55 protein-coding genes and 1 tRNA gene (2 of these 56 running past the window's edge) are annotated in these 57,671 nt (G+C 45.1%); 19 read left to right on the top strand and 37 right to left on the bottom strand.

Translation table 11 applies throughout. The features are described from left to right. The 13 genes from AC1DFM_RS15480 to AC1DFM_RS15420 all read right to left on the bottom strand — a co-directional run. Positions 1-142, bottom strand: the start of a protein-coding gene (locus AC1DFM_RS15480; protein WP_477077632.1) for a UDP-3-O-(3-hydroxymyristoyl)glucosamine N-acyltransferase. Its footprint begins 806 nt before the window's first position; the window shows 142 of its 948 coding nt (coding positions 1-142); the start codon lies at positions 140-142; its stop codon lies beyond the left edge, outside the window. A gap of 574 nt (positions 143-716) precedes the next feature. Beyond that, positions 717-2,075: an oxygen-independent coproporphyrinogen III oxidase gene (gene hemN / locus AC1DFM_RS15475; RefSeq protein ID WP_477077631.1), complete on the bottom strand. Its 1,359-nt coding sequence runs from the start codon at positions 2,073-2,075 to the stop codon at positions 717-719. Positions 2,076-2,081: 6 nt separating this feature from the next. After that, positions 2,082-2,789 (bottom strand): sulfite exporter TauE/SafE family protein, encoded by a 708-nt coding sequence (locus tag AC1DFM_RS15470; protein WP_477077630.1) that lies wholly within the window; start codon positions 2,787-2,789, stop codon positions 2,082-2,084. Positions 2,790-2,804: 15 nt separating this feature from the next. Then, positions 2,805-3,242: a FixH family protein gene (locus tag AC1DFM_RS15465; protein ID WP_477077629.1), complete on the bottom strand. Its 438-nt coding sequence runs from the start codon at positions 3,240-3,242 to the stop codon at positions 2,805-2,807. 38 nt (positions 3,243-3,280) lie between these two features. Beyond that, positions 3,281-4,666: a cytochrome c oxidase accessory protein CcoG gene (gene ccoG, locus AC1DFM_RS15460; RefSeq protein WP_477077628.1), complete on the bottom strand. Its 1,386-nt coding sequence runs from the start codon at positions 4,664-4,666 to the stop codon at positions 3,281-3,283. Positions 4,667-4,694: 28 nt separating this feature from the next. Next, complete coding sequence (locus AC1DFM_RS15455) at positions 4,695-5,765, bottom strand: cbb3-type cytochrome c oxidase N-terminal domain-containing protein (RefSeq protein WP_477077627.1); 1,071 nt, start codon at positions 5,763-5,765, stop codon at positions 4,695-4,697. Between the two features lie 10 nt (positions 5,766-5,775). Beyond that, on the bottom strand, positions 5,776-5,955 hold the full coding sequence (locus tag AC1DFM_RS15450; RefSeq protein ID WP_477077626.1) for a CcoQ/FixQ family Cbb3-type cytochrome c oxidase assembly chaperone: 180 nt from the start codon (positions 5,953-5,955) through the stop codon (positions 5,776-5,778). 10 nt (positions 5,956-5,965) lie between these two features. After that, positions 5,966-8,110 (bottom strand): cytochrome-c oxidase, cbb3-type subunit I, encoded by a 2,145-nt coding sequence (gene ccoN, locus AC1DFM_RS15445; protein WP_477077625.1) that lies wholly within the window; start codon positions 8,108-8,110, stop codon positions 5,966-5,968. 30 nt (positions 8,111-8,140) lie between these two features. After that, positions 8,141-8,299 carry a cbb3-type cytochrome oxidase assembly protein CcoS gene (ccoS, locus tag AC1DFM_RS15440; protein ID WP_291915710.1) on the bottom strand — a complete coding sequence of 53 codons (159 nt, stop codon included), beginning with the start codon at positions 8,297-8,299 and terminating at the stop codon, positions 8,141-8,143. Positions 8,300-8,306: 7 nt separating this feature from the next. Next, positions 8,307-8,597 carry a cupin domain-containing protein gene (locus AC1DFM_RS15435; RefSeq protein WP_477077624.1) on the bottom strand — a complete coding sequence of 97 codons (291 nt, stop codon included), beginning with the start codon at positions 8,595-8,597 and terminating at the stop codon, positions 8,307-8,309. Between the two features lie 197 nt (positions 8,598-8,794). Beyond that, positions 8,795-11,233: a heavy metal translocating P-type ATPase gene (locus tag AC1DFM_RS15430; RefSeq protein WP_477077623.1), complete on the bottom strand. Its 2,439-nt coding sequence runs from the start codon at positions 11,231-11,233 to the stop codon at positions 8,795-8,797. Beyond that, positions 11,233-11,784 (bottom strand): hypothetical protein, encoded by a 552-nt coding sequence (locus AC1DFM_RS15425; RefSeq protein WP_477077622.1) that lies wholly within the window; start codon positions 11,782-11,784, stop codon positions 11,233-11,235. Before AC1DFM_RS15425 ends, AC1DFM_RS15430 begins: the two co-directional genes overlap by 1 nt. Before the next feature lie 131 nt (positions 11,785-11,915). Next, positions 11,916-12,518 (bottom strand): Crp/Fnr family transcriptional regulator, encoded by a 603-nt coding sequence (locus AC1DFM_RS15420; RefSeq protein WP_477077621.1) that lies wholly within the window; start codon positions 12,516-12,518, stop codon positions 11,916-11,918. A 162-nt stretch (positions 12,519-12,680) separates the two neighbouring features. On the opposite strand from AC1DFM_RS15420, the gene AC1DFM_RS15415 reads away from it, so the two are divergent. The 7 genes from AC1DFM_RS15415 (at position 12,681) to AC1DFM_RS15385 (ending at position 18,504) form a co-directional block, all read left to right on the top strand. After that, on the top strand, positions 12,681-13,268 hold the full coding sequence (locus AC1DFM_RS15415) for a pseudouridine synthase (protein ID WP_477077825.1): 588 nt from the start codon (positions 12,681-12,683) through the stop codon (positions 13,266-13,268). 140 nt (positions 13,269-13,408) lie between these two features. Beyond that, positions 13,409-14,284, top strand: a complete 876-nt coding sequence (locus AC1DFM_RS15410) for a YicC/YloC family endoribonuclease (protein ID WP_477077620.1) — start codon at positions 13,409-13,411, stop codon at positions 14,282-14,284. 15 nt (positions 14,285-14,299) lie between these two features. Further along, positions 14,300-14,788 carry a gliding motility lipoprotein GldH gene (locus AC1DFM_RS15405; protein ID WP_477077619.1) on the top strand — a complete coding sequence of 163 codons (489 nt, stop codon included), beginning with the start codon at positions 14,300-14,302 and terminating at the stop codon, positions 14,786-14,788. Beyond that, positions 14,785-15,804: a sensor histidine kinase gene (locus AC1DFM_RS15400; protein ID WP_477077618.1), complete on the top strand. Its 1,020-nt coding sequence runs from the start codon at positions 14,785-14,787 to the stop codon at positions 15,802-15,804. Before AC1DFM_RS15405 ends, AC1DFM_RS15400 begins: the two co-directional genes overlap by 4 nt. A gap of 63 nt (positions 15,805-15,867) precedes the next feature. Continuing rightward, the gene (locus tag AC1DFM_RS15395; protein ID WP_291915691.1) at positions 15,868-16,578 is read left to right on the top strand and encodes a response regulator transcription factor; all 711 of its coding nucleotides are present in this window, start codon (positions 15,868-15,870) and stop codon (positions 16,576-16,578) included. A 247-nt stretch (positions 16,579-16,825) separates the two neighbouring features. Beyond that, positions 16,826-17,635: a sensor histidine kinase gene (locus AC1DFM_RS15390; RefSeq protein WP_477077617.1), complete on the top strand. Its 810-nt coding sequence runs from the start codon at positions 16,826-16,828 to the stop codon at positions 17,633-17,635. 122 nt (positions 17,636-17,757) lie between these two features. Beyond that, positions 17,758-18,504, top strand: coding sequence for a LytR/AlgR family response regulator transcription factor (locus AC1DFM_RS15385; RefSeq protein ID WP_477077616.1), 747 nt, complete (start codon positions 17,758-17,760; stop codon positions 18,502-18,504). Here AC1DFM_RS15385 and AC1DFM_RS15380 read toward each other — a convergent pair. The 3 genes from AC1DFM_RS15380 to AC1DFM_RS15370 form a co-directional block, all read right to left on the bottom strand. Continuing rightward, complete coding sequence (locus AC1DFM_RS15380; protein WP_477077615.1) at positions 18,499-19,281, bottom strand: tetratricopeptide repeat protein; 783 nt, start codon at positions 19,279-19,281, stop codon at positions 18,499-18,501. The genes AC1DFM_RS15385 and AC1DFM_RS15380 overlap by 6 nt on opposite strands. Before the next feature lie 20 nt (positions 19,282-19,301). Further along, positions 19,302-21,245 (bottom strand): BatD family protein, encoded by a 1,944-nt coding sequence (locus tag AC1DFM_RS15375; RefSeq protein ID WP_477077614.1) that lies wholly within the window; start codon positions 21,243-21,245, stop codon positions 19,302-19,304. Between the two features lie 154 nt (positions 21,246-21,399). Then, positions 21,400-22,101 (bottom strand): SDR family oxidoreductase, encoded by a 702-nt coding sequence (locus AC1DFM_RS15370; protein ID WP_477077613.1) that lies wholly within the window; start codon positions 22,099-22,101, stop codon positions 21,400-21,402. Positions 22,102-22,197: 96 nt separating this feature from the next. On the opposite strand from AC1DFM_RS15370, the gene AC1DFM_RS15365 reads away from it, so the two are divergent. After that, positions 22,198-22,893, top strand: coding sequence for a YjjG family noncanonical pyrimidine nucleotidase (locus AC1DFM_RS15365; protein ID WP_477077612.1), 696 nt, complete (start codon positions 22,198-22,200; stop codon positions 22,891-22,893). A 95-nt stretch (positions 22,894-22,988) separates the two neighbouring features. On the opposite strand, the gene AC1DFM_RS15360 is transcribed toward AC1DFM_RS15365, so the two are convergent. From AC1DFM_RS15360 to AC1DFM_RS15340, 5 genes are all read right to left on the bottom strand, one after another. Beyond that, entirely contained in the window at positions 22,989-23,207 is a 219-nt protein-coding gene (locus AC1DFM_RS15360; RefSeq protein WP_477077611.1) for a hypothetical protein, read from the bottom strand. Positions 23,208-23,235: 28 nt separating this feature from the next. Continuing rightward, the gene (locus AC1DFM_RS15355; protein WP_477077610.1) at positions 23,236-23,889 is read right to left on the bottom strand and encodes a phosphatidylserine decarboxylase family protein; all 654 of its coding nucleotides are present in this window, start codon (positions 23,887-23,889) and stop codon (positions 23,236-23,238) included. An 86-nt stretch (positions 23,890-23,975) separates the two neighbouring features. Continuing rightward, positions 23,976-24,860, bottom strand: a complete 885-nt coding sequence (locus tag AC1DFM_RS15350; protein WP_477077609.1) for a phosphatidate cytidylyltransferase — start codon at positions 24,858-24,860, stop codon at positions 23,976-23,978. Positions 24,861-24,966: 106 nt separating this feature from the next. Next, positions 24,967-25,212 carry a putative signal transducing protein gene (locus AC1DFM_RS15345; protein ID WP_477077608.1) on the bottom strand — a complete coding sequence of 82 codons (246 nt, stop codon included), beginning with the start codon at positions 25,210-25,212 and terminating at the stop codon, positions 24,967-24,969. A 27-nt stretch (positions 25,213-25,239) separates the two neighbouring features. Then, entirely contained in the window at positions 25,240-26,190 is a 951-nt protein-coding gene (locus tag AC1DFM_RS15340; RefSeq protein ID WP_477077607.1) for a CPBP family glutamic-type intramembrane protease, read from the bottom strand. A 185-nt stretch (positions 26,191-26,375) separates the two neighbouring features. Between AC1DFM_RS15340 and dusB the strand changes: the two genes are divergently transcribed. After that, positions 26,376-27,443, top strand: coding sequence for a tRNA dihydrouridine synthase DusB (dusB, locus tag AC1DFM_RS15335; protein ID WP_477077606.1), 1,068 nt, complete (start codon positions 26,376-26,378; stop codon positions 27,441-27,443). A 43-nt stretch (positions 27,444-27,486) separates the two neighbouring features. After that, complete coding sequence (locus tag AC1DFM_RS15330; RefSeq protein WP_477077605.1) at positions 27,487-28,056, top strand: NUMOD4 domain-containing protein; 570 nt, start codon at positions 27,487-27,489, stop codon at positions 28,054-28,056. A 74-nt stretch (positions 28,057-28,130) separates the two neighbouring features. Here AC1DFM_RS15330 and AC1DFM_RS15325 read toward each other — a convergent pair whose 3' ends face one another. Beyond that, positions 28,131-31,421, bottom strand: a complete 3,291-nt coding sequence (locus AC1DFM_RS15325; protein ID WP_477077604.1) for an AAA domain-containing protein — start codon at positions 31,419-31,421, stop codon at positions 28,131-28,133. A gap of 92 nt (positions 31,422-31,513) precedes the next feature. Between AC1DFM_RS15325 and proC the strand changes: the two genes are divergently transcribed. Next, positions 31,514-32,311, top strand: coding sequence for a pyrroline-5-carboxylate reductase (gene proC, locus AC1DFM_RS15320; RefSeq protein ID WP_477077603.1), 798 nt, complete (start codon positions 31,514-31,516; stop codon positions 32,309-32,311). Here proC and AC1DFM_RS15315 read toward each other — a convergent pair. The 6 genes from AC1DFM_RS15315 to AC1DFM_RS15290 form a co-directional block, all read right to left on the bottom strand. Further along, on the bottom strand, positions 32,308-32,802 hold the full coding sequence (locus tag AC1DFM_RS15315) for a SixA phosphatase family protein (protein WP_291919614.1): 495 nt from the start codon (positions 32,800-32,802) through the stop codon (positions 32,308-32,310). The two genes, proC and AC1DFM_RS15315, sit on opposite strands and share 4 nt — an antisense overlap. Before the next feature lie 243 nt (positions 32,803-33,045). Continuing rightward, on the bottom strand, positions 33,046-34,773 hold the full coding sequence (locus AC1DFM_RS15310) for an amidophosphoribosyltransferase (protein ID WP_477077602.1): 1,728 nt from the start codon (positions 34,771-34,773) through the stop codon (positions 33,046-33,048). A 331-nt stretch (positions 34,774-35,104) separates the two neighbouring features. Continuing rightward, on the bottom strand, positions 35,105-36,487 hold the full coding sequence (locus tag AC1DFM_RS15305; RefSeq protein ID WP_477077601.1) for a peptidylprolyl isomerase: 1,383 nt from the start codon (positions 36,485-36,487) through the stop codon (positions 35,105-35,107). 228 nt (positions 36,488-36,715) lie between these two features. Beyond that, a complete protein-coding gene (gene infB / locus AC1DFM_RS15300; protein ID WP_477077600.1) occupies positions 36,716-40,522 on the bottom strand; it encodes a translation initiation factor IF-2 in 3,807 nt (1,268 codons plus the stop codon). Next, positions 40,509-41,756 (bottom strand): transcription termination factor NusA, encoded by a 1,248-nt coding sequence (nusA, locus tag AC1DFM_RS15295; RefSeq protein ID WP_079471571.1) that lies wholly within the window; start codon positions 41,754-41,756, stop codon positions 40,509-40,511. Before nusA ends, infB begins: the two co-directional genes overlap by 14 nt. A gap of 16 nt (positions 41,757-41,772) precedes the next feature. Further along, positions 41,773-42,237: a ribosome maturation factor gene (locus AC1DFM_RS15290; RefSeq protein ID WP_477077599.1), complete on the bottom strand. Its 465-nt coding sequence runs from the start codon at positions 42,235-42,237 to the stop codon at positions 41,773-41,775. A 166-nt stretch (positions 42,238-42,403) separates the two neighbouring features. Here AC1DFM_RS15290 and AC1DFM_RS15285 point away from each other — a divergent pair, with 166 nt between their 5' ends. The 3 genes from AC1DFM_RS15285 to AC1DFM_RS15275 all read left to right on the top strand — a co-directional run bounded on the left by AC1DFM_RS15285 (position 42,404) and on the right by AC1DFM_RS15275 (position 43,397). Then, entirely contained in the window at positions 42,404-42,700 is a 297-nt protein-coding gene (locus tag AC1DFM_RS15285; protein ID WP_477077598.1) for a DUF2752 domain-containing protein, read from the top strand. Between the two features lie 10 nt (positions 42,701-42,710). Beyond that, a complete protein-coding gene (locus AC1DFM_RS15280) occupies positions 42,711-43,061 on the top strand; it encodes a TM2 domain-containing protein (RefSeq protein ID WP_477077597.1) in 351 nt (116 codons plus the stop codon). An 81-nt stretch (positions 43,062-43,142) separates the two neighbouring features. Next, positions 43,143-43,397, top strand: a complete 255-nt coding sequence (locus AC1DFM_RS15275) for a hypothetical protein (protein ID WP_477077596.1) — start codon at positions 43,143-43,145, stop codon at positions 43,395-43,397. 33 nt (positions 43,398-43,430) lie between these two features. Here AC1DFM_RS15275 and AC1DFM_RS15270 read toward each other — a convergent pair whose 3' ends face one another. After that, positions 43,431-44,060 carry an HAD family hydrolase gene (locus AC1DFM_RS15270; protein ID WP_477077595.1) on the bottom strand — a complete coding sequence of 210 codons (630 nt, stop codon included), beginning with the start codon at positions 44,058-44,060 and terminating at the stop codon, positions 43,431-43,433. A 133-nt stretch (positions 44,061-44,193) separates the two neighbouring features. Between AC1DFM_RS15270 and AC1DFM_RS15265 the strand changes: the two genes are divergently transcribed. Together AC1DFM_RS15265 and AC1DFM_RS15260 are read left to right on the top strand one after the other, a co-directional pair. After that, positions 44,194-44,267: transfer RNA gene (locus AC1DFM_RS15265), tRNA-Ile, on the top strand. A 199-nt stretch (positions 44,268-44,466) separates the two neighbouring features. Further along, a complete protein-coding gene (locus AC1DFM_RS15260; RefSeq protein WP_477077594.1) occupies positions 44,467-44,865 on the top strand; it encodes a hypothetical protein in 399 nt (132 codons plus the stop codon). 297 nt (positions 44,866-45,162) lie between these two features. On the opposite strand, the gene AC1DFM_RS15255 is transcribed toward AC1DFM_RS15260, so the two are convergent. After that, positions 45,163-46,374, bottom strand: a complete 1,212-nt coding sequence (locus AC1DFM_RS15255) for an acyltransferase family protein (RefSeq protein WP_477077593.1) — start codon at positions 46,372-46,374, stop codon at positions 45,163-45,165. A gap of 318 nt (positions 46,375-46,692) precedes the next feature. On the opposite strand from AC1DFM_RS15255, the gene AC1DFM_RS15250 reads away from it, so the two are divergent. Continuing rightward, the gene (locus tag AC1DFM_RS15250; protein WP_477077592.1) at positions 46,693-47,514 is read left to right on the top strand and encodes a hypothetical protein; all 822 of its coding nucleotides are present in this window, start codon (positions 46,693-46,695) and stop codon (positions 47,512-47,514) included. 9 nt (positions 47,515-47,523) lie between these two features. Here AC1DFM_RS15250 and AC1DFM_RS15245 read toward each other — a convergent pair whose 3' ends face one another. The 3 genes from AC1DFM_RS15245 to AC1DFM_RS15235 all read right to left on the bottom strand — a co-directional run bounded on the left by AC1DFM_RS15245 (position 47,524) and on the right by AC1DFM_RS15235 (position 48,659). Then, complete coding sequence (locus tag AC1DFM_RS15245; RefSeq protein WP_477077591.1) at positions 47,524-47,919, bottom strand: hypothetical protein; 396 nt, start codon at positions 47,917-47,919, stop codon at positions 47,524-47,526. Positions 47,920-47,974: 55 nt separating this feature from the next. Next, positions 47,975-48,175: a hypothetical protein gene (locus AC1DFM_RS15240; RefSeq protein WP_477077590.1), complete on the bottom strand. Its 201-nt coding sequence runs from the start codon at positions 48,173-48,175 to the stop codon at positions 47,975-47,977. A gap of 145 nt (positions 48,176-48,320) precedes the next feature. After that, entirely contained in the window at positions 48,321-48,659 is a 339-nt protein-coding gene (locus AC1DFM_RS15235; RefSeq protein ID WP_477077589.1) for a hypothetical protein, read from the bottom strand. Between the two features lie 297 nt (positions 48,660-48,956). Between AC1DFM_RS15235 and AC1DFM_RS15230 the strand changes: the two genes are divergently transcribed. Together AC1DFM_RS15230 and AC1DFM_RS15225 are read left to right on the top strand one after the other, a co-directional pair. Next, positions 48,957-50,771 (top strand): 7TM diverse intracellular signaling domain-containing protein, encoded by a 1,815-nt coding sequence (locus AC1DFM_RS15230; protein ID WP_477077588.1) that lies wholly within the window; start codon positions 48,957-48,959, stop codon positions 50,769-50,771. 136 nt (positions 50,772-50,907) lie between these two features. Next, on the top strand, positions 50,908-51,825 hold the full coding sequence (locus tag AC1DFM_RS15225) for a PorP/SprF family type IX secretion system membrane protein (protein WP_477077587.1): 918 nt from the start codon (positions 50,908-50,910) through the stop codon (positions 51,823-51,825). Here AC1DFM_RS15225 and AC1DFM_RS15220 read toward each other — a convergent pair. The 4 genes from AC1DFM_RS15220 to AC1DFM_RS15205 form a co-directional block, all read right to left on the bottom strand. Beyond that, complete coding sequence (locus AC1DFM_RS15220) at positions 51,806-52,495, bottom strand: hypothetical protein (RefSeq protein ID WP_477077586.1); 690 nt, start codon at positions 52,493-52,495, stop codon at positions 51,806-51,808. The genes AC1DFM_RS15225 and AC1DFM_RS15220 overlap by 20 nt on opposite strands. Before the next feature lie 53 nt (positions 52,496-52,548). Further along, positions 52,549-55,008, bottom strand: a complete 2,460-nt coding sequence (locus AC1DFM_RS15215) for a glycoside hydrolase family 31 protein (protein WP_477077585.1) — start codon at positions 55,006-55,008, stop codon at positions 52,549-52,551. Between the two features lie 135 nt (positions 55,009-55,143). After that, positions 55,144-56,706, bottom strand: coding sequence for a RagB/SusD family nutrient uptake outer membrane protein (locus tag AC1DFM_RS15210; RefSeq protein WP_477077584.1), 1,563 nt, complete (start codon positions 56,704-56,706; stop codon positions 55,144-55,146). Between the two features lie 23 nt (positions 56,707-56,729). Next, positions 56,730-57,671, bottom strand: partial view of a SusC/RagA family TonB-linked outer membrane protein gene (locus AC1DFM_RS15205; RefSeq protein ID WP_477077583.1) — the final stretch only. The gene runs 2,013 nt beyond the window's last position; the window shows 942 of its 2,955 coding nt (coding positions 2,014-2,955); its start codon lies off the right edge, out of view; it ends in the stop codon at positions 56,730-56,732.

Below are 57,671 nucleotides of genomic sequence, written 5' to 3'. Positions count from 1 at the left end.
CAAAGTCAACAAAGGAGATATCTCCTGGTGTTACCTTATGTATTTCATTGATGCCAGTGGCCATCAATTGACTGTTGCCAATCAGCTCTGCGCCTATATATGCTGCGATTTCAGTTACTGCAACAGGTGCTTCGAACTTCATATACTCTGAATTATTAAATAATGTTAAAGAGTAACAAAGGTACTGAATCAACAATTCCAATAATCAAAATTTGGGGAGATGATAACGTCATTAGGCAAGTTTTAACTTGCCGTTATCCACAATTATTTTAGTGGTGTGAATAAATTTTTTTGTAAAATTTTTCTTTTGTGATGAAATTCTTTTTAATATTGTGTAGGGAATTTTGTTTCCCTGTACTTACTAACCCATTCACATAACAAGAAAGTCTGATTGTTTAAACGGTCAGACTTTTTTTATTGCCTCTGAAACCCGCGCGAATAAAGCATTACAGCGAATCACATTTTTATCTTACTAAAAACTATCATCATCATGTCTTCATCTTTTTACCATTTTTGTGGCAGGAAGGTAGCAAGACTCCTCCCCTCATTTTTTATACTTTTTGGGAATTTTACCGGCTAATCCCGTTTTTTTATCCCTCTTCGCCCAAATTTTTTTCTGTTTTTTTTATCGCTCAACGGAGTAGTCGGAACAGCAACAATTCTTTATCGCTCTTTCCAACTACTCCGATGATGTATAAAAACAATAAACGTACTGTTTAGATAGACTTGCTAAACAATTGTGAATGTGGTACTTGTCGCCACAGACGTGCATCAAAAGCCATACAGATGTTACGTATAAAAGGCTTGCCCTTGGTGGTTACCATCACCTTTTGAGGAAGCACGGTTACCAGTTCATCCTTCTCCAGCTCCTGTAATCTTTCTATCCCTTCTATCACTGCTTCACATTGTGTATCTGCTTTGTGCCAGGTAGTTTCAAAATGACACATCAGCTCCTGAATATGCTTCCTTAGCAAGAGGTCTTCTTCACTGAGTATATGACCACGTACTACAGGAAACTCACCTTTGTTCACCAGCTCTTGCCAGGCATCGATCTTTTTTTCATTTTGCACATACGCGTACCAGTTATCACCAATGGAAGATGCTCCCAAACCCACCAGCAGTGAGGTGTGCGTAACAGTGTATCCCATGAAGTTGCGGTGTAATCTTCCCTGTTTAAAAGCAGTGTGCAGGGCTTCTCCCGGCAGTGCAAAATGGTCCATACCTATTTCGGTATAACCGTTGCTGTCGAACAGCAACTTACCCAGTTCATACAGCTGTCTTTTCTCTTCGTCTCCTGGTAAATCAGCTTCTGTATACCGGCGTTGTCCTGTTCCCTTTATCMAGGGAACATGTGCATAGCTGTAGAAGGAGATACGGTCAGGACGTAATCTCACCACCTTGTCGATGGTGTTTTGTATGCTGTTGAGCGTTTGTAACGGCAGGCCATAGATCAGGTCGAAGTTGATGGAAGTAAAGCCGATCTTCCTGGCGTTCTCTACTACAGAGGCAACCATCTCAAAGGGCTGGATGCGGTTAATGATTTCCTGTACCCGTCTGTCGAAATCCTGTATGCCCAGGCTGATTCTGCGGAAGCCCAGGTTATATAGTGTTTGCAGATGCTCCGGCGTGGTATTCCCGGGGTGTCCTTCAAAGCTTAATGAGGCATCCGGTAGTAGTTCTGCACGGCTGTAAATACCTTTGAGCAAAGCCGATAAATTTTCGGCGCTGAAGAAGGTGGGTGTCCCTCCTCCCAGATGCAATTCACGGATGCGGGGTTTGCTGCCGAAGGTATTTACATACAGCTCCCATTCTTTCAGCAATGCGGCTATATAAGGCGCCTCTACGCCATGGTTAACGGTGATGTACTTATTGCAGCCACAGTAGGTACACATGCTTTCACAAAACGGAAGATGAATATAAATGCTGATACCATCCCTGCCATTAGACTCCTGGAATGACTTTTTCAACAACGCTTTCCAACTGTCGGCATTAAAGGTGTTTTCATCCCAGTAGGGCACAGTAGGGTAACTGGTATATCGGGGTGCGGCTACGTTATATTTACTGATGAGGCTCATGATGGCTTATGATTTATGACAACAATTTTTAACAACATGTTCGCTGTGTGGTACCATAGTAGGGCTGATGTACGGAATGCCCAGGTTCAGGCCCCGGAGAATTAACAGCACCCCCATAAGGCTCACTACTACGGGTATCATACGGCGCATTTTATTCCTGGCGGAGAGGGTGATCAGATGGCTGAACGAAGCAACACCTATCATTGCAGGCATGGTACCAGCGCCAAAGGCAGCCATAAACAATGTTCCTTTGCCCACATCGCCGGTGGCAATGGCGCCGGCAATGGCCAGGTAAACAAGTCCACATGGCAGGAGTCCGTTCAAAAATCCGATGGCGTATAGTGTACGGAATCGTTGTTGCTGTAACAGCCGACCCAGCTGCGATTTAATCTTTTGTGTAAAAGCATTGGGTCGTTGTGGTCCCTTCGTCCAACGGATACCACTGTATTTTAAGATGGCTACCAGCAATAAGAGACTGCCAGTAATGATAGATAACCACTGCTGGAGGCCTCCGAGGTACAATTGTTTACCCAACCATCCAAAGATGAACCCCAGGATGGCATAGGCGCTGATACGGCCGGTATTATACAACAGGATGCCAGCCATTTTTTTGCTACCGGTAAGGTGTTGTACCGGCAGCGTGAGGGCAATAGGCCCACACATGCCAATGCAGTGAAAGCTACCCACAAAACCAAGCATAAAGGAGGCGATCATATTATTCGTTTTGGATTAGTTAATATGGATGGCCTGTTCCTGATAAAACGGACGGTCGTTCATGGTCCATTGTACCTTTAAACGATACTGACCTCTGGTAAATAACTGCCTGTTTATCAATTGATGACCAGCATCATCGGCCTGTAATGGAAGGTGTATATCTTTTCCGGAATCAGATGGCCGGTAGAAAGTGAGTTTACCGGTAATTTTTTTTCCTTGCAACTCATGTGGAAAGGTGACTAGCACACCGTTTTCCGGTTGGCTAACGGTAATGAGTGAAGAAAGACCAGCAGCATTTTGTTTCCCGTCTATCACCTGCTGGTATTTTAATTCTTCACCGTAGTAGTCCGGTGTCACCATGTCTATTTTCGTTTGCATGCTTTTGGTGACCAGCGTCAGGATACCGGCAGCAAATACTACAAATACAATGATAATCTTGTGTCCCCAGTTCATGATAATCTTTTTTAAGAGATGTTTATATCAATACGGGTTTACTGCACCGGCCCTAAAAAAGTGGTGCGTAAACGGGTAATTTTCTCGTTATGTTCATAAAGTCCTACGTAGAAGGTTGATTTGCGTTGATGCACCATTGTTTTGGGCAACACAATGAAAAAGGTCCCTTCTCCCTGTCCTTCTGCTTTCACATGAATGACGGAGCTGCCTATCGTGGACACTACGCCATTTTCATCCTCCAGCTTCAATTCGAGCGGAATATCTTTCGTGGTTTTATTCACCAGTTTAATGCGGTAGAGGTTGGAGATACTGTCGGTTCCACGCTCCTGGTATAGCATGCCCGCCGTGCGCATAATGGTGCCGCTTACCGGTTTGCGGCTACCCAGCATAAAGCTGATCACCACCAGCAACAACGCCAGTATGGTGCTATATACTTTTAGCCTGGTGGTAAAACGTAATGGTTGTTTTTGGGCAATACCATTTTCGGAAGCATAACGTATCAGCCCTTTTGCCCGACCGGTTTGTTCCATCATAAAATCGCAGGCATCTATACAGGCGGTGCAGTTCACACATTCCAGCTGGGTTCCATTCCGTATATCTATGCCTGTTGGACATACTTTCACGCACTGCATGCAGTCGATGCAGTCGCCATGCGCGCTCGTATCGTTTTTGCGGAACTTAGCGCGGGGTTCTCCCCTTTCATAGTCGTATGCTACCAGTATAGAGTTTTTATCCAGCAATACACCCTGTAAACGGCCGTAAGGACATACAATGGTGCAGATCTGTTCCCGCATAAAGGCGAACACTCCGTAGAACACCCCGGAAAATACCAGCAGCGCAATAAAGCCGCCGGTATGTGCGGACAATGGCTCGGTGATGATGCGGCCTAACGCCTTTGCGCCGATGATATATGCCAGGAACATATTGGCAATTAAAAACGACAAGGCATAAAATGCCAGGTGCTTACCTGTTTTACGGATAATTTTATTGGTGTTCCAGGGCGACTGTTGCAGCATCCGTTGTGCCGCGGCATCGCCTTCTATCCAATATTCCAGGCGGCGGAACAGCATTTCCATGAAGATGGTTTGTGGACACATCCAGCCACAGAAAAGCCTTCCGAAGGCCATGGTAAATACCACAATGAAAAGAATGAATGCCAGCATGGCCAACCCAAAGATGAAGAAGTCCTGTGGCCAGAAGATAGCGCCGAAGAGGATGAATTTTCCCTCGATCACATTCAGCAGGAATAAGGGCCTGCCATTTATAGAAATAAACGGCAGGCTAAAGAAAACACTAAAATAGAAGAGACTCACCCAACTACGGATATTATACCAGCGGCCTTTAGGCTGCTTCGCAAAAATCCAGTTGCGCTTGCCTTGCTTATCAACGGTGGCTATCGTATCTCTGAATGTGCTGTTACTCATGTGTGTACTTTTTATCCCTGCTTGTCATCTATTCTTTCTGTCCTTGTGCTTCTTTGGGATTAGGCGGATTGCTGCCATGGATCGACTTAACAAAGCTGGCCAGCTGCGCCAGCTGCTTAGGTGAAAAGTCTTCCTGCCAGGCTTTCATTCCTTTATCCGCTACTCCATATTTAATAGTTTTGAACACGTCGTTGATTTTACCGCCATGGAGCCAGTAGTCGTCCGTTAAGTTAGGACCTACAACGCCTTGCCCCTGTGGTCCGTGACAGGGCGCACAACTGGCCACGAATATCTTTTGACCGGCGGCGATATCGTTGGCATCTGTGAGTAGTACCACGTTGTTTTCGTCGATGTTATTGGCGGCTTTTTTCAGGTATTCTTCTTTGGCAATAGCTGCTTTTTCTTCTGCGGCTGCCAGCTCCTCCAGTTGGTTCGGTGCCGAATGGGTGATCTCTGTACGCCAGAAGTATACGATACCAAAGCATACAGTGAAAATAAATCCCCACTTCCACCAAGGTGGTGTTGGATTGTTCAGTTCATGGATGCCGTCAAAGTCATGGCCCATGTCCTCATCTACTTCTGCGGCGGCATCCAGGGTTTTCGTATTGTTTAATTTTTCGAACCAGGATACCCGTGGTTTACCTGGTGCCGGTACTTTAGCTGGCTTACGTTTACGTTTGATACCTGCCAGGAAGCGCAATACAAACAGCAGACTGATGATCACACCCAGTTCCACAATGATCACAGATACCATCAGGTAAAAAGAGGTAGGTGATAAATGTGTGAAATAGGGATTGGCTTCGGTACTGATCACTGACGATGCAAATGCTGATTGGCTAAAGAGTGTCAGTGAAATAATGCCAATGGTGATCAGGGCTTTGCCGGCATCTTTTTTCATCTTCTCCCGAAAAATATCCATTGCTCCTAATACGGCATTACCAAGAATAATAATGGCCAGCAATAACCCGCCTATGACAGCCAGCAGCAACAAGGCTACCGGATCATATAATTCTGACGGGGCATTAGCGCCGCTATCTGCAACAGCCAGCAAAGGAGCTAAGAAACAGCCGGCGAGTAGCTGTATAAATCGTTTATTCATACCTTTTCTTTTACAGGGGATTAGTCTCATCATTGTCTAAAGGAATTCGGCTGATCCGATCTACCATTTTCTTATCTGCTTTAAAAGCCCATAGGGAAGCACCTATAAAAAAGGTAAACAACAGTAGCAGTGATGTMATCGGATATACGCTGATGCCAGCTATTGATTCCAGGTAGTTAATGAACTTCATGATACGTTAATTAAAAGGTGGTGTTATCGTTGGCTGGTGCAGGTTTGGGCGCCAGCTTAATATCTTTACCCATGCGTTGCAGATAGGCAATCAATGCAATGATTTCACGATCTGCTTTGATAGGAAGTTTATCTTTTTGCAGGGAGGCTGCTATGTCTTGTGCCTGTTTGTCGAGATCGGCGATGGCCTGCCGTTCATAACCCGCTGCATAAGGCACGCCCAGCTTGCGCATTACATTGATCATAGCCGGTGTCTTGCTTTTATCTACCCGGTCTTCAAACAGCCATGGATAGGCAGGCATGATAGAACCCGGTGACATGGAGGTAGGGTCCAGCATGTGATTGAAGTGCCAGGAATCCGGATATTTACCGCCAATGCGCGCCAGATCCGGGCCAGTACGTTTAGATCCCCACTGGAAAGGATGGTCATATACAAACTCACCAGCTTTGGAGTATTCGCCATAACGGGCTACTTCATCACGGAAAGGACGTATCATTTGAGAGTGGCAGGTATAACAACCTTCTCTCAGGTAGATATCACGGCCATGTAGCTCCAGTGGTGTATATGGTTTCACGCTGCTGATAGTAGGTACATTGCTGTTGATGAGGAAGGTGGGCATCATTTCCAGTATACCACCAATGGCTACCACTACGAGGCTGAATACTACCAGCTGCAGCGGACGACGTTCGATCCAGTTATGCCAGTGTGCTTTACCATGTGTAGTAATTACTTTCGGCAAAGGCGCAGCTTCTGCCGCTTCGTTGGCTATAAAAGAGCCACGGCGGATCGTTTTGGTAAGGTTCACGATCATCAATACTACGCCACTGATGTACAACAATCCTCCTACTGCACGCAGCGCATACATGGGGACGATGGTAGTTACGGTTTCCAGGAACTGATATTTCAGTTGTCCTTCTTCGGTAAACTGTTTCCACATCATACTTTGTGTGAAAGCAGCCCAGTAAAGCGGAATTACATAGAAGATAATACCAAGGGTACCGATCCAGAAGTGCGTATTAGCCCATTTGCGGGAATATAATTGTGTATCAAATATGCGCGGAATCAGCCAGTAGAGAATACCGAAGGTCAGGAAGCCGTTCCAGCCCAGGGCGCCAACGTGTACGTGAGCAATGGTCCAGTCGGTATAGTGACTAATGGCATTTACATTTTTCAATGATAACATCGGTCCTTCGAAAGTGGCCATACCATAGCAGGTAAGCGCTACCACAAAGAATTTAAGAATAGCATCTTCTCTTACCCGGTCCCAGGCGCCGCGAAGCGTGAGTAAACCATTGAGCATACCACCCCAGGATGGAGCAATGAGCATGATGCTAAAGGCTGTTCCCAGTGACTGTGCCCATTCAGGCAAAGCGGTATACAGCAGGTGATGCGGGCCCGCCCAGATATAAATAAAGATCAGTGACCAGAAGTGAATAATAGACCAGCGATAAGAATATACGGGTCTGTTAGCCGCTTTGGGAACGAAGTAATACATCAGGCCCAGATAAGGCGTAGTGAGGAAGAAGGCCACCGCATTGTGTCCATACCACCATTGTACCAGCGCATCCTGTACACCCGCATACCAGCTGTAACTTTTGAACAGGGATAATGGGAATTCGAAAGAGTTAATAATATGTAACATGGCAATGGCTACCCAGGTACCGATATAGAACCAGATGGCCACGTATAAATGCGATTCGCGTCTGCGTAAAATAGTACCGAGCATATTAGCGCCAAACACCAACCAGATCAGGGTAATGGCAATATCAAACGGCCATTCCAGTTCGGCGTATTCTTTACCGGTGGTGTAACCGAGGAATAAAGTCAGCGCGCCGCTGGCAATGATGGCCTGCCATCCCCAGAAATGTATTTTGCTCAGAAGGTCGCTGAACATGCGGGCTTTGCACAGCCGTTGCAGCGAGTAGTATACGCCCATGAATATACCATTACCCACAAAGGCAAAGATCACGGCATTGGTGTGTACGGGTCTCAGTCTGCCAAAAGTGATAGGGGCAAATCCCATGTTAAGACCAGGGAGTACCAGCTCCAGAGCGGCCCACAGACCGGCCAGCATGCCTATTAAACCCCAGAACACACAGGCGTAGGCAAACCATTTTACCGTGCGGTTGTCGTAATAAAATTTTTCGAGTGACATAGTGGTATTTAAAGGTGTTGATGAATGCGTTTATTCGTTTACGTTATCTTTCTTTTCATCGAACAGGATGCGGTGTGCCGGCGAGAAGTCATCTTCAAACTGCCCGTTTTTTACAGACCAGATAAAAGCGGCCAGAAACCCCATTGCTACCAGTAAGCTGACGCCTAATAAAATGATGATAACGCCCATGGTTATATTATTTAATGAGAATAAAACGAGTTGTTTCCAAAGCCTGCAAAGCGTGTATTTCGTTGGCCTGGAAGGAGAAGACATCTCCGGTTTCTAAAATTGTTATTTCTTCATTCAGCATAAAGGCAACTTTTCCTTCGAGTATTAATACCATCGCGTTTTGTGGCGACGTATGCGGTGGAATCTGGTGTCCCTGCTGCATAATGAGCAGCGTGGCATCAAAGCGTTTGGTTTTCAGAATAGCACAGCTCTTCACTCTTTCATTTCCTGCTACCTGCATTACGTTCATACCTTTCATTTACAATTTGTTGTGAGGTAATACAATGCTGCATTTCCGGCATGCCTCACCCGCTGCGTGTAAACAGTCGTCTTTTTTTAGGGACTGTTTACACGCTCATTTCATGCGAGCTTAATTGAGGTTGCTTAGATTATACTATGTATGTTTCGTGTGATAGCAAAGGTAATTCCCACTATTGGCCACTACTATGACTTTACTCAATCAGGAATATGATTTTTATCATCCATTTTCCGTAATACGCTACTGTTCATCTTTTTACCCTGCCATTCGCTGCAAGCAAAGGTGATCAGTATAATACTGATAGAGCTGGCCGGCATTAATATCGCCGCCACTAACGGCGATAAAATTCCCTGTACCGCAAAGTATAATCCGGTAATATTATATAGGAGAGATAATGCAAAACTCACCAGGATGATTCGCTTGTTCGCTTTACATAACTGTATGAAATTGAGCAGCAAAGGCAATTGTTCTGCCGCCATAATGCCATCGCTGGCGGGCGTGAAGTTGTTGCTGTCTTCCGTTAAAGAAATACCGATATCTGCTTGTTTCAGTGCGCCGGCGTCATTGAGCCCATCACCAATCATCATCACCTTTTTTCCTTGTTGTTGCAGGGAAATTACATAGGCGAGTTTATCGGCGGGTTGTTGCTCAAAGCGTAACGTAGTATCGCCGCCCATGAGTTTGCGTAGTTGCATGGCCGTACTATTATTATCTCCCGAAAGAACAGATAATGGATACTGTGTTTGCAGTTGTTGCATCAGTTGCCGTAATCCGCTACGGTAGGTGTTTCGGATGGTGAATGAGCCGGTTAATTTTTCGTTGATAGATACATATACCACGCTGCCTTCGGGTTCATTTTTTTTATGAGCGCCGGTGAAGTCGGCATTACCGAGGCGAATAAAACATCCATTCACCCAACCACATACACCTTTGCCTGTAAAGTGTTGAAAGTCATGTATAGCGTTGTTGGCTGGGATACCACAATATTGTACAATCGCCTTACTTAATGGGTGCGTAGAATGCGTGGCCAGTACGGCAATTTGTCTTTCCTGTTCGGGTGTTAGCTGCGTACCATAGTACCTCACGGAGCTACCAGCTTTGCCGGTGAGTGTCCCTGTTTTATCAAAGATGATATGTGTGGTGCCGGCCATGTTTTCGATGGCTTGTGCATTGCGCAGGTAGAGCTTTTGCCGGCTCAGAATGCGAAGTATATGTCCGTTGGTAAAAGAAGACGCTAACAGCAACGCACAAGGACAGGCAATGATCAGGATGGCGGTAACGGCAGGCCATATACGCGCTGGCTCATGAATAGCCCAATAACCGGCTGTGATAGCGGCAATGGACAATACTACCCAGGTAAAATACCGGCTCAGTAAATGAACAAAGGACACCGGTTCTACTGCTTTTTGTTTCAGCTCATCCCGGTTCCACAAGCTGGTCAAATAACTCTGGGCGACTTCTTTGATAGTCAGGATTTCGAGATTGCCTTCCAGTTGCCTCCCGCCGGCATAAATAATTTCGCCGATAGCTTTGCTGACAGGGGCTGATTCGCCGGTAACAAAGCTATAGTCAATCAGCGCTTTGCCCCGTACAATGATGCCGTCCGCCGGAATCAGCTCATTATTGTGAATCCTGATGGTATCGCCGGTTTTGATGGCGGGTAAGGTGGTGGGGATTTCCTGATCATCTTTAATAACGCTCACGGCTATAGGAAAATAGGCGGTATAATCTCTGTCAAAGGAAAGCCCCTGGTAGGTCTTGTCTTGCAAAACCCTTCCTATCAGCATAAAGAAAACAATGCCCGTCATAGAATCAAAGTAGCCGGCATTGCCCTGCAACACCTCTACCAGACTGCGAACAAAGGTAACAAGGATGGCCAGCACAATGGGTACGTCGATATTTAGAAAACCGTGCTTTAAGCCGCTCCAGGCGGATTTGTAAAAGGCTTGTGCGCTATAGAAAAGTACAGGAAGTGCCAGTACTAAGTTCATGTAGCGGAAGAGGCTGTTGAAGGTAGCATCCAGTCCACCGGCGCTGGCAAAGTAATCCGGGAAGCTCAACAGCATGATATTGCCGAAGCAAAATCCGGCTACACCCAGTTGATATACCAGCGTACGATTAGGCCCGGGCTTTTTATGTTGCAGGTCCTGCAAACTGATATAGGGTTCATATCCAATAGCAGTCAGTATTTCCGCTACCTTCCGTAATGATGTAACAGGATGAGAGAAGATGATGAGTACTTCTTTCTTACTAAAGTTAACGGTTACACGTTGTACGCCTGATTCCAGTTTGTGTAAATTTTCCAGCAGCCACAAGCAAGAGCTACAGTGAATTTGCGGGATGTAGAAATTTACGTGCGTTTGTGTATCGTCTTTATATAAATATAATTGCTGAGCAATTTTTTCATCATCCAAAAAGGCAAATTTATCGCTTCGCGCAGTGATACGCTGATTCACACCGGGTTTGTTATTGAGATCATAGTACTCGCAGAGGTTGTATTGGTGCAGTATTTCATACACGGTTTTACAGCCCTGGCAGCAGAATACTTTTTCCTGCAGTGTAATATCTTGATCGGTGCAGTCTTCCCCGCAATGGTAGCAGGAAACAGACGTTTGCGTATGCGAAGAGGTAGCCATTAGTCTATAATTGCGTTTTTAATATCTTGTTGGGAGATGATCATCGTATGTCCTGGAATAGCCGCGGGATACAGGATATTTTGTTCTACGTATATCCATTGCTGTATGAGCTGTTCGCTGATGAAAATATCGCCCACGCAAAGTTTGTATGCGGTGCTCCATTGGTCCTGCAGCTGGTAGTTGGCGGATATCTGGCGCAGTTTGGAAAGAAGCAGTAATATTTTCTGGAACGACTGCTGAATACTATCGTAGGCTGCGGGTCGTATATTTTTTTTATGATTGTGTTGAGCGGACAAATTCCGGATAACGGGAAACAGCACCATTGTTTCTTTGCGGACGAGTTGCGCTATTTCTGTCTGCATTTTGCTGAACAGCAATTGCTGCAAATCGGCAGCAGAAGGGGCGCTGAGGTCTTCCTGTCTTTCCAGGTTAAAATAAGTCATTACCTGATCTGCCAGGTGGTGAATAGGAAAATGGAATTTATTGGCAATTACATTGCACAGGTTTCCTGGCGTTAGTTCATGAAAATTGATAATAGAATAGGCGAACATGAAGCGGACGTTTTACTGATACAAATGTACTGGTAGCCGCGAGGGGGTGCAATGACATGCGTCAAGGGAGAATATGATATTTATCACATTAGCCGGCCCTTTTTGTGGGTAGTAATCAGAAAGGGAGATGATTAGTCCTGTAAGTTGGCTGTCCTGATAATTTCAGCGAGGTTGAGCAGGCGGATTTTTTTGCCTTCGAGTTCTATCATTCCGTCTTTCTTGAATTCAGAAAGCAGGCGGATGGCGGATTCGGTGGCAGTGCCTACGAGGTTGGCGATTTCTTCGCGGGAGAGGCGTACGCCGAGAGTTTGGCCATCGGCTTCGACGCCATAGGTTTCTCTGATGAAGAGGATAGTTTCTGCGAGTCGTTCTCTTACCGGTTTCTGGGCGAGGTGTGTGATTCTCAGTTCTGCTTTGCGTAATTCGCTGGATAAGATGCGCATCATTTCAAAGGAAAGGGAGGCATCTTTCTGTAGAACACTGAGGAACAGGTCTTTAGGAACGAAACAGATAGAAGAATCTTCCAGAGCGGTAGCGGTGGCAGTATATCGTTCGTTACTCAGCAGTGCTTTATAACCCATGATATCGCCGTCTTTGACGAGGCGGATAATTTGTTCGCGGCCATCGTCGCCACTATGGGAGAGTTTGATTTTGCCATCGTTGATACAATAAACGCCGAAGGGATAAGCTCCTTCGTGGAAGATGACCTGTCCTTTTTTGTAGACAGAGCACACCTTTGCCTCTGAAATTTGCTCCAGATTGCAGAGTTCCGCTTTGCAGAATATTGATGAAAAACGATCCTTACAGTGTTGGCACGAAGGATTGTGGAACGATGTAGCCATAATCAATTTGCAAAAGTACTAATTTACGGCTCCTTAACCAAAGCAAAAGTATTCGTGCCGCTTAATTATTATATTATATATAAACCATATGAGGTGTTGACTCGCTTTACCCCGGAAGGGAATAAGGCTTGTTTGGCAGATTATTTCAAAGTGCCGTCAGACGTGTATCCCGTAGGACGATTGGATTACGATAGTGAAGGCCTGCTCATCCTTACAAACGATAAGGCGCTCAACCAACGGCTGTTATTACCCAGCCAGGCGCACGAAAGGGAGTATTGGGTACAGGTAGACGGCGCCGTTACGCCCGAAGCCGTGCAGCAATTGCAGGCGGGAGTACAGATTAATGTAGACGGAAAGCTGTACCGTACCAAACGCTGCAAGGCAGCCATCTTTACCGAAGAACCGGTATTGCCGCCCCGCAACCCTCCTATCCGTTTCCGCAAAAGCATTCCGGCTCCCTGGGTCAGGATGGTGCTGACAGAAGGTAAGAATCGCCAGGTACGGCGTATGACCGCCGCCGTTGGATTCCCTACGTTGAGGCTTGTCCGTTATCGCATGGAAGACATCACCATTGCCGGGATGAACTCCGGAGATATTGTCCAGTTAAGCAGGGAGGAGATATATAGAAGGCTGAAAGTATAAAGCCCAAAGCAAAAAGCTATTGAAGCGGATGATCAATGCGTATATGTTATCCGCGACGGTTATTCGCTTCAATAGCTTTTTGCTTTGGGCTTTCCGCTTTCAGCTTTTTTAACTAGGTTTGTCACCTACAAATTTCTATTATGCTGAAATCAATGACCGGCTTCGGAAGGGCAGAAAGCACAAGAGGCGAAACTAGTATCGTAGTGGAGATCAAATCGCTGAATGGTAAGCAGTTTGAAGTGAATCTGAAGTTTTCTCCTTTGTTGAAACCCTATGAATTCGACATCCGTACCCTGATGCAACAAACCTTGCAACGCGGTACCCTGGATGCAACGATTAATATCCGTCAGAACGGCGCTACCCGACCGGTTGTGATTAATACTGATCTCGCAAAATATTATTACCAGTCTATCACCACGCTGGCCGACCAGCTCAATTTACCTCAGAGTGATATGCTCAATGTGCTGATGAAGTTACCAGAAGTGGTAAGTCCGGCTACAGAGCAAATGGCTGAAGAAGAGTGGAAAGATGTGGAAAGCACACTGCGTCAGGCATTAGCAGATCTGGATACCCATCGTATGGATGAAGGACAGATGCTGGAAGCCGATCTGAAACAACGCATAGAAAACATTGACGCGTCCATGCAAAAGGTGCGTGAACTTGATCCGTTGCGTAAAGATCGTATCCGTCAACGTCTGGAAGGCTTGCTGGCAGAACATGTGGGCAAGGAAAATGTGGACAGCAACCGTCTCGAACAGGAACTCATCTTCTATCTGGAAAAACTGGATATCTCAGAAGAACTGTCCCGCCTGGAAAACCACCTGCGTTATTTCATGGAAATACTGAAGGACACAGATGCGGCCAAAGGCAAGAAACTGGGATTTGTGTTACAGGAAATAGGTCGTGAAATAAATACCACCGGCTCCAAAGCCAATGATGCCGGTATACAACAATGGGTGGTGCTGATGAAGGATGAATTGGAAAAAGCCAAAGAACAAGTTTTAAACGTTTTATAGTAAGGCGAATACCATATGAATAGACTATTTCTGGCAACAGCAGGGTTGTTATTATTGGCTGCAGCCTGCAAGCCGCCTAAATTAGACACTTATGAGAAGAACCTGGAAATTCCGGGGCATGAGTGGGCCTATGATTATAAACCGTCTTTTGAAGTAAAAATAACGCCGGAAGACACCGCAAATCTGTACAATATTTACGTCAATATCCGGCATACAGACGCCTACCCTTACAGCAATATCTGGCTGGTAGTAGGAACGCAAACGCCGGGCGATAGTACCGTAAAGGAGCAACGCGTAGAGTTACCCCTTGCTGATGTAACAGGTAAATGGGCGGGTTCCGGTCTGGATGATATTTATGAACACCGGGTTTTCATACAACAGCGCGCCATTCTCAATAAACCAGGTATCTACAAGTTTACCTTTGAACAGAATATGCGGCAAAATCCGCTACCCCATGTGATGAATGTTGGCTTGCGGGTTGAGAAAGCCGGTACCAGGCAATGATGAAGAAGATTTTCAATAAAATGCAGGAGGGCAAATCTGTTTCCCTCGTTTATTTTTTAGTACTGGCATATACCATCGCAGCCCTGGTATGGTGGGGTATTCTGCTGTTCCGGCAAAGTGAACAGATCAGCGGTTTTGAAAGAAAAAATCTTTATCTACGGGTAGATAGTCTTACCCGGCCGATCGAACATCAACTGGAATTACAACGGATTAACAAGGAAGAGCATATGCGTTCTTTCAAGTACCTGGGCGAAGGCGTTATTTTTCTGGGAATCATTTTACTCGGCGCACTCTTTGTATATAGGGCCGTGTGGAAATATATGAAGCTCAGCCGGCAGCAACAAAACTTCATGATGGCGGTAACACATGAACTGAAATCGCCGATTGCCGCCGCTAAACTCAACCTCGAAACTATCCGGAAACACCGGCTGGACGAGGAAAAGCAGCTAAAGCTCATTAATAATACCATCCGTGAAACCAATCGCCTGGACCAGCTCTGTAACAATATCCTGCTGGCAGCGCAACTGGAAACACATAAATATCAGCTGTACAAAGAACCACTCGATTTTTCAGCACTGGTAACCAGCAGCATCAAAGACCTGGACGGCCGTATAGGTACCCACCTGATACAAGCCCAGATTTTACCGGATGTATGGGTGGACGGGGACAAACTAACGTTGCAGATTATACTGAGTAACCTGGTGGAAAATGCCGCTAAGTATGCACCGAAGAATACCACCATCATTGTAAAACTCTTTGAAAGCGGCGGAAACCTGAAGTTGCAGGTCATCGATGAAGGACCGGGGATACCGGAGGAAGAAAAAGCCAGGATCTTCCTGAAATTTTACCGGGTAGGAAATGAAAACACCCGCAAAGCCAAAGGATCTGGCCTTGGCCTCTTCCTCACTGCCAAAATAGTGGAACAACACGGAGGCAATATCATCGTGAAGGATAATATACCTGCCGGCAGCTGCTTTGAAATAACCTTGCCTGAATATTCCGTGCAAACGGCGTAAATTAGATAACGAATTGAGGAATACCAGAGAATCCGGATTCGATGTAACATCAAACAATAACACATGAAGGAAGCGACAAAGGCATCAATACTGCTGGTGGAGGATGAAGAAAATCTTCAGGAAGCGCTGAAGCTGAACCTGGAGCTGGAAGGATATGAGGTAACAGCAGTCGACAACGGCACAGCTGCGCTGAAAGCAGTTAAAAACGAATATTTCGATCTCATTATACTGGATATCATGTTGCCCGAAATGGACGGCATCGCGGTATGCGAAAACATACGCATCCAAAATAACGAAATACCCATCCTATTCCTCAGCGCTAAAAACAGTAGCGCCGATCGGGTACTGGGACTCAAAAAGGGCGGCGACGACTACATGACCAAGCCGTTTAACCTGGAAGAACTGCTGCTGCGCGTGGAAAAACTCATCGTAAAAAATAAGAAGATCCAGGACAAAGACAGCGTTCCCAATGTATATCGCTTCGGGGATAATATGATCGACTTTGCCGCACAGGAATGCGTAGGCAAAGATGGCAAGCACTATGAGCTGAGTAAAAAAGAAGCCATGCTGCTGAAATTGCTGATCGAAAATAAAGGAGAAGTAGTTACCCGCGAAAAGATATTACAGGTAGTTTGGGGCTATAACGTATACCCCACCACACGTACCATCGATAACTTTATTCTCAACTTCCGCAAGTACTTCGAAGAAGATAGTCGTAACTCCCGCTACTTCCATTCTGTACGGGGAGTAGGATATAAATTTACAGAAGCATGAACCAGCTTTTAGCTGTTAGCCATTAGTTTTTAGCAAGTACAGCGAACATTAAACCTATCATGATCTTCACGATATTTGCTAAAAGCTAATGGCTAACAGCTAAAACCTGTTCCGCCACTTTTCACCCCATTCTCCCCGTTTTCCTTTAAAATTCTACCTCGTAGTAAATCCCCCTTTCTTCCGGAGATTAATTAGCCGATATTTATTTCGCTTATATGAGAAGATTATCTTCCGGTAAACCTTATACGTGGCACATTATTACTTAGAAATAGTCTTTGCGGCGGAATGGCCGTTCTGGCTGTTTTTTTTGTTAAGTCTCGTTACCCTAATCGTCTTTTTTATCCTCCGGGAAAGAAAAATCAGGAGAGCCTCAGCGAAAGAAATAACCAAACACCATGCACTGATCAACCTGGAGCTACATGCCTTCCAGGCGCAAATGGACCCGCATTTTATATTTAATAGCCTCAACGCTATTCATCACTATATTCTTACTACCAGTACAGATATGGCCTCCCTGTATCTGACCCGGTTCTCCCGTCTCATGCGCCTCATGATCGGCAACTTCAATAAAGAATGGATTTCCCTGCAGGACGAGTTGGATGCCCTGGAATTGTATATACAGCTGGAGCAGCTACGCTTCGATGAACAGTTCAAATATCAGCTGAACGTACTACCGGAAGTCAACAAACAATTCACCCTCATTCCTCCCCTGATCATCCAGCCATATGTGCAATATGCCATCTGGCACCGCATTCTACTGCGACCCGAGAAAACCGGTGGCGAACTCGTGATCACCATCTGCAAAGAAAAGGACCGGCTGTTTATTCAGCTGGAAGACAATGGTATCCTGATCACAGAAGTACTAGACAGCACCGGAGAACGGCAAGCTTCCGGTGTGGACATCGCTTCCGAACGACTATATATGATGAGCGAAAAGTACCACATGCAAGCCAGCATAAAAGCCCTGCAGGTATATAATGCCGAACAACATCCTACAGGTAACCGCCTCATTATCAGCATGCAACACGTTGGTACCCGTCAATCTCTGGCGGGCTGAGTCTTTAATTGGTAATATGCCGGTAATTGCTTAATTTCTACATGGATTTTTTGAATAAACGACCATACTGGCAAATCCCTACAAATCTGTAATACCGGGAACACTCATATAATCTGACTCAAATGCGTACCATTATCGTGGACGACGAGAAACATAGTCGGGATGCGTTGCAAATGATGCTGGAGAGGTATTGCCCGCACGTACAAGTGATGGCAGTTTGCAATAACGGCGTCTCCGCCGTTTCCGCTATAAACGAACTGCGCCCTCAACTAATTTTCCTGGATGTGGAAATGCCTGGTATGGATGGATTCGAAGTGCTGGAATCCTGCAATCACCACGACTTTGTCGTGATTTTTATCACCGCATACGACCAGTACGCGCTGCAGGCCATTCATCACAGCGCATTGGATTATCTACTCAAACCGATTGATACCACAGAGCTGAAGCAGGCCGTGGAAAAAGCCGGCCAGCAAACCCGTGTTGGTAGCAGTGAAAAGGTAGCCGCATTGCTACAATTTCTGCAGGAGCAGCTGCATCAGCAGGAAAGACTGGCACTGCCTACACTTGATGGTCTGCGCATGGTATCCGCCAGAAATATTATTTATTGCAAATCTGCCGGCAGTCAAACCCGGCTGCATTTACAGGACCCTGATATGTCGGTGATGGTATGCCGCACCCTCCTTGAAATGGAGGAATGGCTGTCCGATAAAGGCTTTTTCAGGGTACACAACAGCTTCCTGGTGAACCTCTCCTTTATGGATAAGTATATTAAGGGCGATGGAGGCGAAATAATTATGTGCGATGGCTTTAGCATTCCGGTAGCCCGCGAAAAAAAACACGACTTCCTCCTGCGCATAGAACGGTTATAAACGCTTGATATAAGCGCAACTGATCCATCCGTTTTTGCCATCTGCCAGCTCTATTTTGCAGAAGTCTGCAGTGGCATCAGTGATATGTACTTTCATGCCCTCTCCTACTTCAAACGCATCGCGACTGTTTTCATCAGGCGATGTTTTTGCTTTGATATTGCTGTTCATCACAATACCGGATTGGTGATTGTTAGACGACAGATAGGTATCAATAGCCATGAGCAGATACAGTGCAAACAAGGCGCCCAGTGCGTAGTTACCCCAGCGCAGGAATTTATTTTTCCATCCGGGAATATAAGTGTTGAGTAAGATACCGCCTATCAGCAGCCACCAGAACAGGATGGTGCCTATTGCCCATCCATTGGCTTTATGGAGATGTTGTAACTGTAGCCACCACTGTTGGAAAAATACCAACGGCAATTCCTCTACAAAACCATTTACTTTCTGGTTAGCGATAGCGAGATTATGTTTTACAGCAGCATCGTTGGGCGATAGCTGCAATGCTTTTTCATAGTTGTATATCGCCTGCCCGTTTTTGCCAGCTTTGTACCAGGCATTGCCAGCATTGAAGTACAGCTCTTTTTGAGTGTGTCCTTCATCCAGCAGTTGTTGATAGGTTCTGGCAGCTTCGGTATACTTGCTTTGACTGAACAGCAGGTTAGCCTGCTCAAAGCGTTGTTGTTGGCTGCCTTGAGGAATTTGTGCCTGGCTAACGATGGCTGTCAGCAGCCAGGCTATTGCTAAAAAGAGTGATTTAATATGTGGGTAGTTCCGCATCTTCGCCTTTCATTAAGTAGTTAGTTCTTCAATGCTCCTTCCAGGTTAGTGATAATGGTCACGGCCTGCTCGTAGGTACCCTGCATTTTGCGGTTGTCCTGACCAGGCGCATAGAGGGCCACTTCACAGTTATCTATCAGGCTAAACAGCTCGTGGGTATTGCTACCATTGATGCTGCGGGCGCTCAATTTATCCTGTACCAGTTGTTTACTCAGATCGGCCATTGGTATTTTCAGTTTGGAACTGAGATATCCCCAAACGGCGCGGGAAGTTTCTTCGTAAAATGCTTTATCCTTTCCTTCTTTCAGGTAACGGGCGGCCAGCTCCAGCCTTTTCAGCGCTACTTTGTTGGCGAAGCGGTGTTTCAGCATGGCAGCATTGGTGGTATTGTAATCTTTTTTGCGTTTGTAGAAAATGAGACCTGCAGTAATCAGCAATGGCAGCAACAGTAAGAGATAGAACCATGGGCTGAGCAGGAACCAGCTATGATGCCGGGTCCAGTCGAGTATACCCGTATCGTTTTTCACCAGTTCATTTTTGCCGGCGCTGAAGTCTTGTTTATCCTGTTTGATATGTTTGCCTTGCTCAATGTGTACCGGGAATGATTGGGAGCGCAGTGTTTTATAACTGTTGGCTACCGGATCGAAGTAAGAGAATTCCACTGCCGGGATAGTATGATCGCCGGCTTCCTGCGGCATCAGTACATATTCGAAAGTACGGCTGCCGGAGAGCGGGTTGCTGTTCTTTTCTATATCATCTGTTACTTTAGGATCGTATTTGTCGAAGCCGGTAGGCACTTCTATTTTAGGAGAGTTGAGCAGGTTTACGTTACCCTGACCGCTGATGGTGACTTTAAGGGTCAGTGCATCATCGGTGGTTAATTTGTTTTTGTCTATGACTGCGGTCATGTTGAATTTACCTACAGCGCCATTATAGCTCAGTGGGCGATCTTCAACAGGAACGGGTTTCACGTTAATTTTAATGGGAGCGCTCTGTATTTTGTATGGAACGTCCTGGTATTCAGCTTCTGGGCGGTTAAAGAAATCGTCAAAGAACGGATCTTTAAAGGCCGGGTCATTGAAGAAATCTTCAAATGGATCTTTTTGGTGCCCTCCTCCTTTTTTACTCACCAGCTTCACAAGGCGCACCTGGTTATCTACTTCTACCGGGTCCAGCTCCAGTGTTCCTGATTGTAGTGGGAACAGGAGTGTTTTACGGATGGTGAATACTTTATACGGTATGCCGTTAATTCTTTCTTCGGTGGCCTGTGGTGGGTTAGGCAGTTCAATATCTTTAGCGGAGAAGCCCTTGAATGCAGGAACTTTGGTAACGCTTGAATTTGTTGGGAGACGGGTATATAGTTTATACGTGGCCGTTAGTTGTTCGCCTTCGTATAAATTGGTTTTATCCACATCTACTTTCAGGAAAATATTTTTCTTCAGTTTTTCGTTGATGTCTTCTCCTTTTTTCAGGAAGCCTTCGGGGAGTTCTTCTCCGCCACGGTGTGGTGGAACGCCGGAAGATGGAGAGGGCGATTGCTGCTGCTGTTGTTGTGGTTGCTGTGCATTGCCTTTTCGAACTTCAATTAAAACCGGGTTTGATTTAACGATGTTACCATTTACGCGGGCTTGCGCGCCGGCGATGGTAAAGCTGCCCACATGTTTGGGTTGCAACAGGTAGCTTAATGCAATGTATTCAGAACGTTTGCCATTGAAGATGGATTGTCCCTGCATTTGTGAAGGGCCTTGTAATACTTCAAAGTCTTTAAAATTGGGTGCTGTAAAGCTGGCAACATTCACCCCATTTTCCAGCATAAATTGGATCTGGAAAGGTTCGTCCTGCGTCACGGTGTTATTGCTCACAGTAGTTGTAAAGCGGAACTCCTGCGCAGAGGCGCAGGCAACCAGTCCTAAACAAAACAAGATGGAGTAAATACACTTCCTTATGCAATATCTGTACATCATAATTATGTCAACAAATTTAACCAAAGCCGCGCCTGAAGCGCTGTAAGCTGCCGTTAAAAGTTAGTTAAAACATTTTAATATGTTCTTATTTAGTTATTTAGATAATTTGTATTGAACGCGTGTTTCTAAATAACATTTGTCTAAAAGGAAGGTGTTAAATGTCTCCCAGCATAGGTCTGAGGGTAATTTCCTCGATAACAGTTTGTTTGGCAAGGTTCCAGGCAGACCAGATCACGCTGGCGATGTCTTCCGCTGGCATGAGCCTGTCTGGTGCGGCTTCGAAGCCCTCCCAGGAGGCCGTAAGGGTTGGACCAGGGCTTACCGCAGTAACCCGGATATTATGTGGCATTAGTTCTTTCCGCAGGTTTTTGGTAAATCCCAGCAGGGCATATTTGGTGATGCTATAGGAGCCACCATTAGGATAAGCGGCATAGCTGGCGGTAGAGCACATATTGAAGATATGGCCTTTGCGCTCGCTGATCATAGCGGGTAATAAGGATCTTGTGAGATGATAAGCGCTGTAAACATTCACTGCCATCAACTTTTCCAGCAGGCCATCTGCTTCTTCATGGAGGCTGCCAGGCACAAAGATGCCGGCATTATTTACCAGTATATCTACAGCAGAAAATGTGGATTTAATTTTTTCTGCAAAAGCCAGTACTTGTGATTTATCTTCCATATCTACTACTTCCGCTAACACTGTCACTGCTGGATTTTGTTGTTGAATATCGGCTTTAGCCATTTCGAGGGTGGCGACATTTCTTGCACAAATGGCCACATTAAAGCCTTCCAGCGCCAGTTTTTCCGCAATAGCCTTTCCAATGCCCTTACTGGCGCCCGTAATTACTGCATTCATAGTATCGTTGATTAGTGCAGTAAAATAAGCAATTTACTGTTAACACACTGTGATGCTTCCTACCGTCTGGGAGGTATTTTGTACCTTTGCGGCGTCATGAAGTACAAACATCTTTTCTTTGACCTGGATCATACCCTCTGGGACTTTGAAACCAACGAACAGGAAACCTTGCTGGAGCTGTACAACAGCCATGCTTTAGAGAGTAGAGGAATACCATCTTTTGAGGCGTTTTCCGTTTCTTATGTGGATCACAATGAGCGTTTGTGGGATCGTTTCCGTAAAGGATTCATTACCCGCCGCGAGTTGCGCGATAAGCGCTTCCGCCTTACCCTGGTGGATTTCAAGATCGGAGATGAAAAGCTCACCCAACAGATCAGTGAAGAATTTTTGCAAATATTGCCGTATAAAAAGGCATTATTTCCGGAGGCAAAAGAAACGCTGGAATACCTGGCAGCAAAGGAGTATCCCATGCATATGATCACCAATGGGTTTGAAGAAACCCAGCTGTTGAAAATGAGAAATGCGGGAATCGACCACTTCTTTACACATATTATTACCTCCGAGCTGGCTGGTAGCCTGAAGCCTTACCGGGAAATTTTCGACTTTGCACTAGGCAAGGCCGGTACCCATGCGGGAGAAAGTATTATGATCGGAGATGCGATGGAACTGGATATTAAAGGGGCTCATACGGTAGGAATGGATCAGGTATATTTTAATCCTGCCAAGCCACCCGTGGATTTTCAGCCCACTTATGTGATTGGACATTTGAAGGAACTGCGGGAGATATTGTAGGAGCGAAAAGTTATAAAAGCGAATGACCTAAGCGATTGAGTAAATTATCACTACTCGCTTAGGTCATTCGCTTTTATAGCTTTGTGCTTTCAGCTTTATGCTTTTGGCTTCTTCGCTGCAGCCATTCTCAGGCTGGCAGTCTTAGAAGGCTGCTGGCAGCAGCTTTTACCTTTTTCGTTTGGTTTACAGGTGGCCGCAGAGCATTCTTTTTTAGCAGACTTATCTGCTGTTTTGCTCTTTGTTTTTTCCTGGGCAAATGCAACGCCAGCCAGTAACAGGAGGGCTGCAGCGCCGGTAAAAGCTTTCTTTATCATAAAAAATGCTGTTTAGCGTCTAAAAATACTAGATTTTAGCAATAACAGAAACACCGCCTTTTACTACTTCTTCCAGTTTTACGGCTACTTCAGTGCCGATAGGGAGGTAAAGGTCTACACGGGAGCCGAACTTGATAAAGCCCATTTCCTCGTTTTGTTTTACTTCCATGCCTGGTTTCAGGTAGTTTACAATTCTGCGGGCGAGTGCGCCGGCAATTTGTCTTACCAGGATCGCGGTTTTGCCGTTATCAATCACTACAGAGTGTCTTTCGTTTTCTGTAGAGGATTTCGGATGCCAGGCCACCAGGTATTTACCAGCATGGTATTGCGACAGCTTCACCGTACCACTGATAGGGTTACGGTTTACATGCACATTGGCCGGACTCATAAAGATAGACACCTGTAGGCGTTTGTCTTTAAAGTACTCTGGTTCATACACTTCTTCAATTACCACTACTTTACCATCACAGGGAGAAATCACCAGTGAGTCGCCGGTAGTATATTGTCTTGACGGAATCCGGAAAAAGGACACGATGAACAGGAAGAATGCCAGGGATATCAGAGATACTGTCCAGCAAAGGCCGGAACAATTACCGAACCAATAAAAAATGGCCCCGTTAATTAACGCCAGTACCAGGAATACAAGGGAAATGGTAGCAAATCCTTCACGATGGATCTTCATTGTTTTACTATTAAATGATTGTTTTAAGTGTTAAATCGTAGTGCGAAGGTAGTTTAATTCGATTTTTTCAGCATACGAAATTATGGTTAAGCCATCATAAAGAACTGAACATAGATCCAGGCGAATGGAGCGGCCAGGAGCAATGAGTCGAAACGGTCCATAAATCCGCCATGGCCGGGCATGATATTGCCAGAGTCCTTTACGCCAGCCATTCTCTTCAATTTGGACTCAATCAGATCGCCGATGGTACCAAATATCGCAGCAATAAGGGCCAGGGCTATCCAATGCTGAAGTGCGAGGTAGCTACCTCCCCAGAAGTGGCCATAGATACCGGCAGTGGCAACAGCCAGGATCATCCCGCCCACAGTACCTTCAATGGTCTTTTTCGGCGAAATAGCTGGTGCAAAAGGTGTCCGGCCAATTAAGGAACCCACTATGTAGGCCATCGTGTCATTTATCCAGATAAAAATGATCAGCAGTAAAGGGATCAGCCAGCCGGGCGCAGTACCCACGTCCTGCGGCGTATAGTGAATATTGATGGCATTGAGCCGGATATGTATCAGCAGTCCGAATGGAATAGTGATATACAGCAGTCCAATAGCCGAGTAGCCGATGTTCTTTAAAGAGAAGTCCTTACTCATTAACACCTCTCCCAAAGGCATTACCAGCAGGAAAATAACCGCTACCCACCAGCCAATCAGGCCTGTGGGAATATGTCCGATCTGGAAGTTATTACCCGTAAAAGCGAGCAATATAGCCGCGCCGGCAACAGTGGCGCCCCATTTATGCGAAGAGGGAACTCCTGCATAATCAGGATCAATATGACGTATTAACTTAAAGTATTCCTGTAAGGCAAAACAACCTATCAGGAAGAAAAGCAGGAAAAAGGTATAGTCGGCCCATAAAATGCCGCCCAGCATTACTGCCACAAACACAAGCGCAGAGGCAGTGCGGGTGAAAAAAGTCTTCATTATGTTTAAATCTGGTGTTTAAATGGCTGCCCGCAAATATGGGTTAAATAACCCTTTGGAGCAAAAATCCCACTGCCACGGGAATATATGCGTGGCGTCCGGGTCCCTACTCGTCTATCTCGTTGGGGTCGCCGGTGGGCAAATTGTTGTGAGAATGCACCAGACTCTTCGCCGTTTCTTCCTGGGTTTGATGAACATACAGTTCAGCCTGCCCGGGTAAAGTAATGTTATAGGAAGAGGACTGCCTGTTGAGCAATACCGCATCTATTCCATTGTCCAGCAACATTCCTTTCACTATCTCCGCTTCAAACGGTTTATCACTTGAAAATATTTTAACCCAATCTTTTTCCATAGTAATTGCTTTAATATCTTGGTAAGATTACAAATTTTCGTCCATTCCTATCTCATCCACCTCATCCTTCTTATGGTTTTCTATCGGCTCAATCATGGGCATAGGCGTTGATTTTTTACGCAGTGCCCAGAACAATCCGATGGTTACAGGAATGCTCAATGCTACATAATACCATGCTATGGGCGTGTCTTTCATGGGATCATCCGCCATCATACCATGTTGGAAAAGGTATAACATGACTACCTGTGATCCATTATTCAGCACGTGTGCAAGGATACTTAGCCATAGGTTGCCACTGATAACATAGATGGCGCCCAGTCCAAAGCCCAGTGCTACACGGGGTAAGAAGTCCAGCATTTCACCGTGTACAGCACTAAAAATAATAGAAGTGATAAATACGCCCAGCCATACTTTGCGGGTGCTTTTAATGATCAGTCGTTGTAATACGCCCCGGAAAAACAGCTCCTCTGCGATAGCCGGAACAATGGCTACCAGAATCAGGTTCACAAATAAATCCTTCAGCGTCGGCATGTTCAGCATCACCTTCAGCAGCTTTTCCGCTATTGCTTCCATCTCTCTGGCACGTTGTGATATGGGGAAGTGATGATTCCATTCACCCAAAAGGCTGGCCAGTGGCAATACGCCGTACATGGCTAACAGCGCAATCACTATTTGAATGCCAGTGGGAGCTGGTTTTAAGCCCAGGTAAGTAGCCGGATAAGGCTGCCACAGATAGGCAAAAATAGCGGCTGGCACAAAGAAAGCAACAATGGTATAAAGGAATTGTGTTATTTTCAGATAGCCGATGAGGTTAGGATCGGTGAAAGCACTGTTTTGAATTGCCTCCAGGCTTTGACCGGTGAAAGTAGGCGTTAGTGCCTGCAGTGCTGCCAGGTATATGGCAAAGAACCCAAAGAAAAAGCCCAGGAAGGTAACAAACTGCAAGAAAGTAGAAGACTGTTTCAGATAACCGGTCATAAGAAAATACTGTATTAAATTTTGCGTAAATTTACAGCGCGAAATTCAGTTTTGCAGTTACTTATTGATGAATACAGCTCCCTGGTATATAGCTGTCGCTGCAAAGAAATCCTGCTTGTAAAAGAAATAGTATATAAAATATTAAAATAATAACTACGGCAAAACCTGCTGTGGTTATATAAATTATGGTGAAGATAGGAAATATTGAACTGGGAGAATTCCCTTTATTACTGGCGCCCATGGAAGATGTGAGCGATCCGCCTTTTCGTGCGGTGTGCAAGGATAATGGGGCCGATCTCATGTATACAGAGTTTATATCTTCTGAAGGCCTGATACGTGATGCCATCAAAAGCCGTAAAAAGCTGGATATTTTCGATTATGAAAGGCCAGTAGGCATACAGATCTTGGGCGGTGATGAGGAATCCTTGTCACTGGCAGCGCAGATCGTAGAAACCACCAATCCCGATTTGCTGGATATCAACTTCGGTTGCCCTGTTAAGAAAGTGGCCTGCAAAGGTGCTGGTGCCGGTATTTTGAAGGATGTGCCCAAAATGATAAAGCTGACAGCCGCCGTGGTAAAGGCTACCAAGCTGCCGGTGACCATCAAAACCCGTCTGGGATGGGATGATAACACCAAGAATATTGAAGAAGTAGCGGAAAGGTTACAGGATGTAGGGATCAAAGCCCTCACCATTCACGGCCGTACGCGTACCCAAATGTATAAAGGTAGTGCCGACTGGACACTCATCGGAAAAGTAAAAAACAATCCACGCATACAAATTCCTATCTTTGGTAACGGTGACATATGTACGCCGGAGCAGGCAATTGCTGCCAGACAGAAATATGGCGTGGATGGCGTGATGATTGGCCGGGCTGCCATAGGTTATCCCTGGATTTTTAGGGAGATTAAGCATTTTATGAAGACTGGCGAACATTTGCCTTTACCAACTGTTTTAGAAAGAGTGGAAGTGTGCAAAAAGCACCTCCGCCAATCAGTATCCTGGAAAGGTGAAGTAGTTGGTATCCTGGAAATGCGCCGGCACTACACAAATTACCTCAAAGGATTGCCGCATATAAAGGAATTCAGACAACAATTAGTAACTTACAATACATTAGCTGAGATAGAGGAAGTACTAGACGCGGTGGTGTTACAATACAAGGACCATATATTCGAAAGGGCCGCTCCCCAATTAGCTGCACACGATTTTCTGCCAGCTGATACTGAAATGGCTGGTTGTAACGTTTACGGATAAACGGATAACCCCAGCGGATAAAAAAAACAAAAATTACTTTCACATGACCACAATTAAAAATCTGAAAAATGAAGTCTGGAAAGACTTACAGATTAAAAACAAATCTGCCCTGCGTAAAAAATACGCCGTTTCAAACATGGGGAGAGTGATCAGTTATCATGAAAGTACCGAAGATGGTAAGCTGCTCACGGGGTCTACCGTGGAAGGCTATACGGTATTAAACGTAAAGCCTGCCGATAGCTACCAGTCGCTCTACCTACACCGCGAGGTGGCCAAACTCTTCAGCAAAAAAGGAGGCCGGGCACACAAATATGTGATTCACCTGGACTTCGATAAGAAAAATAATAAAGCTTCTAACCTCCAGTGGGCAACCAAAGAGGAAATGGAAGAACATCAGCAAAAAAGCCCTGCAAAGCTGGCCTATAAAGAAAAGCAACGCAATCGCGTAAAAGGCCTGAAGCTGAATGTAACCAAAGTAAAGAGCATCAAACGCCTGCTCAACAAACCCGGTAAAAAAACCATGAAGCAAATCGCTGAACAGTTCGACATCAGCGAAATGCAACTGTACCGCATTAAAAGCGGTGAAAACTGGGGACACGTAACCTTGGATTAAAGCCTGGCTTACCAGGAGTGATCATATATGATGTTGTCTAAACTGTGGCCATACTAACCGTGTGGCCATAGTTATTATAATACCCCTCTCTCCATCTCCCCCAACATCTTCCGGTAATGCGCACTGTCCTGTAATACTGGCTCATAGCCCAGCATCACCACCTGTTTTCGTGCACGCGATAACGTTACCAACAGCTTGCGATCCACTTCTATGACTTCTTCGTCCCAGTTAAACTGCCCCAGGCATTGTAATGTCTGCACCTGGGCCGCATGATATACCGCCAAAGAAACGATGATAATGTCGTTTTCGGACCCCTGAAAGCGCTCCACCGTATCTATATTAATATCCTGCAAGGCGGCATCATCTGCGATCAACTCGCGGATAAGGCTGATTTGCGTACGCCACGGCGTTACCACTCCTACCGTATCTTTACTGAACTGCGCCCCATAACGGCTTTTCAGGTGTTGTAACAAGGATACCACCCATTGCGCCTCCGTTTTATTCATTTTGGATGTAGCCTCGTAAGGGCTGGCAACAAATACCTTTCTTCCTAAAGACAAAATCCGCTCCCATCCTATGTTTTCATGATCTTTATACAAATCAAATCCCGCCTGTTGCTCCGGCCTTCCGGAGGATAATTGACCGGCATAATAGTGATTCACCAGCGCCGCAATGCTGTCGTGCATCCGGAAATGGGTATTCAGCATGCCCCAGGCATGGCGCCAGTGGCTGGTTTTACAGCGGGATATCAGTCGTTCGAAAATAGATGTACGCAAGTCGCGGATACCTACTTCCAATAAGCAAGGAGCCTTCGCCTGACAGAAATACTCCTCCTGCGCTACCACCGGTGGTAGCTGGTTCTGATCTCCGATAAGGATAAATTTGCGGAAAGGCATTAACAGCCCCAGCAACTGAGGCTCTGTCAGCTGCGAAGCTTCGTCCACAATTAAAGTATCGGTAGGAATCCCCATCATGACTAACTGCTCTAAACGGGTAGCCATTGTAGCCACTGTGGCCACAAACACACGATGACTGGTGATATAGCCGCGGGCTTCATCCAATGAGCCATCCAGGCAATATTGTTTTAATGTTAGGGATGCATCCGAGCTGCGGCCCCCCATGCGCAGGTGCGTAATATTTTTAGCCGTCAGTTTATGACAAATTTCTTCTACCGCTTTATTGGTAAAAGCTACAATGATCACGTAGTTGTCTTGTTTCACCATTTCTCCCACAATGGTGGTTAGCAGGGAAGATGTTTTACCGGTGCCCGGCGGGCCTTGTAACAGGTAATAATCCTGTGCTTCGAGGGCCTGCCTTACAATTTGCTCCTGGTTAGGGTTAAACATCGCCGGTGTTGGATGCTGCAAGGGGTACCAGCGGGGGGCGGTAAGGCCCAACAGCACGTTGGTGCGTTCCCGGTACCGGGGTGAAATCACATGAAACAGCGAAGAAGTAGCCGTCCAGTAGTTTGATTCATAAATATCATGTTCAATGATCCATTCATCAAATTGCCGGAAGAAGTCAAGGGTCATTTGCCGGTTGTTCAAAGAAAAACTCAGCAGGTCCTTCCCTACTTCCTCTATCCTACCCTTCAGCAGCTGTTGTTGCATGGGCTGCAATTCCGTGCTGGTGCGGGGGTAAATAATGGCGGTATCTCCCTTGCGGAAATTATGGCTAACGGGTACGACTATATCAAATAACACAGAGCTGTTTACCGTATCAAACTCCCGAAAACGAAGCCCGGGAATGATATTGAAGCGGGAAAGCTTGTCGGTTTCCTGTTGTAGCCATAGCGCGGCGAAGCCATCAGCATCGTCTTCCCGGTTTATTTCGGAGAACATGCCGCATTTTGCCTGCAGATATTCCCGCAGCATAAACGCCAGAAACTCGTGGTAGTAAGCCTTTGCGACGGGCGGAGCGGTTTGCCAGGCCTGTTCAAAGGCGGTGAAATGTGCTGCGCTGAAAGATGGCAGGCCAATGGCCGCCGCCGTAGTAATGGTAGATAGTATTTCAAACTCGCAGCCAGCCAGCCGGAGGAGCATACCCACCACTTCATTACGGAGCACGAGTAAGTCATTTTCTGTGAGATGAGTACTGCTCACATTCCTCAATGGATTGGTGTCAGCAGCGGAGTATAAAATTGCCGAGCTGCCTTTGCGATGCCGCCCGAAGGCAGAACGAAGCAACAGGTTATATCCCACTACCTGCATTTCATGGTTTTTCCAGGTATTATAGTCGGGACACTTGCCACTTTTTAACTCAAATATTTCCTTGCGGTATTCATCGGCGTCATCTTCTGCCATGAGGTCCAGGCGCCCCTGTAGGCCGTACTGGGCAGAGAAGAAGGTAGGCTCAATACGTACCGGTTTATCCTGTAGTTCTTTTACGGTATTATAAAGATTCCCCCAGTGATGTTGCTTGATATCCCGGAACATCTCATTTATTTTTTCCCGACCATAGGCGGCCGCCTGTAGCACGTTTTCGGCTACTGCTTCAACGAAGGAACTTTTAAAATCGATCTCGCGGTTGCGCAACATCTCATCCAGCAGTGCATTCACGAGGTTTCCCTTAAATGCAGCGGGGCTGGATTGCTGAGGTGTTAGTTTTTTAACAAGATAGAGCAGGCGGTTAGGCCCTTTATGGGTGAAGCATTCAGCGAGGTCACTGATATCAATCAACAGGTCTGGCTCCAGTACCACCTGGCTTTCGCTGGTGGTAGCGTATTCGTGGCCGGCGGAACCCTGGCGGCAGTGAAGTACATGAATGGTATCGTAGGGGCGCAGCAAACCGTGTAAAGACAGCACAGTTACCGGGTCTATGTGTTCCAGTTGTAGCTGGAAGTCGCCCTGTTCATCGTTTTTCACATTGAGGAGCAGGGTGTATTTTCCGAGGGTATCGGTGTTAAGTGGGCCTACTGCGGTGACCATACATTTGAGGAGCGCCATGCTGTCGGGGCGATGCTGGTAGGCCAGCGATAATTTATGTACGCCAACAGGGGCGTAAAGCTCCGTTAATGCAGCAGGCGGAGCTACCTGATAGCACCAAGCTACGGACTCTGTGAGCGCTTTGATACAAAGTAAGTGTTCTGCATCCTGCAGGGGAAACATACCACGTGTAGCCCTGTTCGTTAGTATCCGGAGGGCGGTCAGCTGCTGGAGAATATCCGGGGGAACTGTTTGCTGGTCGAAGAAAAACTGCATGCGTGCAAACAGGTTCCCAAAGGAGCGGGTTTCTTTCCTTGTGAGTTCTCTGAAAAGAATTTCCAGTATTTGCTTATAGTGTCGTGTTTTTTCTTCTGTATTCTCAACACTGTGTGCTTCTCTTATTCTGGCGTAAAACGCAGTAGCTGTCTGTGATGCCTGCATCTATGCAAGATAAGCAAAAGCTTTCTGCTCCTTGCACGGATGCGTCTTTTGTTATACCTTCCGTAGGATTTATAATGTAAACATAAAATTTTATGTCAGCCAAAAAGATAGCCATTATAGGTGGAGGAAATCTGGGCTCGGCCATTGCCCAGGGATTGCTGAAGAGCGGTTTTTCAAAGGCCGGTGATATTACAGTCACCAAGCGAAATACAGGTACGCTTGTTGGTTTACGGGATGCAGGTGTTCGGATAGAAACGGATAATGCTGTTGCTATCCGGGAATCAGAAGTAATTGTGGTGGCATTAAAGCCTTACAATGTGCGCGAAGTATTGCAGGAGTTCAAATCCTCTTTTGACCCAAGTCGCCATATATTGATTAGTGTAGTAACCGGCGTGAGTATTGACGACCTGGAACATGTACTTCCTGGTATGCCGGTAGTACGTGCCATGCCTAATACTGCGATTGCTATACAGGAATCTATTACCTGTATTGCGCATAAGCATGCAACAGAGGAGCAGATCCGCTATATAAAAACAATGTTTGACCAGCTGGGCGCCACTGTTACTATTGATGAAAAACTGATGGATGCGGCGACGGTGCTGGGAGCCTGTGGTATTGCCTTTGCCCTGCGTTATATCCGCGCGAATATACAGGGGGGGATAGAAATCGGATTTGATGCACGTACAGCCAGTCTTATTGCGGCGCAAACGGTAAAGGGCGCTGCGGAGCTGCTGATCCGGGAAAATCGTCATCCGGAGGAAGAAATTGATAAGGTAACTACCCCCAAAGGCTGTACAATTGCAGGCTTAAATGAAATGGAGCACCAGGGTTTCAGTTCTTCGCTGATCAAGGGGATTACGGCTTCTTATAACAAAATAGTGAAGGGTTAGTCTTTCCGGGGATATTCAAAGAAGAGGAATTTTTTCTTTGCCAGGTCGAAGTCTTTCCAGTTATCGGTGTCGGCTTGAATGCCAAATACACCGGCAGTAGGGACGTTGTCTATCCTTATTTCTTCTGTCAGGTAGTTGGCGAAATCGGTAATGCCGGGATTATGTGCAAATATGGCAACGGCGCCGAAATCGTCATCTATTTTAGTAATTACCTTGAGGAAGGTGGCGGCATAGCAGAGATAAAGTTCTTCTTCCAACAGGATCGCCTGTTTAGGATACTTCCATTCACCCGCCATTATTTTGGCAGTAGATCTTGCTCTTTTGGCTGGGCTCGAAATAATTAGTTCCGGTACCATCCCCCGCGAAATAAGGTATTGGGCCATCTCGGGTGCATTTTGTTTTCCCCTTTTATTGAGTGGCCGGTCAAAGTCATCCATGTCCGGATCGGTCCAGCTGGATTTAGCATGACGTATGAGTAATAACGTTTTCATGGGCTGAAAACCAATAGTTAACTAAAACGAAAATACAGATTTTACAGGAAGTTAACTTGTTAGACTTATACTGTTGGCCGGGAAGCGGTTATTTAAGATAAAATTAACATGCGTTTTAGGGGGCATAAAGTGTTGAAGATAAAATTAAAGCGAATGATCGGAGTGAGTATTTGCATTACTCATTTACTCCCATCATTCGCTTTAATAGCTTTATGCATTTAGCTTTACGCCTTCTGCTTTTTATTAATATCCTCTTTCGTTTTTGCCTTCCATATAGTTCATAAATGCCTTATTCACTACGCGGTTACCGCCAGGAGTTGGGTAATCACCGGTGAAGTACCAGTCGCCCAGGTTGTTCGGGCAGGCCATATGAAGGGTTTCGATTGATTGATAAATCACTTCTATTTCCGCTTTGATACCGCCAGGATTCAGTATTTCCGCGATTTTAGCAGAGATCTGTTCTGGTGTAAACGGTTTATAAACGTTCTTCACTACGTTTTGTGCGTGAAGGGTATTGGTGCGTTGGAGTTCCTTGCAGAGGCCATATGCTTCGTGCAGGATGTGTTCCTTGCCGTGGTCTTTCAGGAGTGCAATAGCAGCCTGGAAGGCAACGAAATCACCCATTTTGCTCATATCAATGCCATAGCAGTCCGGGTAGCGGATTTGCGGGGCAGAAGATACGATGATGATTTTCTTAGGACCCAAGCGATCCAGCATTTTCACGATACTTTCTTTGAGAGTGGTACCGCGAACAATGGAATCATCTATTACCACGAGGGAGTCAATACCGGGTCTTACTTTACCGTAGGTGATATCGTACACGTGTTGTACCATTTCGTTACGGCTGGAGTCTTCGGTAATAAACGTGCGCATTTTCACGTCTTTTGTGGCAATTTTATCGATGCGGATACGGCGGTTCACCATTTCAGTGAGCTTTTCCTCATCGAAGTCTTTGCCCCAGGAAAGGATACGTTCTACCTTTATTTTGTTGAGATAGTCTTCCAGTCCTTTTAAAAGGCCGTAGAAGGCTACTTCAGCAGTATTTGGAATAAAGGAGAAGATAGTATTGCGCAGGTCATTGTCGATGGCCTTCAGTACGGTGCCGGAGAGGTAGCGACCGAGGTCTGTTCTCTCTTTATATATTTTTTCATCGTTACCACGGGAGAAGTAAATCCGTTCAAAGCTGCAGGCTTTACGCTCTTTAGGTTCGAGAATTTGTTCGATGCTGTAGTCGCCGTTATTTTTAACGATCAGTGCATTACCTGGCATCAGTTCCAGCACTTCATTTTCGCCTACATTGAAGGTAGTGCGGATCGCGGCTCTTTCGGAGGCAGCTACGATCACATCTTCATTGATGTAGTAGTAAGAAGGACGGATACCGTGTGCATCGCGGATTACGAAGGCATCACCGGAGCCAATGAGGCCGCAGGTATGATAGCCTCCATCAAACATAGAGAATGCCTGTTGCAGGATTTTTTTGATATCGAGTTCATTACTGCCTTCGTTATCTTCCTTGGCGAGGAAATGGTGTACCACTTCCAGCATGGCGGCAAGGTCACTGTTTTTGTGTACTTCACCTGGTTGTGCTTTGGAGAATTCAAAGAGCTCTTCCGTGTTAATCAGGTTAAAGTTACCGGCCATTGCGAGGTTGCGGGCAGGAATCGTATTGTAGCGAACGAACGGGTGACAGAGTTCCACATTGTTTTTACCCTGGGTAGCGTAACGGATGTGTCCCATCATCAGCTCACCTAGGAAGCGCACATGTCCTTTCATCAGGCCGGGATACTTGGTGATTTCCGGCTGATATTTTTCTATCTCCTGTATTTCATCACGGACTTTTGCGAAAATATCACCGATCGCCTGGGGAGCAGCGCTCCGGATACGGTGCATAAAGGGAACGCCAGGTTCGGTGTTCAGTTTTACGGCAGCCAAACCAGCGCCATCCTGGCCTCTGTTATGTTGTTTTTCCATGAGCAGGTATAACTTGTTTAGCCCATAGAAAACACTCCCATATTTTTGTTGGTAGTAGGAAAACGGTTTTCTTAATCTTATAAATGCCAGACCGCATTCATGTTTGATCGCATCACTCATGGCAGAAAATTGAAGTCGCAAAGGTACGGCAAAAAAGGGGAAAACCAGAAAGGTAGTGGGAAAGCTATCAGGAATAGCGGGGAAGATATTATAAATAGCATTTAGCTTTTAGCAGTTGGCTTTTAGGGCGCGAATAAAAAAAGCGGAGATAAGCTTTATGCGCTCATCTCCGCTTTTTAAAGGCTAATAGCTACTGCTAAAAGCTAATTTATTATTGTTTGGCCAGGGATGCCATCCACTGGCTAATACGGTTACAGTTTTTGTATTCGTCATCTACATGCACATAGAAAGTAGGGATTTTTTCGATGAGCCATTTGTTGATAGCTTCGGCACGTTTGATATCCAGGGTACGTTGTTGTACGCGGGAGTAGTCATCCGTCAGATTTTCTCTATGTGGTTGTGACTTTGATTTCAGGTAAACGATACGTACCGCCTGGCGGCCGGTTTCGTCTGTGAATTGTACTGGTTTTGAGATTCCGCCTGGTTTCAGGGTATCAAGCATCATTACGATTTCTCTTTCGCCTGGTTCGTCCAGTTGGTCAATAGTGATCAGGGTGCTACCATCGCCTGTTTTAGACTGGAGCATACCTCCGTCAAATTTAGCGCTGGGAGCATCGCTATATTTAGCTACTGCTTCAGAGAAGTTGATTTTACCTGCCAGAATGCCGGCGCGGACAGAATCCAGTTTGGCGATATTAGCTGCCAGGTCGGATTTGGTTACTGCTGCTCTCAGCAGGATATGTTGTACAGAGATGTTATCGCCTGCACGTTTCACCATTTGAATCAGGTGATATCCGAATTGTGATTTTACGGGAGAAGATATTTCACCTTCTTTCAAACGGAAGGAGGCTGCCATGAACTCAGGGTCCCAGTTTTTATCGCCACGGTTCAGTTGCATGATACCCTTATTGTCTTTTACGCTAGGGTCTTCAGAGTACAAAATTGCCAGGGAGGAGAAATCGGATTCTTTGTTAAGCACACGTTTTTTGAAATCCAGGAGACGTTCAATGGCATATTGGTCCATTTCGCGGGTGGCTTTCGGTGTTAATACGATGGTACCTATTTCCAGTTCAGATTCGTAAAATTTGAGACTATCTTTTGGAATGGCGTCGTAGAAGCGTTTTACTTCAGACGGCGTTACTTTTACTGGTTCAATGATTTTGTTACGCATTGCCTGTGCCAGCAAGTTTTCTTTGATGGGTTGGCGGAAGCGTTCGCGGAGCTGGTAAATGGAGTAGCCGGTGATTTCTTTCATTTTTTCCTTGGTACCATACATCTGTTCGAAGTAACGGATACGGTTTTCCATTTGGGCTTCCACATCACCATCGCTTACGGGTAAGCTATCTCTTTCCGCTTGTAGTACCATGACTTTCTGGGAAATCAGCATTTCCAGTGTTCTGCAGGCAGCATCGGGCACCAGGTTTCCATCTGGAGAGTTGTGCATCTGATCGGCGAGGGCACCGTCCATATCGGATTTGAGGATAATTTTATCCCCCACTACGCCGATAATCTTATCTGCAATCAGTTTTTGCTGTGCCGAAGCAGCTTGCCAAATAAGCAAAACGCCTGCGGATAATGCTAAAAGTTTCTTCATACAAAAGCGGTAAAAATCAAAAATAACCATTTAAAGGTCAGTAGCATAGGGAAAGTCGACGGATTTAACAAAAGTTTAGATGAAAAGGGCTGGCAGCCTTTTATTGTAGATATCAGGCTGTTAACCAGGGGAGTTAAAAGCAATTAAAGCGAATAATATCAACGAGGTAATCGTTGGTATCATCCGCTTTAATTGGTTCTTGCCTTATGCGTTATGCTTTAGGCATTATTATAATGTTCTTTTTACTTCTACTTCTTCAAAACCTTCGATGTTATCGTTTGGTCTGAGGTCGCTGTATCCGCGAACACTTAATCCACACTCCATATTGGCGGCAACTTCTTTCACGTCATCTTTATAACGTTTCAGGGAGCCGAGTTCGCCGGTATGTACTACGATACCATCGCGTACTACGTTGATACGGGTGTTTCTGGTCAGCTTGCCATCGACAACGAAGCAACCTGCCACGGTAACCTTTTCGAATTTGTAAGTTTCGCGCACCTGAACGTTGCACACCACTTTCTTTTCGATTTTTGGTTCCAACATACCTTCCATGGCGCTCTTGATTTCATCGATAGCGTCATAGATGATGGAGTAGTTACGGATTTCGATATTTTCTTTTTCCGCCAGCTTAGCAGCCTGAGAAGAAGGACGTACCTGGAATCCGAGGATGATGGCGTCAGAAGCGGTAGCCAGCAATACATCGGATTCTGTGATCTGACCTACTGCTTTGTGTACGATGCTGATAACGATTTCTTCGGTTGACAGTTTCTGCAGGGAGTCGCTCAATGCTTCTACGGAACCATCAAAGTCGGCTTTGATGATCAGGTTCAGCTGTTTGAAGTTACCCAGTGCCAGACGGCGACCGATTTCATCCAGTGTAATGTGTTTCTTGGTACGGATACCTTGTTCACGAACGATCTGAGCTCTGCGGTTAGCCACTTCTTTAGCTTCAGATTCTTCTGCGTACATTTTGAATTTCTCACCAGCCTGAGGAGCACCGTTTAAGCCGAGCACCTGTACTGGCATAGAAGGACCTGCTTCATCCATTTTCTGACCACGTTCGTTGAACATGGCTTTGATTTTACCGAAGAAGGAGCCGGATACGATGGTATCGCCCTGACGGAGGGTACCATTTTGTACCAGCAGGGAGGCAACGTAACCGCGGCCTTTGTCCAGTGTAGCTTCCACGATACTACCAGATGCTTCGCGGTCTGGATTGGCTTTCAATTCCAGGAGTTCCGCTTCCAGTAATATTTTTTCGAGGAGCAGGTCTATATTTAATCCGTTTTTGGCAGATATTTCCTGGCTTTGGTATTTACCGCCCCAGTCTTCTACCAGGAGGTTCATGCCGGCCAGTTGTTCTTTAATTTTTTCAGGGTTGGAGCCTTCTTTATCCACTTTGTTGATAGCGAATACCATTGGCAGACCAGCAGCCTGAGAGTGGGATATTGCTTCCCTTGTTTGTGGCATGATGGCATCATCAGCAGCTACCACGATAACAGCGATATCTGCTGCTTTGGCACCACGGGCACGCATCGCGGTAAACGCTTCGTGACCAGGTGTATCGAGGAAGGTGATTTTTTTGCCACTGGCAGTAGTTACCTGGTAAGCACCGATATGCTGGGTGATACCACCGGCTTCACCGGCTACCACGTTTGCACTGCGGATATAATCGAGCAGGGAGGTTTTACCATGGTCAACGTGACCCATGATGGTAACGATTGGAGCGCGAGGCAGGAGATCTGCGGGATCATCTACTTCTTCTTCATCATCATTTTCCTCTGCATCTTCCAGACCAATGAATTCCACTTCATAACCAAATTCGCCGGCCACCAGTTCTATTACTTCCGCATCGAGGCGTTGGTTGATAGATACCATGATACCGAGGCCCATACATTTAGAGATTACTTCGGCGAAGCTTACGTCCATCAGGTTAGCCAATTCGGATACAGAAACGAATTCTGTTACCTGGAGTTTGTTGTCTCCATCTCCTTCTTTAGCTTTCTGTTGGGCTCTTTCTTCACGTTTATCTCTACGGTGTTTAGCTTTCACGTTTTTACCGCGACCGCCACCGAGTTTGGCCATTGTTTCCTTGATCTTATTCTGGATCTCGTTCTTATCGATTTCTTTTTCTTCAGTAGTGCGTTTGTCTTCACCACGGTGTTGACCTGGTCTGTTATAACCGCCGCCCTGGCCTGGCCTGTTATAGCCACCGCCCTGACCGCCTGGTCTGTTACCACCCTGGCCTTGACCACCTGGACGGTTGTATCCGCCACCCTGGCCGCCTGGTCTGTTACCACCCTGACCTTGACCGCCTTGACCTGCTGGCCTGTTATAGCCGCCGCCCTGACCTTGTCCTGCTGGTCTGTTGTAACCACCACCGGTTCCGGTGTTAGTGCCGCCTGGACGATTGTTGCGGTTATCGCCCTGAGGACGGTTTCCCCCCTGGCCCTGATGGCCGCCGCCACGGTTATCGTGGTGAGGGCGATTGCCACCTTGTCCGCCGCGATTATCATGATGCGGGCGATGTTCACCCGGAGCGCCGCCTTCTTTGCGATCGCCTTCTTTGAAATCTTTAGGCTGAACAGGTTCAGGTTTCTTTTCTACGATGATACGCTTGCGTTTGCGTTTCTCGTCCCTGCTGAAGTTGTTTTTGTTGTTATCGCGTCTGTCAGATTGAACTGGCAGCTCAATTTTGCCGATTACTTTAGGGCCGGTTAATTTTTCGGCCTGAATATTTTCGATAACAGCGGGAGCACCAGGCTGTTCTTCCTGTGCCTGAGGGGCAGCCGGAGGAGGTGTTGGTGGTGTGTTATCGACAGCAGTGGGTTTGCGATTTTCCGTTTTCACKACTTGTTTAACAGGAATATGCGCCGGTTCTTTGACTGCAGCCGGTTTTGCCTCTTGTAATACTTCTTCCACTTTTTTAACTACAGGTTTATCTTCAACCGGTGCGGCTTTTTCCGTTTTTTCTGTCGTATCGGTCTTATCTGTTTTCGCTACTATCTCTGCCGGAGGGGTAGTTTCGGCTTTAGGGGCCTGTTCTACTTTTACGGCTTTATCAGCTGTTTTTTCAACAGCTGGAGGGGTAGTTGCTTCCTGTACAGGAGGAGCTGGAACTGGTTTGGGCGCTGGCTCTTTTTCAGCAACAGGAGCGGTAGTTACCGGGGTAGGCTTTTCTTCCTTTACCTGAGGTTTTACTGCTTCTGGCTGTGGAGCTGGAGTTTCGTCCTGTTCTGCTTTTTTAGCAACTGGTTTCTTGCGGTTTAATGCGTCCAGATCGATGGTAGTGATGACTTTAGGGCCGTTAATTTTCGGCGCTTCTGTTTTAACTACTTCTGGTTCTGCCGGAGGAGGCGTTGCCGGTGCTTTCGGAACTTCCGCAACAGGGGGAGCTGTAACAACGGTTGGTTCAGGCTTCGGTTCAGCTTTTTCCTTTGCGGGAGGTGTAGTTGCCTGGGCAACAGGCACCTGCGGTTGTGGTTCCGGTTTAGGGGTTTCCTTTACTGGTTCCGGTTTAGGTTGTTCCCGTTTTTCTTCGGGTTTTGGTACCTCTGCTACCGGAGCAGTGGGAGTTGCCTCTTCTTTTTCTTTATTGGTATTCTTTTTAGCCGCCGCTTCCGCTTCCTCCTTCTCTTTCTTCTTCATCGTTTCTAACACGCTTCCTTTGGGCAGGGCTATCTGGTCGCTTTTGCGTTTGTTAGCCTTGTCCTGTTGGAATTCCGCCTGCAGTGCTGAATACATAACAGCCGTAAGGCGAGCATTGGGAKAACCAAAGCCGCCCATGTCAAAGCCTTTATTGCCAAGGAAATCAATGAGGGTTTCCTTACCAATATTAAACTCCTTGGCTGCAGCCAGCAAGCGTGGTGTGTTGTTTGTTGTTTCAGGCATATCGTATTTCGGGCCTCCCCTGTTTCCCGTTTCTTCAAAACGGGATGTTTTTTTACGTTTAAACAATAACTCGAAAAAATCAATTCCCTTTCTAATAAGGCCTTTACCTGGGAAGGGTTGTGGCTCGGCTTTATTCTTTGTCAAACTCTTCCTGTAATATTCTTCTTACATCCTGCACTGTCTCTTCTTCCAGATCAGAACGGCGAACCAGTTCTTCAACAGTCAGCTCTAATACGCTGCGGGCAGTGTCACAACCTATTCGCTTCAGTTCATCTATTATCCATTCTTCGATTTCATCCGAGAATTCTTCCAGATCGATATCAAATTCAGACTGTTCCTGTGCTTCATCACGGAATACATCAATCTCAAAACCAGTCAGTTCGCAAGCCAGCTTGATGTTTACGCCTTTTTTACCAATGGCCAGTGATACCTGGTCTGGGTTAAGGTAAACAGAAGCGTATTTGTTTTCGTTATCCACTTCCATGCGGCTGATTCTGGCAGGTGTTAAAGAGCGTTGAATCAACAGTTGAATGTTGGTGGTAAAGTTAATGATATCTATATTTTCATTTCTCAGTTCGCGTACGATACCATGTATACGGCTACCTTTCATACCCACACAGGCACCAACCGGATCGATACGGTCGTCGTAGGATTCAACAGCCACTTTGGCTCTTTCACCGGGTTCGCGAACTATTTTCTTGATAACAATAAGCCCGTCAAAGATCTCAGGCACCTCAATTTCCAGCAATTTAGCAAGGAAGGATGGATGTGTGCGGGAGAGAATGATGAGTGGTGCATTATTTTTCATTTCTACCTTCTTCACCACCGCTCTTACGTTCTCCCCTTTTTTGAAATAATCAGTGGGGATTTGTTCTGATTTAGGCAAAATTAACTCATTCCCCTCATCATCAAGCAATAAAACTTCTTTTTTCCAAACCTGATATACTTCGCCATTTACAATTTCACCTGCTTTATCAGCATATTTTTTAACCAGGATGTTCTTTTTCAGATCGCCGATACGGGCAGACAGTGTCTGTTTAGCCGCCAGGATAGCCCTGCGACCGAAATCCATGATCTCGACTTCTTCATATAAATCTTCACCTACCTGATAATCCGGTTCTACCTTGATAGCTTCGGAATAGGCGATTTGTGCATTGTCATCTTCTACTTCTCCATCAGTAACGATAGTGCGACGGCGTAATATTTCAAGGTCACCTTTTTCGGTATTTACAATCACGTCAAAATTCTCATCTGAGCCATACTTTTTCCGCAGCAGTGTTTTAAACACATCCTCCAGGACCTTCATCAATGTAGGACGGTCAATGTTTTCCGCCTCCTTGAACTCGGTAAATGACTCAATCAAGTTAATACTAGCCATGTTTAGTTGTTATATTTTAAAACACGATGCACACCTTTGTGTGCTTTATTTCATTAAGTTTTAAATCAGTTGATTTCTTTTCTTTCTTCTTGCCAATCAGCTCTTCAATATTAATTGCCTCTTCTGTAGCTGATTGCAGGGTGCCCTCTTTCACAGAGCCATCCAGCAAGGTTACTTCCACTTTACGTCCAATATTTTTAAGGTATTGTCTGTGTAATTTGAGCGGTTCATCCAGTCCGGGAGAAGACACTTCAAGGGAGAAATCGTTGTTGGGGAACAGTTCCGCCGCTTCCAGTAAAGGGTATAACTGGCGGTTAAATGACACCAATGTAGCCACCGGCACCCCTTTATCTCCGTCTAAAAAGAGCTTAATATTGTTAGTGGGCTTAATTCTGATGTCTACCAAAAAATTGTCGGGATCATTAACCAGCAGTCCTTCTGCCATTTCCCGGATAGTTTTTATCACGTGTTCGTTTGCCATACAAAAAGCGCGAAGGGGACAATATCTCGTCCCCTTCGTTTGAATCATTTTTCCTTCTACAAAATTAGGATTTTATTTTGATTGAAAAACTATTTCTTTAACTTGTATATAAATAATTACGAGAGATGCACTGCCATCAATCATATGTGTTTTTAAAATATCTGACGTGGACACTGCTTTCTGGCGAAAAATAAATATTGAATTTATCGCATGGCCCATGGGGCTTCTCCTCCTTTATTTCATGAAGCCCGAAGAAAATGCCGCCAGTTTATGCCTGCTCAAAAATATTGGTATCCCCTTTTGTCCCGGTTGCGGCCTAGGCCATGGTATCCATTATTTTTTACATGGACAATGGTCTGCTGCTATTCACCATCACTGGCTATCGCCCGTAGTGGTGGTAGTGCTGCTTTACCGCACCGCACAACTGGCACGCCTTCAATATGCAGACTTTAAACAATCATAAACCCAATACTATGAGTGACTTTTCATTTGCCATGCTCCCCGGAATTGAAACGGAGGAAATGTTGTGGCTACAGGAACTAACCAAAAGCTATTCTGCCGAAAATAAGCAGCGCTTTCTCTCTGTATACCAGAGCCGGCGCAAAGATCCTCAAACTATTCTCATCTGCAGCCTGATCGGCTTCGTAGCCGTAGCTGGCGTTCAGCGCTTTCTGCTCAACCAGATCGCCATGGGAATTATTTATGTAGTGACCCTCGGCTTTTGCTTTGTAGGTACCATCATTGACGCCGTTAACTATCGCAAAATGACCTGGGCATATAATAAAAAGGAAGCCCTGGCCTCTGCTGCCCTGTTGGGTCTGTGATCCGCTGGAAAGTTAAAAAAAACTTAAAATGAGGTGATTTTCAGGCAGCCGGATAGTATATTCCGCTAACTTCGCACCATTATGTTGAAACTACTCTTTTCCATATTTATTGCCTGGCTGTTGTATAAACTGGTGTTTGATCTGCTCATACCAGGATATAAAGTGACTAAGCAGGTACGCCGGCAAATGAGCGATATGCAGGAACATATGCGGCAGCAATATGAAAATCAAACAGGTGCACGGCCTGGCAACAATGCCCAGGAACCCTCCATCCCTCCTCACGAACCCAAAAAGGTCGATAAAGGAGATTATCTCGATTTTGAAGAAATTAAATAAGAAAAGGCCTCCGCGTAAACGGAGGCCTTTTTGTTATACCGCACTGGCAGGACGGAAAATATCGAGGATCGTTTTTGGAGACGCCAGGTGAATGGTTTGTAAACCCACTGCCTTTGCCCCTTCTATATTTTGTGCCAAATCGTCTATAAACAGGGTTTCAGCTGCCACCAGCCCATTTTCATCCAATACCATCTGGTATGCCTCCTTATCCGGCTTACGCTGCCCCATCTCATGGGAATAATAAGCCCGGTCAAAGAAAGTGCTTAACGAAGGAATTCCACGGCTTTCCAGCAACAATCTGTTGAACTCCTCCAGGTGAATAGCATTGGTATTACTGAGTAAATAAAGCCCATAGTGCTGACGCAACTGCTGCAATAACTGCAAACGCTGTACTGGAAAATCCAGTAACATCGCATTCCAGGCCTTTTTCAACTGCTCATCTGTCACCGTTGCCGGTACATGCTGATGCATAGCCTCCAGAAATTCTTCCGTTGACACATGCCCCGTCTCTAACCCATTAAATAAGCTGGACCCCTTAAACTGTGAATACAGCTCCTTAAAATTCTTCACCCCCAATTCGGTGAACGCCTTGTCGGTAAGCTGGTAGTCAATATTGAGGATAACGCCCCCCAGGTCGAATATAATATGCTTGATGCCTTGCATTGGTAAAAGATTGAAGGCAAATTTATTAAAGTATAGGCGTACGCGTTGGGAATAAAAAAATATTTTAGGTTAATTCAATAAAATAATTAATTTTGCCGTCCCTTGAAAAGGGGAATTTTTGTTCTTCGGAACGGGTCCTATAGCTCAGTTGGTTAGAGCACCTGACTCATAATCAGGGGGTCCCAGGATCATGCCCTGGTGGGACCACGTAATAGAAAAGGCTTTCAGCGGATTGACGCGGGAAGCCTTTTTTCATTTGTATACAATTTGCATACAAAGGGTGTTAAAACTCATTTCGCTTCCGCCAATAGAATCAAAAGGACTTATTGATCATTAAGATTTGATTAACAGTATCCTTTTTTTTATGTTCCATATTGCACATACCTGCGTATAAAAGCAGATGAATATGATACACATTGACGAATTAAAAGAAGGAAGCTGGGTTCATTTTGTAGATGACATTCCTGTAATGATTAGATCAAAACTCGGAAATACCGTATTGCTAGGTATTCGCGAGCGGGATAACCTAAGGGCTAATATTGATGGATATAAAAACCTTGCTAATTTGGCGCCTATTCCATTGACAGCAGAGATGCTTGAAAAATTAGGTTTTGAAAAACAGGAGAATGAGAAAAGTAAGGATGTCTGGTATCGGGATCCGAGATGTGGTTACCGCCTTCCTTTTCTTCTTCATGACGACAAAGAGAAATTATTATACCCAGATAGAATACTAAGTGTTCATCGACTACAGATGTATTATGATGATCATAAGTATCCTGTTTTGGATTTTACAGATGTATTATGATTACCCCTTTAATATTTTAGAGCGTGTTAAGATAAGTGTGTAAACTTTACATCATAAGTAACATCGCTCTTGACCAAAGAAAATTATAAACTGTATTAGTATAATGGACCCTGTCTCAAAGAGAGAGTCCATTATTTTTGAATTTGAATCAGGCTGAGGTAGATCACTTTTTCGACAACCCGGTCCCCAGGAAAAATGCTTCTTGCCTTCGTTTATTTTTGGATTCCGTGAGTCATCTTTTCAATCAGATTAGTTGTGTAAATGATCTTACAGATCTGTAACGCCGTTCATGCCCTCTCACACCACCGTCACCGAAGCGGCCTTCTTCACCAATCTCCTCCTGAATAACCTTTGTACCGGCACTTCATAATAATAATGAGCGCCAATGCTTACTGGAATAAGAACAGCAAAAAAGCATAACAATGTAAAAGGCGACTGGTATATCTGCTTGTCAATACCGAACATTGATACTATCAATGCAAAAAGTACCATTAATGGAAAATGAATCAGATATACGGCATAGCTGGCATTCGCCAATACCTGCAGCCATTTGATTTTTAAGCTTCCATAACAGGTTTCCAGCATCGCTAATGAAAGGACGGTAGCTGGAGAAACAATAGTACGGAAGAAGGTATTTCTGGCAACATCAAAAAGGGAGGTATCAAAAGCGCTACTTTTTCCGGGTAACAATTGGTGAAGTATAAGCATGCTGGCATTTCGGATATAAGACGAGGCATACTCTGTTAAAGCAAATGCCCAGAGGAGTAATGCAACAACGGCAATGATGATCGCCTTTCTGGCAGTATGTTTTTTGGTGAGTAGCCATTTGTATAATTGAAAAACTAATCCTCCCAGAAAGAAGGAATAAACACCTTGTCCAACCATGGAATAAAAATGTTGTAACAGGGCGCCTGCTATAACGATGGTGATCAGCAGCCATTTTTTATGCTGCCATCGTTTATAGCTGAGCAGGAAGAAAAGCAGGTAAAGCAGAAACTCTACTGAAACAGACCACGAAGGACCATTGAATCCGTTGTAGATGGGATGCGGCTCAAATCCCCAGCTATGGATCATAAACAGGTTTAGAATAAAATGGTAAGTGTCATTATTCTGTATGATAAAAGGGCGGCTGTTAACTTTTATCATCATCGCCTGTAAAAAGACCAATGCCACCAGTGTAACAAAATGTATTGGATAGAGGCGTGTAACCCGGTAACTGATAAAGTTATTGAATGACGTTTCACGACTGCTTATCTTATCTCCATAAAACCAGAAGAAGATAAATCCGGAAAGAAGAAAAAATAAGTCTACAGCGTAGAACGCGAGATTATAAAAAACAGATAGCCAGGAATATAACGGCAATGGCATCTCCGACACCGCGGAGGGCATTGTTGTATAATCTGTGTAGAAAAAGAACTGCCAATGGCATAAAACCACAATAAGCGCAGCAAAACCTCTGATTGCATCCAGACTAAAAAAGTATTTGGGGGCCATGGCTTGAGGGGACATGAGATAGTTTTCAAATAAATGAAATAGAAAGTGCGTAACAACCAGTGAAATTTACGACCATAACATTACCCGACTATTGTGACGGGTATTAGTCATAACATTCAAGGCTACATTTTGTTGTATATGCACAATATTTTATAAGTTCTCCAAAAATGAACAATATAGATGCTATTATGTTTAGAGTGAGGGCGATTATTTTAAAAACAAGCATCTATTAAATTCACACCAGTCCTGATGAAACAATTAAGGAAGCTAGCGAATGTCTTATATCAATCCCTATATATTACCAGGAAAACCCAGCAAACCGATATCTTGCTTTTGGGAAAGCTGCTTGCAAGGCAGAATAAGGAATTACCCATACTAAATAATCTTGCAGAGGCGGAGTTTAAAGTATTTTCGCAATCCGGCGATGATGGCATTATCCAATACCTCATCCATAAGATAAACATCCCCAACAAAACATTTATAGAATTTGGTGTGGAGAATTATGTGGAGTCTAATACCAGGTTTCTGCTCCGGAACGACAACTGGTCCGGCCTGCTAATTGATGGAGGCCAGAAAAGCATCAACTATATCAAGTCCGATGATATCTACTACCAGCATAACCTGGAAGTGGTGCAAGCATTTATTACAGCGGAAAATATCAATGAGCTGATTACCTCTGGAGGAATGAAAGGCGAGGTAGGGCTGTTATCAATTGATATAGATGGCAATGATTACTGGATCTGGAAGGCGATTGGGGTGGTACAGCCTGTGATTGTGATCATGGAATACAATAGCGTTATGGGAAAAGATAACGCCGTAACCGTTCCGTATAAGCCGGATTTTATAAGAGAGAAAGAACATTATAGTCATCTTTATTTTGGCGCATCACTGAAGGCTTTATGCCTGCTGGCAGAAGAAAAAGGCTACGCTTTTGTTGGTTCCAATTCGTATGGGAATAATGCCTACTTCATTAGAAAAGACAGGATAGGAAATCTGAAAGTATTTAGCGCTGAAGAAGGCTATGTGCTATCCCAGTTCCGGGAAAGCAGAGATGCCAAAGGCAATATGAACTATCTGTCCGGGGCCGACAGGTATGCGTGTATAAAGGGACTTCCTGTGTATAATGTACAGCGTAATACCCTGGAGGCCTTGTAAGCAACGTATTCAGCCTGTTGTTATACGCTCACCCGTAAACAGATAAATGATCTCCGCTGTTTTTTTATCCAGATCAGCCTTACTCAAAAAAGGATATTTCTTTTTGATGGCCTCAATGATACCCAGTTCTTTTAACAGAGATATTTTTTTGGCGGTATCTAATGTTTGTAAAGGAGGTATATCTGCGGTGTTATCTATCTGAAGAATATTTTTTTTCAGCAGTTGAATATATTCTCCATAGATGATGCCTTGGGTATAAAGGTAAAGCTCAATGATTTTTTTTCTTTTGGGAGAAATCACCGGCATTCCGTTGCTATTAAAGTCGGTAAGACCGTTTGAGAATACCAGTGTAAACTGTGTATTAACAAGTCGCCTGTTATCTGCGGCGACTTTTCTTTTCAGCATAAGCAGCATTTCATTAACTGATGCAAGTAGTGTTTTTACCGGTGTGCAGCTTTCGCTAATCAGCATCTGCATCTGTGACGGCGCCTTTGGTACTGTTTTTAAGCGCTACCACCGCGCCTATAATGGGCGACTGGTCTTCTGCATCCACTACTTTTCCTGAAATAAGTGTAGCCGTTTGTGCCTGTGTGATAACTGTATTTAACAGCGATACCAGGAATAGAGATAATATAATTAACGAAGAAGAAAGCTTTCGCATAATTCTGATTTGATTGAAGCAAATGCTGAGACAATAAGCTGCCTGCGCACAACGCGGTGAAGCGTTTGCGACATGGAAAAGCAGCCATACAATTGGATATACAGCGTTGGTTAGTACACGCTGTGAAACAATATGTCAGCAACAATCAAATTCGAAGTACGCAGTGTCGTATGAATAAGGGAGAGGTGTAATAGGTATAGCGATATGAGGGTATAATGGTAATGGCATCAACGATGCATAACCAGTTTTTTATAATACGGAGTAAACTGAAAACACGATGTTCTTCTTCGTGTGAAGACATACTAACCACGCCTTCCTGATGTGTTACATCATCGGCATAGCCGGACCTTCTTTTATGAAGCCGCACCTGTTCAAATGCCTTCTGCGGATGCTGGAGTTGATCTACGTTATAGCTATACCATATCGGGGAGAAGAATACCCTAATAAAAAGCAGCGTAATAAATATGGTAAAACGCGTATGCATAACGTAACAAAGCTATGTCAAGGACAGAAAGCTTTGTTAATATTCGTGTTAACTTATGATGAATTAAACGTTAAGTAAGATGTGACTGGGCAGTCAAGGGTATTTACTTTTTGGGGCCTCCTGATTTACCATCAAGGTAATTTGTTGCCAGCCATGATCCTGTTTTAAATTGTTGATTATTAGTAATTTATCAGGTATTCATCTCCCGCTATCMCCTGTTTGAATTTATTTTTTATAAAATATATACAAACCTGCTAACTTTAATGCCCATACGAAATACCCGATACATAGGACCGGATGTCATTCAAGAAAGTAAAATATTTATTCCTTATACTGCTGTTGGTTGTCGTTAGATTAAACGCGCAAACCATACATCTTTTAACCAATGATGCTGTTTTTCAGGTTAAAACGTTTTCCGTACTAGCTGATCATCAGTATAGTTTTGATCGGATTCTCACAGATACTTCGCTCCGTTTTGTAGAACAATCGTCGTTAGCAACTGGCGATGCAGATTATTATTGGGCGAAAGTGGTATTGGAAAATCCTTATCCGAATCAGGAAAACTATCACCTTTCGTTATCGCTGCGATTGAATTATACGATATATTTTTTGGACAGTACAAAGGACAAGTGGCATCATTATAATGTCGGCCTGGGAATATCCGATAGGAAAAGAAACAGAGAGACCGCCTCTCTTTCTTTTCAGGGAGATACAAAGAGTACATTGTATTTGAAGATAGATATCCGCGATGTTCGTTCTTATGGATATAATATTCGTCCAGCTATTATTTTGGAGAAGGAGTTATCTTTTGATAGCCGGGAAAAGTTTTTATGGTATTCCTGGCTGATTGGAATTTTTATCCTGACCAGTTTTTTGGTGTATAGTTTATATACCTGGTGGCAATTAAAGGATAATATTTATGGCTGCTACCTGGCCGTGCAACTCGGAGGGATTATTTTTGTAACCTCATTCAAGCACTTCTTTAACCTGCTTTTTCCTTTGAGTATATATAATTTAAGGTTAAGTGCCGATGGTGCTGTGCATGGATATGATTTGAATGCTTTTTGCTTGCATATAGCTTCGGCATTGATTGTTTCCGGGGGTATTCAACTCGCCAGGACTTATCTCCGGACCAAAAGCTTACTGCCGGTTTGCGATAAAGTGCTGAAATACCTGATGTATAGCTATGTTGTATTTGCTATAGTGCCGGCAATCATTACGATTTCCGGTTGGTATTACCTGGACCACATTACTTTGTGGTATGATAATATATTCGTGGTGGCGATTATGTTGACAGTTGTTTTCACCGGTATCCTGGCCTATAAGTATAAAGTGAGGGCTGCCAAACAATTTTTACTGGCAAACCTATTACCCTTGTTCTTCGTTACTTTACACGCTGCTTATTTTATCATCCATTCTTCACAGGATTATGTGATTACGCATTTGCTGTTGCCGGAAATGGGGATCTTTTCTGAGATATTTACTTTTGCGGTTGCCTTGCTGGCCCGCATCAGGGTGGTAAGTGATGAACTGAAAATAAAGCAGCTGGCACTGGAAAAGTTGGAGCTGGATATTGCACAGGCTACCCTTAAATGCGCGTTGATCGAAAAGGAAAATGAGCTGATTGGAGTAACCATACAGCAGGAAAAAGATAAAAATGATCAGCTGCAACAGAAGCTGGAAGCCAACCAGCGTGAACTGGTGGGCAACAGTCTGTATATTCATCAGAAAAATAAATTGCTGGCAGATCTGAAAGATCAGCTACAGGATATTGACAATCTTTATCCACATGTTAAGCATCCTGGGTTAAAAAGTATAAAATCTTCTTTGAAAGATGGCCAACACCTGGATGCTGAATGGGATAAATTCAAGTTACATTTTGAACAGGTACATCCGGATTTCTTCGAGAATCTGCAAGCCAGTCACCCTACATTAACTAAAAATGAGTTGAGGCTGTACGCATATTTTCATATTCATTTGTCCACCAAGGAAATTGCGGCATTATTGAATATAGAGCCAGCCAGCGTGCGACAGGCAAAAGCCAGACTCAATAAAAAGATGAGTAAACCCAGAGGTCCACATTCTTCTTCTTCCACAGAGAATACACTCTAACTAACAGGAAATCAATGTAATTATTCATTGAGGTGATGAAAAAAGGCGCTCTGTATACACTTTGTATATACTCGTTTCTCGTTTTTTTCCTGTGAATGCGCTCTCTTTACAGCCGCACTATTTAAACCGGGCGCAGATGATGTGTAACAAATCCTATATCCAACTTATATTATTACCTGTTTTTCTCATCTTGTCCGCGCAGGTGCTGGGGCAATCTTTTAGCAAAGTGCCGGCGTTGTTAGAGCCGTCCGGCACGCAATATTTTCAGAATCAGTACCTGGCTAATCCGGCCATGGCAGGTATAGACACGGGGTTACACATTAATGCATCTTACCGGAATCAATGGAACGGAATCAATGGGGCGCCTGTCACTAAATTTTTGTCGGCAGATGGAAACGTTGGTAACCGGGTAGGCGCTGGATTGCGGGTGTTTAATGATGCTGCGGGTTTGCTCAATCGTACCCGTGTGGCGCTGACCTATGCGTATCATTTGCCACTGAGTGATCGTGGGCATCAGCTCAGTTTGGGTCTTTCACTAGCGCTAAATATGCAACGGTTAAATACCAAAGAACTGAATGGAGATCCCAATGATCCGTCTATTGGGGCATTCAACCGCCGTGATGATTATTTTGAAGGAGAGTTTGGAATGGCCTATACCAATGGTCACCTGAACCTGCAGGCGGCTGTACCCAATATAAGAGCGTTAGTGACCGGTGATCACAACGAAGTAGATGGTGGTAATACTTTTTATTCAGCCGCTTCCTACCGCTTTACGCCGGAATCGGTGGTGAGCAGCGTGGAGCCAAAGGTTTGTTTTCGTGGCATACGCGGCTACGACAATATTGTGGATATAGGCGTTAACGTTGGTTTATTGCATGATGTAGCTAACGTAATGGCCATGTATCACACTTCTAAAAGCATTACCACCGGGATTGGAGTAGATGTCATGAAAACATTGGCCATACGGGTATTGTATGGTGTACAAACCGGCGGCATCAGCACTTATGTAAATAATACCTATGAAATAGGCGCTACTATTCACCTTTTCCGGTAGTTGTTTTTTCTTTTTTAGGAGAAATGAGGTTGTACATGGCTACCAGTGCAGAGCTATCCCGGCTAATGGTATCAATCCGGTTATTGGCCCATTTAAAATGATAGTAGTCGTATGTTTCGGAAATGGGAGCGGTAGTATCTTCCAGGTCTTCGCTATAGTTGAACTGCTCCAAAATGCCCATCCAGCCACTTTGTTGATGATGATATAGCCAGGAGGTTTTTCTCATGGCATCTCCGGCATCACCCCACGACTCCGCCAGTTCCGTTTCGAAGGTGATGGTATTTGTTTTTTTATGCCAGGCAAATAGTTTGATAGAAGAGGATTCATACTCAGAAGGGGTTCTGGTAATCAGTCCAACAGTATTGGCATCCAGATCAAATTTGTAGCAAGCATAGTAGAAAGGCTCATATCMTTCAGCGTAAGTAGGTAGTAGTTTCAGTAGCAAAGTGTCAATCAGTGTGCCCTGATATCTCCATTTAGTATCGGCTGCTTCTGCTTTATTGTCTACCTCCACAGTATCTCCTATGAGTGGTTGATATAGTTTCAGCAACTGATTAATATCTGATTTGGCTACAGTATCGGAGGTAAGTAAGGTATTGGGGTTTTGTTGGTTGGATGCCGACTGACAAGCAGCGAGTCCAATAAAAAGCAGCAGTACATAATATTTCATTATTCAAATATAAAGAAGACCCCCCGGAAAATCCAGGGGGGCCGTTCCTTTTATTACAAATCCACGTTAATGACCTGATTACCATTGTCAAAGGTTGCCTGTTGTACAATGCAACGCTCTGCCGGAATAGAAAACCCTTGCGGATCAAAACGGGAAATAGGTGAAAGGAAAGTATAGCCGCTTGTTTGTAATGGAAGTTGGCTACCATTTACGGAGATACTTTTTTGCTCATTAAAGCCGTGGAGTAATAATTTGATGTAATGAAATTTTGAAGAATAACTACCAGCTGCTTTTTCGAAAATGATCTTTTTATCGGCCGGCTGGTAGGTGATGGTACGTTGGTAAAAGACGCCTTTTTCATTATCAAAACTTTCTCCATCATCTTCATAATAAACAAAGGAATGTGGCTGATTGCCGTTGTAAATATGGAGAAATAGCGTGTCTGATGGCTTCTCTGCCGTGTTTTGTACTAACGATTGCATCGGTATAATGCTGCTCTCTTTTATATATACTGGCAGGGTTTTGATATTCAGCGGTGTAATTACTTCCTGGTTGCCATTGGTCAAGCTATCGGTATAGAGGTTGTACCACTTGCCAGCCGGGAAGTAGATAGATCCGAACTCTTTAGTGCTCTCGAAAGGAGCAATCATAAAGGCGCTGCCATAGCCGTATTGGTTCTGGAAGCGCGTATCATATACTTTGGAATCGAAGGTATTGGTAAGTGCCAGCGTACGCATAACGGGCATGCCTGTACGGGTAGCTTCATACATGGAACTGTACAGGTATGGAAGCAGCTGGTAGCGCAGATTCACATAGTTGCGGGTAATTTCCAGCACCTCTTCTCCATACGCCCACGGTTCAGACGATTTGGTATTAACACCGGTATGATTACGGAAATAAGGAATGAATGCGCCAATCTGCATCCAGCGGGCATAGAGGCTCACGGTAGGATTGCCGGTGAAGCCGCCGATATCCATCCCGGAAAATGGCATGCCGCTAACGCCTAAACTATTTAGCAGACGTACGCCGAGTAGCATATGATCTTCTTCTGCGCGATTGTCGCCGGTCCAGATGGCGCTATAACGCTGAGAGCCGGCATAGGCGGCCCGTGTGAGCAGGAAAGGGCGTTTCTTTAATTCCTCGCGGCTGCCTTCGTAGCTGGCGCGTACCATCTGGAGACCGTAAATGTTATGTGCCTGTTGATGTGTAACCGGGTGACCTTCGTAGTTGAATAATACATTGTCGGGCATTTTTTGTCCCCAGGTGGCAATTTCATTCATGTCGTTCCAGATGCCGCGCACACCGTCATGGATATACGATTTAATTTGTCCTTTCCACCAATCGCGACCTTTTATGCTGGTAAAGTCCGGAAAGTGGCACCAGCCGGGCCATACCTGGCCGGTATAGTTTTGACCATCACTGTATTTGATGAAGATGTTTTCTTTTTTGCCGTTTTCATAAGCGGCGTAGCCATCTTCTACTTTAATGCCGGGATCAACAATCACAGTGAGTTTAAAGCCCATGTTATCCAGCTGTTTAGTGAGCTGGGCGGGGTTGGGGAAGCGGTTTTTGTTCCAGGTAAACAATTTGTAGGCATCCATATAGTGGATGTCCAGTGTAATGCCATCGGCGGGAATTTTTTTCTCGCGGAGGGTTTGCGCAATACGCAATACTTCGGTATCGGGATAATAGCTGTAGCGGTTCTGTTGATAGCCGAGGCTCCACAGGGGCGGCATGGGCATACGACCGGTAAGGGCCGTGTAAGAAGCAATGATATCAGCCATTTGCGGATGATAGATCACATAGTAGTTCATCTCCCCTCCTCTTGCGCCAAAAGAAGAAAACCGGTTGTTGCTGGCGCCGAAGTTAAAGTCGCTTTGAAAGGTATTGTCGAAGAAAATACCGTAGTTAACGTGGTGATGTATACCGATGTAAAAAGGAATAGTAGCATAAATCGGATCCTGGTTGGTGGCGTAGCCGAACTTATCGGAGTTCCAGTTCGTATAGCCTTCACCTTTACGATCCAGGTTTCCGGTTTTTTCGCCCAGTCCAATGAATCTTTCTCCTTCCTGCATTTTTTTGTACGTAGTAACGTCGTTGCCGATCCAGGAGGTGGTTAAGCCTGTTTCATCCTCGTTAATCACTTCTCCCGAAGGGGTAAAAAAATGAATGGAAAATGGATTTTTTGTGATACGAAATTGCAGGGAATCGGTAGTGACACTGATTTCCCGCTCATTTTGTGTAGTCTGTACCCGGGTAGTTACCGGCTGTGCAATTACGGCATAAGAAAAGTCAGACGTTAGCGGATGCTGGTCCATTCGTACGCGCACCACAGATGGGCTATACACCGTGATTTCTGCGTATGCATTTTCCGCAGAGATCCGGATTTGCTGACCGGAGATATTGACGGTGTTTATCTTGCCAATCGTTTTTACCTGGTTTTGTGCCTGGAGAGAAAGGCTGCACAGTAACAGTAGCCAGTGGGACTGCCTTAACAGAGCTTTAATATTCATATAAGCGTTTATTTCTACACAAAAAATTCCCTACCGCAATACAGACGTAGTGCGTAACAGTGATATCAGTAATAAAAGGACGGAGATATTGCTACAGGCGGGATCATACAGATCCCGCCTGTAGCAAAAGATATTTTAGTACCCTGGGTTTTGTTTCAGGTTTGGATTTACAGCGAGAGAGCTGGTCGGAATTGGATACACCAGATTTTTTTCGTTGTCTGCTGGCTTCAATTGCCATGGATCGAGGAATTTACCAAAGCGGATCAGATCTTGTCTTCTCCAGCCTTCCCAATACAGTTCGCGGCCTCTTTCATMGAGGAGTGTAGCGAGAGTTAAGGCAGGAAGTACAGACGCACCGCGTTTTACACGCAGATCATTTACGAGCAACAAACCGGCGCCGGCATTATTTGTTCTCAGTTGTGCTTCTGCTTTCATCAGGATAACATCTGCATAACGGAAAAATACAAAGTCGTTAGCTGCTTCGTTGCCACCGGAAGACTTGTTAGAAGTCAGCAAATCCGGCACATATTTGATAACACGGATACCGGACATTTCTACCTGATCGCCGGTGGCCATTAATTCTACTGCTTCTGTAAAGATCAGTGGGCGTTGACTTCTGTCCAGTATTTTATTACCATTTTGATCATATTGTTGTCCAACCAGGAAACCTACTTTGGTACCCGTTAATTCTGTTAAGCCGGGATAAGCGCCACCGAGGCGGGAATCGCCAGCTTCGAATTTGTGGTAGAAGTCGGACAGGGTGGTAAAGCCGTTCCAGCCACTGGGCACCATGCTATAGTGCAGGGTACACATCCAGCGGCAATACACGTTGTTACCATTATCTCCACGGTTGGTGCTGATACCAGGACCATTTTGCTGGGTGAAGATGTTTTCTTTAGAGATGACATCATTATCACGGGCGAAATTTTTGAAATAGTCGCCAGTAGCAATGTTGTAAGCGCCTCCCCCTGTTGTGATTTGGTCTGCCAGCGTGATCACCTGTTGCATGTCGGCGGCGTCGAAGGTGGGCGTTTTACGGTTAATGAAAGTGCCTTTGTTCAGATATATCTTCATTAGCAGGAAACGCGCTGCATCTTTGTTCGCTACATAAGCGGGTGTAGCGGGCCTGTTGCCGAGGTTGGGCAGAATGGCGTTGAGCTCAGAAACCATGAAATCCACCGCTTCCTTTGGTCCCAGTACTTTGGGCGCTTTTAACAGGTCGTCATTAGGTTCGCGGTAAGGTACCTGGCCGTAGAGATCCAGTACAGTGAACATAGAGAGGGCGCGGAGGAACCGGGCTTCTGCATCCTGTTCAGCTGTTGGGTGAAAGTTTAATACGTTGGTAGCGCTGAATTGTTCCAGCAGCAGCCGGTTAAAGCTATTAGCAACATGCATGTGGTCGGGTGTCCATTTATGTTCATGCAGTGCGCGCCAAACACCACCATCGTCCCAGTCTTTACCACGTGTGGGTCCCAGTGCTTCATCAGTGGCTATTTCAGACATCCCCCATACCTGGGAAAAATCCTGGTAAGCCATCTGTAAATTGTTATAGGCTGTTTTTAACAGCTGATCCGCTTTGATAATCGAATCGGCCTGTTCTTTGGTGAGCGTGGACTCCAATTTTTCGTTGAGGTTGCAGGCGGCAAAACCAACGCTGCAAGCTACTACCACGAGTGCTTTAACTATATTGAAAGACATTTTTTCCAGTTTTGAGTGAAAGATTATAAGGAAAATGATAAACCAAACATCACAGATCTTGCAGTTGGATAAGGAGAATATTCTATACCGAAAGAACTTACTCCATTCAGGTTTTTATCTGTATTTACCTCAGGATCAAATCCACTGTATTTCGTGATCACTAACAGATTCTGGCCAGTCACATATACAGTAGCATTTTTAAATGCTTTTCCGAAATTACCGATGCTGTAAGAAAGCGTAACGTTATCCAGTTTCAGGAAATTACCATTTTCCAGGTATCTGGAAGAAACACCATTACTGTTGGTGAGGTCTTCTCCGTTACCGATTAATTTCTTAGCCGTATTAATAGATCCTAAGTTACCGATAGGCAGTACGGTGTTGGCAGTATTATTATAGATCTGGAAGCCAAACGCACCATGAGAGCTGGCAGACAGGTTCCATTTCTTATAATTTACACCAGTATTGATACCTAAAAGCACTTTAGGGTTAGGATTGGTCAGGTATTGGGGAGCACCGTCATTAGCGTATACATTCATGCCTTTGGAATCCAGTCCTTCCCATTTAGGCAGGTAGAAGGTATTCAAAGGATAACCATTGGCCAGTTTCTGTGCAGTAGCATTTGATACGCCTTGTCCGCTGATAGCACCGGTAAGTACATCTGGTCCTACATAGTTTGTCATTTCATTTTTCAGGTAAGTACCATTCACGCCCAGTGTCCAGTTCCAGTTTTTACTTCTGATGATATCTCCTTTCAATGCCAGTTCTACACCAGTGTTGATGATTTTACCCGGCAAGTTAATCCAGTAGCTGGAGGCAGGTGCAGGTTGGATGGCAGGGAAGCTGAATAACAGGTTGGTAGTGTTTTTAAAGAAGTAATCAACAGTACCTGAAAGTCTGCCTTTAATGAGGGCAAAGTCAAGACCTGCATTGAACTGTTTAGATGTTTCCCATTTCAGATTCGGGTT

It is taken from the genome of Chitinophaga sp. 05T412 (assembly GCF_056396465.1).
This window is presented reverse-complemented; position numbering and strand designations above follow the sequence as displayed.

What these genes read in the sequence shown, in the direction of transcription:
- AC1DFM_RS15435 (WP_477077624.1), bottom strand. Translation starts at nt 8,597, where the DNA reads ATGAAAGGTATGAACGTAATGCAGGTAGCAGGAAATGAAAGAGTGAAG.
- AC1DFM_RS15410 (WP_477077620.1), top strand. Translation starts at nt 13,409, where the DNA reads ATGCTGAAATCAATGACCGGCTTCGGAAGGGCAGAAAGCACAAGAGGC.
- AC1DFM_RS15455 (WP_477077627.1), bottom strand. Translation starts at nt 5,765, where the DNA reads ATGAATAAACGATTTATACAGCTACTCGCCGGCTGTTTCTTAGCTCCT.
- AC1DFM_RS15470 (WP_477077630.1), bottom strand. Translation starts at nt 2,789, where the DNA reads ATGATCGCCTCCTTTATGCTTGGTTTTGTGGGTAGCTTTCACTGCATT.
- AC1DFM_RS15395 (WP_291915691.1), top strand. Translation starts at nt 15,868, where the DNA reads ATGAAGGAAGCGACAAAGGCATCAATACTGCTGGTGGAGGATGAAGAA.
- AC1DFM_RS15305 (WP_477077601.1), bottom strand. Translation starts at nt 36,487, where the DNA reads ATGAAGAAACTTTTAGCATTATCCGCAGGCGTTTTGCTTATTTGGCAA.
- ccoS (WP_291915710.1), bottom strand. Translation starts at nt 8,299, where the DNA reads ATGGGCGTTATCATCATTTTATTAGGCGTCAGCTTACTGGTAGCAATG.
- AC1DFM_RS15380 (WP_477077615.1), bottom strand. Translation starts at nt 19,281, where the DNA reads ATGCGGAACTACCCACATATTAAATCACTCTTTTTAGCAATAGCCTGG.
- AC1DFM_RS15215 (WP_477077585.1), bottom strand. Translation starts at nt 55,008, where the DNA reads ATGAATATTAAAGCTCTGTTAAGGCAGTCCCACTGGCTACTGTTACTG.
- AC1DFM_RS15360 (WP_477077611.1), bottom strand. Translation starts at nt 23,207, where the DNA reads ATGATAAAGAAAGCTTTTACCGGCGCTGCAGCCCTCCTGTTACTGGCT.
- AC1DFM_RS15310 (WP_477077602.1), bottom strand. Translation starts at nt 34,773, where the DNA reads ATGGAAAAACAACATAACAGAGGCCAGGATGGCGCTGGTTTGGCTGCC.
- nusA (WP_079471571.1), bottom strand. Translation starts at nt 41,756, where the DNA reads ATGGCTAGTATTAACTTGATTGAGTCATTTACCGAGTTCAAGGAGGCG.
- AC1DFM_RS15465 (WP_477077629.1), bottom strand. Translation starts at nt 3,242, where the DNA reads ATGAACTGGGGACACAAGATTATCATTGTATTTGTAGTATTTGCTGCC.
- AC1DFM_RS15315 (WP_291919614.1), bottom strand. Translation starts at nt 32,802, where the DNA reads ATGAAAACGTTATTACTCATACGTCATGCTAAATCCAGCTGGACCGAT.
- AC1DFM_RS15385 (WP_477077616.1), top strand. Translation starts at nt 17,758, where the DNA reads ATGCGTACCATTATCGTGGACGACGAGAAACATAGTCGGGATGCGTTG.
- AC1DFM_RS15370 (WP_477077613.1), bottom strand. Translation starts at nt 22,101, where the DNA reads ATGAATGCAGTAATTACGGGCGCCAGTAAGGGCATTGGAAAGGCTATT.
- proC (WP_477077603.1), top strand. Translation starts at nt 31,514, where the DNA reads ATGTCAGCCAAAAAGATAGCCATTATAGGTGGAGGAAATCTGGGCTCG.
- AC1DFM_RS15255 (WP_477077593.1), bottom strand. Translation starts at nt 46,374, where the DNA reads ATGTCCCCTCAAGCCATGGCCCCCAAATACTTTTTTAGTCTGGATGCA.
- ccoN (WP_477077625.1), bottom strand. Translation starts at nt 8,110, where the DNA reads ATGTCACTCGAAAAATTTTATTACGACAACCGCACGGTAAAATGGTTT.
- AC1DFM_RS15340 (WP_477077607.1), bottom strand. Translation starts at nt 26,190, where the DNA reads ATGACCGGTTATCTGAAACAGTCTTCTACTTTCTTGCAGTTTGTTACC.
- AC1DFM_RS15275 (WP_477077596.1), top strand. Translation starts at nt 43,143, where the DNA reads ATGTTGAAACTACTCTTTTCCATATTTATTGCCTGGCTGTTGTATAAA.
- AC1DFM_RS15225 (WP_477077587.1), top strand. Translation starts at nt 50,908, where the DNA reads ATGATGTGTAACAAATCCTATATCCAACTTATATTATTACCTGTTTTT.
- AC1DFM_RS15230 (WP_477077588.1), top strand. Translation starts at nt 48,957, where the DNA reads ATGTCATTCAAGAAAGTAAAATATTTATTCCTTATACTGCTGTTGGTT.
- ccoG (WP_477077628.1), bottom strand. Translation starts at nt 4,666, where the DNA reads ATGAGTAACAGCACATTCAGAGATACGATAGCCACCGTTGATAAGCAA.
- AC1DFM_RS15290 (WP_477077599.1), bottom strand. Translation starts at nt 42,237, where the DNA reads ATGGCAAACGAACACGTGATAAAAACTATCCGGGAAATGGCAGAAGGA.
- AC1DFM_RS15355 (WP_477077610.1), bottom strand. Translation starts at nt 23,889, where the DNA reads ATGAAGATCCATCGTGAAGGATTTGCTACCATTTCCCTTGTATTCCTG.
- AC1DFM_RS15270 (WP_477077595.1), bottom strand. Translation starts at nt 44,060, where the DNA reads ATGCAAGGCATCAAGCATATTATATTCGACCTGGGGGGCGTTATCCTC.
- AC1DFM_RS15400 (WP_477077618.1), top strand. Translation starts at nt 14,785, where the DNA reads ATGATGAAGAAGATTTTCAATAAAATGCAGGAGGGCAAATCTGTTTCC.
- AC1DFM_RS15350 (WP_477077609.1), bottom strand. Translation starts at nt 24,860, where the DNA reads ATGAAGACTTTTTTCACCCGCACTGCCTCTGCGCTTGTGTTTGTGGCA.
- AC1DFM_RS15245 (WP_477077591.1), bottom strand. Translation starts at nt 47,919, where the DNA reads ATGCTGAAAAGAAAAGTCGCCGCAGATAACAGGCGACTTGTTAATACA.
- AC1DFM_RS15345 (WP_477077608.1), bottom strand. Translation starts at nt 25,212, where the DNA reads ATGGAAAAAGATTGGGTTAAAATATTTTCAAGTGATAAACCGTTTGAA.
- AC1DFM_RS15405 (WP_477077619.1), top strand. Translation starts at nt 14,300, where the DNA reads ATGAATAGACTATTTCTGGCAACAGCAGGGTTGTTATTATTGGCTGCA.
- AC1DFM_RS15425 (WP_477077622.1), bottom strand. Translation starts at nt 11,784, where the DNA reads ATGTTCGCCTATTCTATTATCAATTTTCATGAACTAACGCCAGGAAAC.
- AC1DFM_RS15325 (WP_477077604.1), bottom strand. Translation starts at nt 31,421, where the DNA reads ATGCAGGCATCACAGACAGCTACTGCGTTTTACGCCAGAATAAGAGAA.
- AC1DFM_RS15375 (WP_477077614.1), bottom strand. Translation starts at nt 21,245, where the DNA reads ATGATGTACAGATATTGCATAAGGAAGTGTATTTACTCCATCTTGTTT.
- dusB (WP_477077606.1), top strand. Translation starts at nt 26,376, where the DNA reads ATGGTGAAGATAGGAAATATTGAACTGGGAGAATTCCCTTTATTACTG.
- AC1DFM_RS15280 (WP_477077597.1), top strand. Translation starts at nt 42,711, where the DNA reads ATGAGTGACTTTTCATTTGCCATGCTCCCCGGAATTGAAACGGAGGAA.
- AC1DFM_RS15260 (WP_477077594.1), top strand. Translation starts at nt 44,467, where the DNA reads ATGATACACATTGACGAATTAAAAGAAGGAAGCTGGGTTCATTTTGTA.
- AC1DFM_RS15240 (WP_477077590.1), bottom strand. Translation starts at nt 48,175, where the DNA reads ATGCGAAAGCTTTCTTCTTCGTTAATTATATTATCTCTATTCCTGGTA.
- AC1DFM_RS15330 (WP_477077605.1), top strand. Translation starts at nt 27,487, where the DNA reads ATGACCACAATTAAAAATCTGAAAAATGAAGTCTGGAAAGACTTACAG.
- AC1DFM_RS15430 (WP_477077623.1), bottom strand. Translation starts at nt 11,233, where the DNA reads ATGGCTACCTCTTCGCATACGCAAACGTCTGTTTCCTGCTACCATTGC.
- AC1DFM_RS15235 (WP_477077589.1), bottom strand. Translation starts at nt 48,659, where the DNA reads ATGCATACGCGTTTTACCATATTTATTACGCTGCTTTTTATTAGGGTA.
- AC1DFM_RS15365 (WP_477077612.1), top strand. Translation starts at nt 22,198, where the DNA reads ATGAAGTACAAACATCTTTTCTTTGACCTGGATCATACCCTCTGGGAC.